This is a genomic window from Amycolatopsis orientalis (genome assembly GCF_000943515.2).
GTDB classification, from domain to species: Bacteria; Actinomycetota; Actinomycetes; order Mycobacteriales; family Pseudonocardiaceae; genus Amycolatopsis; species Amycolatopsis orientalis.
The window spans coordinates 740,479-797,135 of sequence record NZ_CP016174.1 but is presented as its reverse complement, the minus strand read 5'-3'; the positions used below and the strand labels follow the sequence as shown (position 1 = coordinate 797,135).

The following is a 56,657-nucleotide window of genomic DNA, read 5'->3' as shown; positions in this document are numbered from 1 at the left end:
GACCTCGCCCCGCTGCGGCTGGCGCAGGAAGGCGGCTACTTCAAGGCCGAGGGCCTCGAGGTCGAAGCGGTCGACGCGCCCAGCGGCCAGGCGTCGATGACCAAGATGATCGGCGGCGAGGTCGACATCGCCTTCTCCACCTACATGCCGTTCTTCATCGCGAAGAGCAAGGGCGCGGCCGACATCCGGCTCGTCGCGGACGCCGTGTCGGCCAGCCCGAAGAGCAACGCGGTGGTCACCACGCCCAACTCGTCGGTCAAGACGATCAACGACCTCGCGGGCAAGAAGATCGCGATCACCGACAAGAACACCGCCTCTCACCTGCTCACCGTCTCGGTGATGAAGGACCACGGTGTCGACACCAGCAAGGTCCAGTGGGTGCCGATGGCACTGCCGAACATCGCCAACGCGCTCGGTTCGGGTCAGGTCGACGCGGGCTACCTGCCCGAGCCGTTCCTGACCCAGGCCTCCAAGGTCGTCGGCGCGACCCCGGTCGTCGACATCGCGACCGGCGCCACCCAGGACTTCCCCCTGGCGGGCTTCGGCGCTCTCGGCTCCTTCGTGGACAAGAACCCGAAGACGCTGGCCGCGTTCCAGCGTGCGCTGACCAAGGCCGTGCGTGATTCGGCCGACCGTTCCAAGATCGAACCGCTGATCGTCAAGTACGCCAAGGTCGACGCCGAAACCGCGTCGCTGCTCACGCTGCCGACGTTCGGGTCCACCCTGGACGCCCGTCGCCTGCAGCGTGTCCCGGACCTGCTGCTGCAGACCGGGGTGCTGACGGCCAAGCTCGACGCCGCCCCGATGCTCGCCCCTCAAGCTGGATAAAGGTCAAGGTGCCACGATTCCTCCGTGCCCTGGCCGGTCTGGCCGGTTTCTTCCTCATCTGGGAAGTCATCGTCCAGGCCGGCCTGGTCCGTAAAGAGTTCCTCCCCCCGCCGTCCGTCGTGCTGGTGACGATCGTCGAGCAGTTCGGCGAGGTGCAGTTCATCCGGGACCTGATCGCCACGTTCCTCGCGTGGGCGATCGCCCTGGTCATCTCGGTCGCCATCGCCGTACCCGCCGGGCTGCTGCTGGGCAGCATCCCCGGCCTGCGGACGGCGACCGCGGTGATCATCGAGTTCCTGCGGCCGATCCCCGCGGTCGCGCTGATCCCGCTGGTGCTCCTGCTCATCGGCGGTGGCCCCGAGGCGAAGATCACGCTGGCCGTGTACGCGTCGTTGTGGCCCATCATGTTCAACACGATCTACGCGCTCGGCGAGATCGACCCCGTCCTGCTGGAGACGGCGAAGGCCTGTGGCACCGGGAAGTTCCGCACGATGACGTCGGTGGCGCTGCCGCATACCGCGCCGTTCGTGTTCACCGGGGTCCGGCTGTCCGCCAACATCGCGCTGATCGCGGTGGTCAGCACCGAATTCCTGGCCGGCGCCAAACTCGGCATCGGCAACTTCATCATGCAGGCCAGTACCGGTTCGACCAGGTTCGACCTCGTGCTCGCCGGGACCGTGGTGGTCGGCGTGCTCGGCTTCCTCATCAACGGGGGGCTGGAGATGATCGGCAGGCGAGCCTTCCGCTGGAGCACCGTCGACCGGGAGGCGGTCTCGTGACGACCCTCACGCTGTCCAGCCGCGTCGGCAGGCGCGTGGGCCGGGGCCTCGGCCTCCTGGTCCGCAACTGGCTGTTGTTCTTCGCCCTGGTCGGGATCTGGGAGCTGTCGACCCGGCTCGCCGAGAGCCCGTTCTTCCCGCCGCCGAGCGAAATCGTGGCCACCTCGGTGAAGCTGTGGTTCAGCGGCCCGGCGTCGCAGCTGTTCCTGACCGACACCGTGTTCGACAACGTCCTGCCGAGCCTGGGCCGGACGCTCGGCGGCTGGCTGCTCGCGGGCGCCGTCGGCGTCGCGCTGGGTGTCGCGTTAGGACGGTCCAAGACCGGGATGGACTACGTCGGCCCGCTTTTCGCGTTCTTCCGCTCGGTGCCGCCGCCCGCGCTGATCCCGGTGTTCATCGTCCTCTTCGGACTCGGGCCGGGCATGCAGACCGGGTCGATCATCTTCGGCGCGATCTGGCCGGTGCTGCTCAACACCGTGGACGGGGTCCGGTCGGTGGACCAGGTGAAGATCGACACCGCGAAGTCGTTCCGGACGCCGCGGTCGTACTGGGTGCGCTCGATCGTGCTGCCCGCGGCCGGGCCGAAGATCTTCGCGGGCCTCCGGCTGAGCCTGTCCATTTCCCTGCTGCTGATGGTGATCTCGGAGCTGGTCGGCTCCTACAACGGCATCGGCCGGTCCTTGATGGACGCCCAGCAGGCGTTCGACTTCCCGCTCATGTGGTCGTGGCTGGTCCTGCTGGGCCTGCTCGGCTTCGGGTTCAACGCGGCCTTCCTCGCGGTGGAGCAGAGAGTGCTTCGCTGGCAACCCACCCGCAACGGCCGTATCTAGTCTTTCTTTCGAAGGGTCAGCAAGATGTCAACCATGCTCGAGGTCTCCGGGCTGAACCACCGGTACGGCGCGGGAGAAAAGGCGCACGTCGCGGTCAACGACCTGTCGTTCACCGTGGAAGCCGGGCAGCTCGCGAGCATCGTCGGCCCGTCGGGCTGCGGCAAGTCGACGCTCCTGCGCTGCATCGCCGGGCTGATCAAGCCGACGTCCGGCCGCGTCAGCCTGCACGGCGACGACGTCTCCGGCGTGCCGGAGGATCTGGCCGTCGTGTTCCAGGACTACAGCCGCTCGCTGTTCCCGTGGCTCTCCGTGGCGAAGAACGTCGAGTTCCCCTTGCGGTGGCGTAACTTGAGCCGCTCCGAGCGCCGTACGCGGGCGCAGGAGGCACTGGAGTCGGTCGGCCTGGCCGGTGTCGGCTCGAAGTTCCCGTGGCAGCTCTCGGGCGGTATGCAGCAGCGTGTGTCGATCGCGCGGGCCTTGGCCAGCCGGCCGGCTCTGCTGCTGATGGACGAGCCGTTCGCGTCCGTCGACGCGCAGACGCGGTTCGAACTCGAAGACCTGACCCGCCGCGTCCAGCGCGAGAACGGGAGCACGGTTCTCGTGGTCACGCACGACATCGACGAGAGCGTCTACCTGTCGGACCGGGTGCTGGTGCTGTCCAAGTCGCCCGCGACGATCGTCGCGGATCTGCCGGTGGGGCTCCCCGCGGAGCGGAACCAGATCACCACTCGCGAGTCCGCGGAGTTCGTGACGCTGCGCGGTGAGGTGGCGCGGCTGCTGCACGGGGGTGCCCCGGAGGCCGTCACCGCGGCTTCGGACGCGGCCGAGTACGAACTCGCGCAGCAGGACGCCGCCGCCGACTCCGCCACGAAGGCCCCCACCAAGAGCTGAAGGGGACTTTCCCCGCATCAGAAGCGACGAAGGGCGCTTTCCCCGCATCGCATGCGGGGAAAGCGCCCTTCGGCTCCTCAGTAGAGCGTGCGCGGGTTCGCGTCGATGCGGACGTGCACCAGATGCGGGCGGGCGTCCGGCAGCGCGGCCTCCAGCGTCGGCTTGAGGTCCTCCGCCTTCTCGACGACCGACGTGTTCAGGCCAAGGCTCTTGGCCAGTGCGGGGAAATCGATACCGCCGAGGTCGACGCCCGGCACCTTCTCCCCGCCGGCCGCCTCGCCGAGGATGCGCACGGCGGCGTACTGCGCGTTGTCGAAGATCACGAACGTCACCGGCAGGTTGTGCTGCGCCGCCGTCCACAGTGCCTGGACGCAGTACATGCTCGACCCGTCGCCGAGGATCGCGACGACCTTGCGGTCCGGACGGGCCAGCGCGGCGCCGACGGCGGCCGGGAGCCCGTAGCCCAGGGTGCCGCTGGCGACGGTGAGGAAGCCCGAGTCGGTCGACTTGATCGGCAGGTGATCGTGCAGTTCGTTGCGGTGGCTCGGCGTCTCCTCGACGACGATCGCGTTGTCCGGCAGGACTTCCGAGATCACGGCGTAGGCGAAGTCCGGCGTGATCGGCGTGACCGCGGCGGGCTTTTCCAGCCGGGTACGGGATTTCGGCGCTTCCCGCGGCGCGGCCTTGTCGATCAGCGCGCGGATCGCGAGCTTCGGCGTCGCCCGGATCCCGGTGCCCACCTCGGCCCTGGCCAGTACCTGCTCGTCGGCGTTGAGCAGGAACAGCGGCGGCAACGAGGTCTCCGACTCGCCCCGGTACACGTGGTAGATGAACGCCGGGGCGCCGATGACGACCACGAGGTCGTGCTCGATCAGCGCGCTCGCGAGCGCTTTCCGTTCCGGCTGCAGGAAACCGAAGAACTGCGGATGGTTTTCGGGGAAGGAGCAGCGGGCGGCCATCGGCGATGCCCAGACGCCCGCGCCCACCTTCTCGGCCAGTTCGACGACGTCCGGCACGGCACCCTCGTCGTCGACAGCGGCGCCGACCACGATCGCCGGGCGTTCGGCGACGTCCAAGGCGGACACCAGCTCGTCCAAAGCGGACGGATCGGGCGCGAAGCCCCGGATCCGCGGCCGCGAGACGATCGGTTTCGTGGTCTCGACGTCCCAGTCGTCCACCGGCACCGAGACGAACACCGGGCCCATGGGCGCCTGCGTCGCGATGTGATACGCCCGCGCCAGCGCGGCGGGCACGTCCTCGGCCCTGGCCGGTTCGCAGCTCCACTTCACGTACGGCTTGGGGAAGTTCGCCGCCTCGACGGCGCCGAGGAAGGGGTCGTCCGGCAGCAGCGACCTGGTCTGCTGTCCGGCGAGGACGATCAGCGGGGCGTTGTTGCGGTAGGCGGTGAAGACATGCCCCAGCGCGTGGCCGACCCCGCCGGCCGAGTGCAGGTTCACCAGTACCGGACGCCGCGCCGCACGCGCGTAACCGTCGGCCATGGCGACGACGGACGCCTCGTGCAGCGCGAGCACGTAGGTGAAGTCGTCGGGCCATTCCGTGAGGAAGGCGATCTCGGTCGTGCCGGGATTGCCGAAGATCGTGGTCAGGCCCAGTTCGCGCAGCAGTTCCCTGGTCGCGTCACGTACGGTGCGGGTAGCCATGCCCACACGCTAGCCGGTCGGCTCCCGATAGTTGAAGATGCAACCTCGAATCACCGTATGTGGTCTGGACCTGACCGCCCGCGCACGGCTCAGTCCTTGACCAGCGCCGTCCACTCGCGAACGGCGGCGACGTCCACATCGGACTCCCAGCCGGCGGGCCGGACCGCGCTGCCGACGTGGAACGCGCGCACCCCGCCCGCCCGCAGCAGATGCACCTGCTGGGCCCGCAGACCGCCGCCGACGAGCAGCTGGGGCCCGTCCGACCGGCGGGCGAGCCGTTGCAGAACCGAAAGGCCGTGCGCGACCCCGTGCGGATGCCCGGCCGCGAGCACCGTGTCGCAGCCGAGCGCGATCAGCTGGTCGTAGGCGCGCAACGGATCCCGCGCGCGGTCGATGGCGCGGTGGAAGGTCCACGGCAGCCCGTCGAGCTCCTTGGCCAGCGTCTCGCAGGCGTCGACGTCGATCTCGCTTTCCGCGTCCAGGAAACCGAAGACGAACTCGCGTGCGCCCGCGTCGATCAGCCGCGCGGTGTCCGCGCGCAGCCCGTCGAGGTCGGCGGCGGCGAAGGACAGGTTGTCGCGCAGCATGACGCGGACCGGGAGATCGGTGGCCGCGAGCACGTCGCGCAGGGTCCCCACCGACGGCGAGAGCCCGTCGCTGGCCATGTCGCTGACCAGTTCGAGGCGATCGGCCCCGCCCTCCTGCGCGCGCTCCGCGTCCGCCGCGGTCAGCGCGATCACTTCCAGCAGGGCGGGTTTCGCACTCATGGACCTTCCAATTCGCTCAAGCCGAAGGGTTGTCTTCACCCCGGGCATGGCGACCGCGCCGGAACCCGCCTTGGAGGCTGGTCATCCGTTCGCGGACCGCTTCGGGGGAAAGTGAGAGTATCGGCCTCTCCCCTCGCGGCTTTTCCGGCCTGTCGTCCTGCGACCGCGCCTCGGGAACGACGGCGGGCAAGACCGGCCAGGTCTCCTCCGCCCCGTCCTCCTGTTCCAGCTCGGCGGACGTCGGCCAAGCGGGTTCGGGCTCGGGTTCCGGTGCGGGCTCCGGCGCCTTTTCCTTCGCCTCCACCGGCTTCAGCGTCGGTTCGGTCGGCTCGTCCGGATCCACAGTGGGTTCTTCGCCCGCGTCGGCTTCCTCGGGCGCCTTCACCGGCTCGAACGAGGGAACGGACGGCGGGCCGGGCTCGGCGGGCGAGGGCCCTTCGCGGGGGCCACCGTGGTCGAACCACTGCGAAAGCACGCTCTGGTACTTGGGCATCCGCTCGGTCGGCGAGTCCAGATCGAGGTGGTTGCCCGCGTCGTCGTCCGCCGACGGCCATTCGGGCTGTGTCTCGCGTTCGACGACCGGCGCGCGCCGCGGCGGTCCGGGATCCAGCACGGGCGCGAACCGCGACTCCTCCGCGTTCTCCTCGGGTTCGGGCAGTGGGGGGACTTCCAGTGGCGGTTCGGGTTTCGGCTCCGGCGCGGCGGCGACGGGCGGGGGGTCCGGCAGCGGGGCGGGCTGTGGCGCGTCCACGATGAGCGCGGACGGGACGACGACCACCGCGGTGATCCCGCCACCCTCGGCGGAGCGCAGGCGGACGTCGATGCGGTGCCGGACGGCCAGTGTCGCGACCACGAACAGGCCCATCCGCCGGGAGACCTCGACGTCGACGTCCGGCGGATTCGCCAGCCGCGTGTTGGTCCGGTCGATCTCCGCCTGCGGCATCCCGGCGCCGTGGTCGGTGATCTCGATCTGCCATTCGCCGCGTTCGGTCGTATGCCCCTCGACCTGCACCATCGTGCTCTGGTCCGAGTAGCGGGTCGCGTTCTCCAGCAACTCGGAGACCACGTGCACGAGGTCGTTGACGGCCTCGCCGCGCACCGCGATCCGCGGCGCCGCACCGAGTTCGATGCGCTGGTAGTGCTCGACCTCCGACAGCGCGGCACCGATGATCTCGTCGGCGACGACGGCGCCGACGTCCTCACGGACGACGTCGGTTCCGGAGAGCACCAACAGGTTTTCGCTGTTGCGGCGCATCCTGGTCGCGAGGTGGTCGAGCTCGAAGAGCCCGGCGAGCGTGTCGGGATCCTGTTCGTCGGCCTCCATCCGGTCCAGCACGGACAGCTGCCGCTCGACGAGATCCTGGCTCCGCTGCGACAGGTTCACGAACATCGCGTTGATGTTCTCCCGCAACATGGCCTGTTCCCCGGCGAGCCGGACGGCCTCGCCATGCACCGCGTCGAACGCCCGCGCCACCTGGCCGAGTTCCTCGCGGCTGAACACCGGGACAGGCGCGACGGCCAGCCGCCGTCGCAGATTCTCCGGCTGCGGTTCGGGATCGCTGAGCAGACCTTCGACGGCAGCGGGCAGCTGATGTTCGGCGACCTGCAACGCGCTGCGGCGCAGGATCCGCAATGGCCGCAACAGCGAACGCGCGATGATCACCGAGAGCACCCCGGCGATCACCAGCACCGCGAGCACGATGCCGCCGTCCCAGATCGCGGACGTTCTCGCTTGTGCCGCAAGGGTGTCCGTGCGTTCCTGCAACTGGACGAGGAGCGCCTGCTGCACCTGATGGGCCAGATTGACCGTATACGTGGCGGAGGTGTCCCACTGGTTCGGGTCCAGTCCGCCGAGCCCCTGGTCGTTTTCGGCGCGGATGAGCGCCGATTCCACCATGTCGTTGCCGATGTCGACGATCAGGCCGATCACCGTGTCGTCGTACATCCGTTGCTGTTCGGGGGTCGCGAAGGTGCGGTAGTCGTTGCGGGCGGCGGCGAGTTCGGCCTCCGCGCCCAGCAGCGCGCGGGTCCTGTCCCGGTTGAGACCGCCCTGGGCGAGCGCGGCGGCCATGATCGCGCGTTTGACCGACATCTGGTCCTTGATCCGCGCGAGCGCGTTGCCCGCGAGGCGCAGCTTCCCAAGGTCCGGATCGGAAACGTCGGCGGCGGCGGAATCGCTGATGTCGAGCAGACCGGAGATCAGCTCGCTGTAGGAGCGCAGGACCGCGTCGGCGGGAAAAGCGGAGTGTTCCGCGGAAAACCGCAGACCGGTGAGGACGCGCAGCCTGTCGCTGGTGAGCTGCAAGCTGGTCGCGGCCTTGCCGTCGAGCCTGCTCTTGCTCTCGCCGAGGGTGCGCTCGAACAAGCCGATGGCCTCGTCGACCCGCTTGCGCTGCTCGGTCAGTTCGGAGACGTCACCCTTGCGATCGCCCGCGACGAACCGGACGGTGAGGTCGCGTTCGCGCTGCAGCTGGTGCACCGCTTCGGCGACAGTGCTGTCCACCCGGCCGCGGGTGGCGAATTCGGCCAGCTGCTGGGCATCCCGCAGATCCGAGTTGACCCGGAGCCCGACGAGGGCGACCACCGCGAGCGCGGGGATCAGCAGCACCACGAAGAGTTTGGTACGCAGGTGCCAGTTGCGCAGCCGCCAGCGTCCTCCGACGCGCGGATGCCGTTCCGCCGCGTCGCCCCCACGGGGACGCTTGTCGCGACGGGCCACCTGGTTTCCTTTTCCCACCACGGGACCCTTTCCCATGGCTGACATCGGGGACGAGAGCCCGAACCTACTGTAGAGTAACAAGGTTCGAGAACGATCGAAAGCCGCGCCATCCGGCGTCTCCCGCACGCGATCGTATGGGGCACGGACCATACGATCCAGAAGGAGGAGCACATTCTCTCGGTAGGTGAGCGGTGGCGATGATGCGCGTCTTGGCGATTCCGCTGGTAGCGGCCCTGCTGGCGACTGCCGGTTGCGGAGTGTTTTCCGATGGTGACCCGGATTCCGCCGCCCCGCTCGAGCGGACCGAGCTGCGGGTCGGCGTCGGAAGCCCCATCGACACGGCGCCACTGCGGGTCGCCGTCGCGGATGGGCGGTTCACCGCGGCAGGTCTTTCCGTGACCCTCGTCGACGCCCCCGCCGACCAGGCGATCGCCAAGCTTTCGGCGGGCGAGATCGACATCGCGTTCGCCGGCGACGTCACGATCTTCCGCGCCGCCGCGGCCGGGACGGCGCTGCAGTTGCAGGGCGAGGCCTACACCGCCGGGCGCAACACCATGGCGCTCGTCACACTCCCCGGCTCCGACTACACCGAGCCGACGGTCAAGAAGTCGCCGAAGATCGCGGTGAACATGCTCGACGACGTCGGCGTGCTCGCTGCCCGGTCGGTACTCGGGACGGCGGGGGTCGACGTGTCCAGGATCCAGTTCAAGCAGCACGCGTTCGACCGGATGCCACAGGCGTTGCAGGGCGGCGAGGTCGACGCCGCGTGGATGGTCGAGCCGTACATCACGCGGGCCGAGAAGGAACTCGGGGCGAGCATCCTCGCCGACGGCGCCCGCGGCGCGACACTGGACTTCCCGATGTCGTCCTACGTTTCGACCGGCGCCTTCGGCCAGGCCAACGCCCGCACGCTCGCCGTCTTCCGGAAGGTGCTCGGCGAGGCGCAGGTGCGGGCCGCCGACCCGGCCATCGTCCGCGACGCGCTGCCGACGTTCTCCGACATCGACCGGACCACGGCGTCACTGATCTCGCTCGGGACGTACCCGGTGTCGCTCAACGGCATCCGGCTGCAGCGCGTCGCCGACCTGATGCACAACTCCGGCATGCTCGGCGCCCGGCTCGACGTCCAGTCGATGGTGCCGCGCTAGCCGGACCCCGCCACCACCCGCGACGGACAGGCCGCTAGATGTTCTCCCCCGTCGGCCGCAGGCACACGGTGCGCTCGGGCGGCCCGGTGTAGTGCAGAGCGGTGTCTTCCGACGAGCAAACGCTCTCCGACGATCCCCGCATCACGAGCACCCGCGCCTCCGCGGTGATGTCGGTGCAGCGGACCTTCGCGATCCGCGTCTCGTGCACGACGTCGCGCAGGCAGTCCCCGGTCTCGACGTTCAGTGCGAGGCAGAGCGTCTTCTGGGCCTTCCGGGAGGTCGAATCGCCGTACAGCTCGAACTGGACGTAATCCGCGCCGCGGCACTCGGCCGAACCGGTGCGGACCTCGTCGACGCGGAAGGTCGCGCGGCTCGACGTGCAGCTCGCGGTCGTGTAGCTCTGGGAGCCACCCGCCTCGTCGGTCAGGTACAGGCATTTGCCCGCCTCCACCGAGGTGAACCGGCCCGTCTGCGTGATCCCCCAGGCCGCCAGGCTCCCCAGGCCCAGCGCGGCGACGACGCCGACGACGATGGCCACCCTGGCCGCCACGCTCAGCGGCCTCGGCTTCGGGAACGGCGTCGGCGGTCCCGCCTCCGGCATCGAGGGCAGCGTCGACGGCGGTGGCGCGGGTGGGTTGAACGGGTCGTACTCGGGCGTCCCGCCGGTCGGTGTAGTCGTCAAAGTCCCCTCCAGTCACCTGCCGCACATCCTTCCACCAGCGGTGCCGCGACGGGAGCCGGTGTGGCCGGAACGTATAAAGGGGAGGTGACCGATGGCCCGCTGATCGTCCAGTCCGACAAGACCGTGCTCCTCGAGGTCGACAACAGCCAGGCCGACGACGCGCGGATCGCCATCGCGCCGTTCGCCGAACTGGAACGCGCGCCCGAGCACGTCCACACCTACCGGATCACGCCGCTGGCGTTGTGGAACGCCCGTGCGGCCGGCCACGACGCCGAACAGGTCGTCGACGCGCTGACGACGTACTCGCGGTTCCCCGTCCCCCAGCCACTGCTCATCGACATCGTGGACACGATGGGCCGGTTCGGGCGGCTGCAGATCGCCAACCATCCGGCGCACGGCCTGGTGATGTCGACCATCGATCGCGCGGTGCTGGAGGAGATCCTCCGGCACAAGAAGATCAGCCCGATGCTGGGCGCGCGGATCGACGAGGACACCGTCATCGTGCATCCGTCCGAACGCGGACGGCTCAAGCAGGCGCTACTGAAGGTCGGCTGGCCCGCCGAGGACCTCGCCGGGTACGTCGACGGCGAAGCGCACCCGATCGAACTCGCCGAGGTCGACTGGGAGCTGCGCGACTACCAGCGCAAGGCCGCCGAGGCGTTCTGGGCCGGCGGGTCCGGCGTCGTGGTGCTGCCCTGTGGCGCGGGCAAGACGCTGGTCGGCGCGGCGGCGATGGCGCACGCGAAGGCGACGACGCTGATCCTGGTGACGAACACCGTGGCCGGACGGCAGTGGAAGCGGGAACTGATCGCGCGGACCTCGCTGACCGAGGAGGAGATCGGCGAGTACTCCGGCGAGAAGAAGGAGATCCGGCCGGTCACCATCGCGACGTACCAGGTGGTCACGCGCAAGACCAAGGGCGAGTACAAGCACCTGGACCTGTTCGACTCGCGCGACTGGGGCCTGGTGGTCTACGACGAGGTCCACCTGCTGCCCGCGCCGGTCTTCCGGATGACCGCGGATCTGCAGTCGCGGCGGCGGCTGGGCCTGACCGCGACCCTGGTGCGCGAGGACGGGCGCGAGGGCGACGTGTTCTCCCTGATCGGCCCGAAGCGGTATGACGTCCCCTGGCGCGACATCGAGGCGCAGGGCTGGATCGCACCGGCGGAATGCACCGAGGTGCGGGTGACCCTGACCGACGCCGAGAGGCTCGCGTACGCGACGGCCGAGGCCGAGGAGCGGTACAAACTGGCGGCGACGGCGGACACCAAGACCAAGGTGATCAAAACGCTGGTCGACCGGCATCCCGGCGAACCGACCCTGGTCATCGGGGCCTACCTCGACCAGCTGGAGATGATCGGCGACGAACTCGACGCGCCGGTGATCCAGGGCGCGACGCGGAACAAGGAACGCGAGGAACTGTTCGACGCGTTCCGGCGCGGCGAGATCAAGACGCTGGTCGTGTCGAAGGTGGCCAACTTCTCGATCGACCTGCCGGAGGCCTCGGTGGCGATCCAGATCTCCGGGACGTTCGGTTCGCGGCAGGAGGAGGCGCAGCGGCTCGGACGGCTGCTGCGGCCGAAGGGCGACGGACGGCAGGCGCATTTCTACTCGGTGGTCTCGCGGGACACCGTCGACACGGAGTACGCGGCGCACCGGCAGCGCTTCCTGGCCGAACAGGGCTACGCGTACCGGATCGTGGACGCGGACGACCTGCTGCGCCCCCTGTGACACGTCGCCTTTAGCGGGCTGAACGCGATCCGCGCCCGGGCGACCACCGCATCCAGAGGACGAAATGCGGAGGGTGGTCCGGGCGACTCGCGTTTAGCGGGCTAAACGCGAGCCGGAGGGGCGGGGTCCCGCGAACGGGGTATCGAAAACTGTCGGTGCTTCGAACTAGTGTTCGGGTAGAGTTGACCGAACACCAGTTCGAGGGGAAGCCGATGACGATCGCACCGTTCCGCCCAGGCACGCCGCCCGTCCAGACCCTGCCGCCCGGCCGATGGCACGGCCGGATCTGGGTATCGGACCTGCCCTTGACCAGGCCGGAGCGCTACACCGGCTGCGTCGCCGAGTTCGACCGGTCCGGGTTGTGGCCGGTGCTGATCCCGCACGACCAGCGCTTCGCGGCCAACGGCGAGGACTGGATCGACGACCGCGGCAGGCTCGCCCCCGCCGACCACCGGATCTCCTCGGTGGATCCGGCCGAGGTGCTGGCCCGCTGGTGGGACACGTCGTGCTGCGACGGCGCCTGCCTGCGCCCGTTCGGCGCCAAGTTCCCCGGCCTCGCACGCCGCCCCTCGCGCCGCGCGGATCCGCTGGCCGAAGCGGGCAACACCGGGTCGATCCTGGCCGCGCGCGGACCGCACCGGCTCGCGCTGGTGCAGACGGAGCGGCCCGCCGACATCCCGGCGATCCTGGGCTGGACAGGCATGATCAAGGCGACCGACCAGGTCCACGAGCTGTCCGCGGTCCTGCGCAGCTGGGAAGACCGCTTCGGCGCGACACTCACGGTGCTGGGCTTCGACTCGATGGAGCTGTCGGTGGCCGCGCCGCCGCGCACCCAGGGCCGCGCGCTCACGGTCGCCGCCGAGCATCGCTCGTTCTGCCTGCCCGAGTTCGCCGGTCAGCCGGGCAATCTGCGCGAGTTCGCCGCCAGCCTCGTCCAAACCCGCCGGTGGCGGTTCTCGTGGGCCTAGAGCGTGTCTCTCGAACTGAGGTTGGCCGGTTGGATCAGACACGCGCTTCGAGGAACACGGCCTGAGCGAGCGTTTGCGCCGGGCGGAGAGGGGGAATCAGAGCAGCGCGGAAAGGCGGTGATCGACGTCGCCGAGATCAGGATCGGCACTTCGGGCTGGCGCTACCCACCCTGGCGCGGGGACTTCTACCCCCGCGGCCTGGTGCAGCGGCGCGAGCTGGAGTACCTCTCCGGCAAGATGAACTCGGCCGAGATCAACGGCTCGTTCTACTCGCTGCAGCGCCCCGAGCGGTATCGCGCGTGGGCCGAGCAGACCCCGGACGACTTCGTGTTCGCCGTGAAGGGCGGCCGCTTCATCACGCATATGAAGCAACTGCGCGACGTCGAGACGCCGCTGGCGAACTTCTTCGCCTCCGGAGTGCTGGCGCTCGGCCGGAAACTGGGGCCGTTTCTTTGGCAGCTGCCGCCACGGTTGGCGTTCGACGCCGAGCGGGTCGAGGCGTTCTTCAAGCTGTTGCCGCGCACCAGCCAGGCCGCCGCGGAGCTCGCGAAGAAGCACGACGACAAACTCAAGGGCGAAGCGCACACCGATCCTAAGCCGCGCCGGAAGCTCCGGCACGCAGTCGAGGTACGGCATCCGAGTTTCGCCGAGCCCGAAAGCCTGGAGCTGTTCCGCGAGCACGGCATCGCGCTCGTGGTGGCCGACACCGCCGGGAAGTTCCCGTTCATCGACGAGATGACGAGCGACGAATTCGCCTACGTCCGCCTGCACGGCGACGAGGAGCTGTACGTCAGCGGATACAGCGACAAGGCCCTCGAACGGTGGGCCCGCAAGATCGCGGGCTGGGATCGCGACACGTACGTCTACTTCGACAACGACGTCAAGGTCGAAGCCCCGAAGAACGCGATCACCCTCGCGAAACTCCTGGCGTGAACCGCGCACGCTGCACAGTCAGCGCGCAGTGAGCGGTGTCCTGTTAAGTGACGCATGAGGTCACGGGCGTACTCGCGTGCTGCGACTGGGGGTCGGCACGCCGGGCGCCCGTGCCTCACCTCAGTGCCTGACTTCGCCGCCGACGAGGGCGGCGAGCTTCGTCCGGACGTCCTCGGCGTCCGGATGCGAAAGCTCGGTCAACACCCGCACCGACCGCAGCCAGCACTCCCGCGCCGACGAGGGATCACCGAGCCGCAGATGGATCGAACCGAGCTGGGCCAGCACGTCGGCCGCCTCGTACAGCTCGCCGTGGGCGAAGAACATCTCGACGGCTCGCCGCATGCAGGCGACACCCTCGTCGTTGCGGCCGAGCCCGACGAGCGCGATGCCCTTGGTGTGGAAGGCGAACCGGGCCTCGTCGGGCAAGGCGTGCGCCCGCAGGGCGAGGGCCTGATCGGCGAGGTCGAGTGCCTGCCCGTACCGTCCGTCGCCGGCGCAGATGTCGCCGAGCGCCTGCAGCGCGTCGGCCTCCATCCCGGAGCCGACGTTGTGCTCCCGGATGAACCGCAGGGCCTGGGTCCCGTACTCCCACGCGATCCGGGCGCCTTCGGCGTTCCGGCTGGCCAGCGTGAGGTTGTACAGCCCGCGTGCCTCACCCTCGCGATCGCCGACCAGCCGCTGCAGTTCGACCACCTGTTTCAGATAGGCGACGCTGTCCTCGTACTGGCGCGCCACCCCGCAGGCGACGCCGAGCCCGCTCAGCATCGCGGCCTCCCCGGGCCGGTCCCCGGCGTCCCGGGCGGCGCGCAGGGCGACGTCGAACACGGAACGCCAGTCCTCCAGCCGCGCCCGCACGATGAAGAACGACTGGAGCAGCCAGGCGAGCTGCCAGCACTCCTGGTGCCGTTGCTCGCGGTACGCGACGTTCACGGCCGCGATGAGGTTGCCGCACTCCTCGTCGAACCAGTCCAGCGCCTGGTCGTAGTGGCCGAATCTCAGTCCCGCGCCCGCGAACCGTTCGGGCTCGATGAGCCGGTAGTGCCGCTCCGGGCGCAGCAGCCGCGACGCGTTCAGCGCCGAAGCCAGCGAAGCGTGCAGCCATCTGTCCAGGACCTCCGCCCGCACGCCGGGCCCGTCCACCTTCGCGGAGAGTTCCGCCGCGTACGCGCGGATCAGGTCGTGGAACTGGTAGCGGCCGGGGCGGGACCGCGCGATCAGATGCGCCGAGGCCAGCTTCGAAAGATCCGTATGCGCTTCCGCGATGTCGACCCCGGCCACCGCCGCGGCCGCGGGCACGCTGAAGTCGCCGCCGGTCGGCAGGCCGAGCAGGCGCAGCATCCGCGCGGCTCGCTCGTCGAGGGCGCGATACGAGTACGAGAAGACGGCACGGATGTTCGTTTCGTCGCCGTCGGCGAGATCGAACGAACCCAGCCTGTCCTGTTCGGTCTCCAGCAGCCGGACGAACTCCCGCACGCTGAGGTCCGGGAACTGCGCGGCCCGCACCGCGAGGATCCGGATCGCCAGCGGCAGACCGCCGCAGTACCGGACGAACCGCTCGGTGGCCTCGGCATCCTCGGCCACCCGCTCCGGCCCGATCGTCGAGGCGACGAGGGCGATCGCGTCCTCGTCCGGCAGCTCCTCCAGCGCGACGCGGCGCGCGCCGTGGGTCGCCACGAGCGCCTGCAATTGCCAGCGGCTGGTCACCAGCACCAGACAGCCCGGCCCGGGCAGCAACGGCCGGATCTGCTCGGTACTCGCGGCGTTGTCCAGCAGGATCAGCATCCGGCGGCCGGCGCTGTAGGTGCGCCAGGTGGCCGCACGGCCGTCGACGTCCGCCGGGATCCGGTCGGCCGGGACGCCGACGGACGCGAGCATGGTTTCGAGCGCGGTGGCGGGCTCCACCGGATCGCCGGGACCGTATCCGCGCAGGTTGAGGTACACCTGCCCGCCGGGGAACTGCTCGCCGACCTCGTGCGCGAAATGGACGGCGAGCGTCGTCTTGCCGATGCCGCCCATCCCCTCGATCGACGCGATGGGTGTCGATCTCTCGGTGTCCAGCGCCTCCGGCACGAGTTCGTGCAGTGCCTTGAGGTCGCGCTGACGCCCGGAGAAGACCCGGAGATCCGTCGGGAGCTGGCGTGGGATCAGCGGTTCTGCGCCGAGCCGGTACCGCGTCAGCTCGGAGTCCAATGTGGTCTCGGCGGAGTCCTCCCCGGTCAAGATCGCCTGGTGCGCGCGCTGCAGCGACGCGCCGGGGTCCAGGCCGAGCTCTTCGGCCAGCACAGCGCCGATCCGGCGGTAGACGTTCAGCGCCTCGGCCTGTCTGCCTGAGCGGTACAGCGCGATCATCAGCTGTTCGTGCAGGCGCTCCCGCAGCGGGTTCTCGCGGCACAGCCTGGTCAGCTCGGGCACGACGGTGGCGTGGTCGCCGAGGGAGAGGAGCGCGTCCGCCCACTGCTCGCGGACGCGAAGGCGCTCCTCGCCCAGCTGGTCGGCTTCGTCCCGAAGCAGCGCTTCGGAATGGACGTTCTGCAGCGCCGGGCCGCGCCATTCGGACAACGCGGCCGCGAACTTGTCCGCGGCCAGACGCGGGTCGCCGCCCCTGGCGGCCTCCGCCCCCGCCGCGGCCAAGGCGCGGAACCGGGCGAGGTCGAGCAGGTTCTCGTCGAGTTCGAGCAGGTAGCCGCCGCGTTCGGTGCGGATGGTGACCTCGTCGCCGAGCGCGCGGCGGACCCGCAGGATGTAGGTCTGCAGGGCGCCCTTGGACCGCCGCCGGTCGTCCGGCCACAGCCAGCGGCCCAGCTCCTCGACCGGCACCACACTGTTCGCGCGCAGCAAGAGGCCGGCCAGCACGATGAGCGGCCTGCTGCCGCCCAGGGGCACCGGCAACCCGTCCGCCGTGACCTCGGTGGGCCCCAGCACGCGAAAGTCGAGCGCCACGCCGCTCATTCTGGCCGGGATCGGACGAAACGGCACGCGCCGGGTGCGGTGGCATGATCGGCGTCGATGGACGTCTACGCGATCCCCCTGCGCACCCGGTTCCGCGGAATCACGGTCCGTGAAGGACTGCTTATCCACGGTGCGGCCGGCTGGGGCGAGTTCTGCCCGTTCTCCGACTACTCGGACGCCGAAAGCGCGCCGTGGCTGGCGTCCGCGCTGGAGGCGAGCGAATACGGGTGGCCGTCACCGGTGCGGGACAGCGTCGAGGTGAACGCGACCGTCCCGGTGGTGTCGGCCAAGACGGCGTACGACCTCGTGTCCGCCTCGGGCTGCCGTACAGCGAAGGTGAAGGTCGCCGATCCGCGCGTGAGCCTCGCCGAGGACTGCGCCCGGGTGGAGGCGGTGCGAGCCGCGCTGGGCCCGTCGGGCGCGATTCGTGTCGACGCGAACACGGCCTGGGACGTGGACACCGCGGTCAAGGCCATCCGCGAGCTGGACCGCGCGGCGGGCGGCCTGGAATACGTCGAGCAGCCGTGCCCGTCGATCGAGGAACTGGCCGCCGTGCGACGCCGGGTCGGCGTGCGGATCGCCGCCGACGAGTCCATCCGCCGGGCCGAAGATCCGCTCAAGGTGGCCGTGGCCGAGGCGGCCGACGTCGCGGTGCTGAAGGTCGCGCCGCTGGGCGGGGTCCGGCGCGCGCTGGAGGTCGCCGAGGCATGCGGCCTGCCGTGCGTGGTGTCCTCCGCCGTCGAGACGAGCGTCGGCCTCGCTGCCGGACTGGCCCTCGCGGGCGCACTGCCCACTTTGGACTTCGCCTGCGGACTGGGCACGATGTCGTTGCTGACCGGGGATGTCTGCGGCAGCTCACTGTCCCCTGTGGACGGTCGCCTGCCAGTGCCCCTTCAGGCGCCGGAACCGGATCTGTTCGGCGTGCACGCCGCCGCTCCGGAGGTCCGCGCGGCCTGGCTGGACCGCTTCACCCGGGTCCGCGCCCACCTCCAGACGCCATGAAAGGTCCTTTCCTTGCGAAATTTGCAAGGAAAGGACCTTTCATGGCGTTCTCCGCAAGATCAGCCGCAGTGCTCCAGCGGGGATTCGTAGCTGGCGGATCCCGCCGAGCCACCCCACCTGACGCATTTGGCACCGGCGGCCGCGCTCACCGGACCGGCGTAGTACTCGAAGCTGCCGGAGTCGGTCTTCCTGGCCGAACCCTCCACTTCGAGGAAGGCCGAAACCGCGCTGCCGCTGCCGACCGAGGTCGCCTTGATGGTGGTGACACAGTTGTTCTTGGTCGTGCCGTTGTACAGCAGGTACGTGGTCGCGGCACTGCCGAGCGCCTGCGAGTCGATCACCTTGTAGCCGTCGCCGCACACCTCGACGGCGTCATACGGGTTGGGGTTCCCGCTGCCGCTGCAGGTGTTCTTCGAGGTCACGTTGGCGTTGGGGTAACCGAACTTCACGCCGTTGAAGTACGCGGGCTTGATGTTGTCCGGCCACGACGCGTCGTTCGTGCGGACTTCGTAGTGCAGGTGGGGGCTGATGTTGTTGCCGGGCTTGGAGGTGTTGCCGACCTCGCCGATCTTCTGCCCCTGCGCGACCTGCGCGCCGACCGCGACCGAGCGGACCTTCAGATGCGCGTAGTAGGTCGACCATCCCCCACCGTGGTCGATCTTGACCAGGTTGCCGAAGCCGTTCGCCGAACCCTGGTGCGCCGAGGTGACCACCTTGCCCGCGGCCGCGGCGACGACCGCGTCGCCCAGGTCCGCGTCCGCGGAACCACCGCGGTTGAAGTCGATTTCGTAGGCCCGGTGCGCACTGCTGTTGTCGTTGTCGCCGTTCCACACCTGGTTGCAGGGGAACGGAAGCTGGAAGTTGGGACGCGGACCGACGGCGGCTTCGGCCGACGTCGCGGTGATCGCCAGCCCGGCCATGCCCAGCAGCGCGGTGGCGGCCGCGGTGACCACTCGTCTGAATCTCATCGGATGTCCTTTCTCGGCGTTTCGTGAGAAGCGTCCCGAAAGGGCGTACAAGTGAGATACAAACGACCACGAGCCCTCCCGGCCGAGGGGTGCCAGGAGGACTCGTGTCGCCGCCGCACCGGATCCGTCCGCGTCTTCCCCGATCCGGTGCGGGTGTCTCAGCCGACCCGCTCGATGGTGGCCCGGCGGATCAGGAACTTTCCCGGTTCACGGACCTGTTCGAAGGCCGCGTTGTTCAGCAGCGCGCAACTGCCGGAGACACCGGTGACCTCGACGGTCGTGGACTTCGCGTTGTCCAGGTTCGTCACCTTCAGCTTGGTGCCCGCCGGGAACTCACTGCTGGACGCGGCGGGCGCGCCGCCCTCGCCGGACAGCGTCACCGTGGAGCCCTGGCAGACGACCTCGCCGTCCCCGGTATCCACGGCCGTCTCGTCCTCGGCCGCCATGGCGTCGTCCATCCCGGCGGCCTGTTCGGCGGCCTTCTCGGCCTCGTCGGCGGCCTGGTTCTGTTCCTGTTTCCCGCCATCGGCCCGCACGTTCTCGGTACAGCCCGCGGTCTGACGGCGTTGCTGGATGAGGTCGACGACGGCCTGCCGGTTCGCGATCCGCGCGCCGGAGAGCGCGTCCGGGCTCGACTGCTGTCCGGCGATGAAGTCGAGGTTGTTCCGGAGGGCGGTGTCGAGTCCCTGACAGTTTTCCGCGGCCTGCCCGTCCGGGGTGCTCACCGCGAACATCGTCGCGGCGATGGCGGCCACCCCGAGTACGGACGCGAGGCCGACCGTCGCGCGCTTGCGGTGTTTCCCGGCGCTCTTCATCATCCGTGTTCCTCCGGTCTGGTTCCTCCTCACCCACATCTGGAGATACGGTCGGATAACGAAAGTGGTTCAAACCGATTTCAGCCCAGCCACGGCTTGGCGATACGCGCGTACGTGCCGTCGTTCAGCACCAGGTGCAGCCATTGGTCGGCCCACTCCTTGAACACGATGTCGCGCGGCAAGAGGTACGCCTTCTCCGAGAAGGTGAACGGCTCGTCGGGATGCACCGCGCACAGTCGCGGATTCCGCTTTGCCTGCCAACGGGTTTCGGTCGCGTCGGTGATCATCAGGTCGGCGCGGCCCGCCATGATCTCGGCGAAGATCGTGTTGTTGTCCGGATGCCGCACGATGGTCGCCCGCTTGAGGTTGGCGTCGGCGAACTGTTCGTTGGTACCGCCCGGATTCACGATCGCCCGAACGCCCGGCTGATCGATCTGCTCCAGCGTCTGGAACCGTTTTTCGTTCTCGCACAAGGTGATCGGCGTCTTGCCGTCGCGAAGATAGGGATCGGTGTAGAAACCCTTCTTGGCACGGTCCAAGGTCACCGAAACCCCGCCCATCGCGAGATCGCAGTTCCGCCCGACGTCGTCGGCGATCGCCTTCCAGGTGGTCTGAACCAGTCGCAGGCGGACGCCGAGCCGCCGGGCGAGATCGCCCGCGAGGTCGATGTCGATCCCGCTCCACGCACCGGCCGGGTCGCGGTAGGTGAACGGGCGATAGTCGCCCGTGGAGCACATGCGGATCTCGCCGCGGGCCTGCACGACGTCCAGTCTGCTCTGCGCGCCGTACCCCTCGGGCGCGGCACTGGCCGTGCCGATTCCCAGCACGGTCAGCACCGCGACCCCGAACGTGAGCGCCTTCGCCTTGATCGTCATCACCGCATTTTCCACACCCCGGGGCAGGCGCGCACCCATCCCTGAGGGGTCGGATTCCAGGGTCGGCTCGGGGCCGTTCCCCGATGTGCGGAGGGGCGGTCCCGGGCGAATATCGAGTCATGACGAACAGCGTGTACACCCCTCAGACCACCAAGAAGCTCTTCCGCAGCCGGACCGACAAGATGCTCGCGGGCGTCGCCGGCGGCTGGGCCGCCTACCTCGGCGTCGACGCCGCGATCCTGCGCATCGCCCTCGTGGCGAGCGTCTTCTTCACGGCCGGGTTCGCGATCCCGGTCTACGTCGCCGCGTGGGTCCTGACCCCGGAGCAACCGGGCGAGTCCTGAACGGGGACGGACGCCGCGCGCAGGGGACGCGGCGTCCGCACGGATCGCGTTTAGCCCGCTAAACGCGATCCGGGGCCGGGGGGGTGAGGGGTGGGGGTGGCGTGAGGCCCGGACATGGGGATGTCCGGGCCTTTCGCCGTACGCGGGGAGCAAGGGACCTTTGCTATCGCGCCGCGGGTCGCTTGGACCCGGGGCTTGGGAGGGATGAGAAAAGCCCGGACGCGCGAGGCGCGTCCGGGCTTTCCGGTGGTGCTACAGGCTCGAACTCAGAAGTCCATGCCGCCCATGCCACCGGACGGGTCGGCGGGAGCGGCCGAGGCCTTCTCCGGCTTGTCCGCCACAACGGCTTCGGTGGTCAGGAACAGCGCCGCGATGGAAGCGGCGTTCTGCAGCGCGGAGCGGGTGACCTTCGTGGGGTCCGGCACGCCGGCGGCGAGCAGGTCCTCGTAGACACCGGTGGCGGCGTTGAGGCCGTGACCCTGCGGGAGGGACTTGACCTTCTCCGCCACGACGCCGCCTTCGAGGCCGGCGTTGATCGCGATCTGCTTGAGCGGCGCCTCGACGGCGACCTTGACGATGTTGGCACCAGTGGCCTCGTCGCCCTCGAGCTTCAGACCGGCGAAGGCGGCCTCGGCGGCCTGGATGAGAGCGACGCCACCACCGGCGACGATGCCCTCTTCGACGGCGGCCTTGGCGTTGCGCACCGCGTCCTCGATGCGGTGCTTGCGCTCCTTCAGCTCGACCTCGGTGGCGGCACCGGCCTTGATGACGGCCACGCCGCCGGCCAGCTTCGCCAGACGCTCCTGGAGCTTCTCGCGGTCGTAGTCCGAGTCCGAGTTGTCGATCTCGGCGCGGATCTGGTTGACGCGACCCTGGATCTGGTCGGCGTCGCCCGCACCCTCGACGATGGTGGTCTCGTCCTTGGTGATGACGGCCTTGCGCGCCTTGCCCAGCAGGGAAAGGTCCGCGTTCTCCAGCTTGAGGCCGACGTCCTCGGAGATGACCTGGCCACCGGTCAGGATCGCGATGTCCTGCAGGATCGCCTTGCGGCGGTCACCGAAGCCCGGGGCCTTGACGGCGACGGACTTGAAGGTGCCACGCATCTTGTTGACGATCAGGGTGGCCAGCGCCTCGCCCTCGACGTCCTCGGCGATGATCAGCAGCGGCTTGCCGGACTGGATGACCTTCTCCAGCAGCGGCAGCACGTCCTTGACGGTGGAGATCTTGGAACCGAAGAGGAGGACGTACGGGTCCTCGAGCTCGGCTTCCTGACGCTCCGGGTCGGTCACGAAGTAACCGGAGATGTAGCCCTTGTCGAAGCGCATACCCTCGGTGAGCTCGAGCTCGAGCCCGAAGGTGTTGCTCTCCTCGACGGTGACGACGCCTTCCTTGCCGACCTTGTCCAGCGCCTCGGCGATCAGCTCGCCGATGGTGCGGTCAGCGGCCGAGATCGAGGCGGTAGCAGCGATCTGCTCCTTGGTCTCGATCTGGACGGCCATCTTGTGCAGCTGCTCGGTGATGGCCTCGACGGCCGCCTCGATGCCACGCTTCAGGCTGATGGGGTCGGCCCCGGCGGCGACGTTGCGCAGACCCTCGCGGACGAGAGCCTGGGCGAGCACGGTGGCGGTGGTGGTGCCGTCACCCGCGACGTCGTCGGTCTTCTTGGCAACTTCCTTGACGAGCTCGGCCCCGATCTTCTCCCACGGGTCCTCGAGCTCGATCTCCTTGGCGATGGAGACACCGTCGTTGGTGATCGTCGGCGCGCCCCACTTCTTTTCGAGCACGACGTTCCGGCCCCGCGGGCCGAGGGTCACCTTGACGGCTTCGGCGAGGGTGTTCAAGCCGCGCTCTAGACCGCGGCGGGCGTCCTCGTCGAACGCGATCAGTTTGGCCATTTCGGTGTGGTCCTCCGGTATTGGGCGCCGCCGCACGCCTACTCAGCGCGGCGGCAGGACACGTCCTCGGCCAGGCTCGGTGCCCGCGACGGACGACCCACCCCGTGAAGGGTGCGGCCTCACCGTCCCGACCTTCAGGCGAGCGATCGGTGACCGCTCACCTGGCACTCGACGGCGTCGAGTGCCAATGCCGTGTTTAGCACTCTCCGGGGGAGAGTGCAAGAACCGCAGGTCAGCGTGGTGGTGTCAGCTGCTCGGCTTGATGGAGATCGACGTCGGCGGAGGCTTCAGCGACGACTGCGGGGCCTGCGACTGCGAGCCGCCGGGGCCGACCGGGATGTTCGGCGCGGTGGTCTGCGGACCGTTGCCGGAACCCGAGTCACCGAAGACGAAGATCGCGGCGACGATCGCGCCGGCGACCACGAGGACGCCGACGATGATCCAGATCCACTTGGCGCCGCTCTTCTTCTTGGGCTGGAAGCCGCCCTGCTGCTGTGGCGGAGGGCCGTAACCCGGGGGCGGGCCCTGCTGGAAGCCACCCTGCTGCTGGAACCCGCCCTGGTGCTGCGGCGGGCCGTAACCCGGCGGCGGACCCTGCTGGAAGCCACCCTGTTGCTGGTAGCCACCCTGCTGGGGCGGCGGGCCGTAGCCAGGCGGCGGGCCCTGCGGCCCCGGTCCCTGCTGGCCGTAGCCCGGCTGCTGTCCTCCGTACGGGTGCACGGGGCCCCCCTCTCCCTGTGGCGGCGTGTTCTGCCGTGCCTGGTGCGGTACCGCCTGCTGGACGGTCGCGGCCGCCGCCTGCCCGGGCGGACCCGGAGGCTCGTTCGAGCTCGCGAGCGGACCCAGGGCGCGCCTGGCGGCCGCGATCATCTCAACACAGTTCGGGTAGCGATCGGCGGGATTCTTCGCCATTCCCTTCCGGATGACCTCGTCGATCGCGGCGGGCAGGCCGACGATCCGGGAGATGGCCGGGGGCTCGCCGTTCAGATGACCCTTGATGACCGTCTGCACGTCGCCCTTGAAGGGCGGGCTGCCGGTCAGGCAGGCGTAGAGGACACAGGTGAGCGCGTACTGGTCCGTGCGGCCGTCGAGCGGCTCGCCGCGCAGGTGCTCAGGCGCGGCGTAGGTGGGCGAGCCGAGGAAGTCGCCGCCGCGGGTCCGGTGGCCGGTGGCGCCGCGGCGGGTCAGGCCGAAGTCGGCGACGTAGACGTGCTCGCGCGAGGTCTCCTTGCTGGTGACCAGGACGTTCGCCGGTTTGACGTCGAGGTGCACGAGACCCCGGTTGTGCAGGGTGTCGAGCGCGTCGGCGACCTGGTCGAGCATGGTCAGCGAGCGCACGGGCGCGATCGGGCCGCCGGAGATCAGCCCGGCGAGGTCCCCGCCGTCGACCATCCGCATGGCGATGTAGAGCATGCCTTCGAGCTCGCCGAAGTCGTACAAGGGCACGACGTTGGCATGGTCGATCGCGGACGTGTTCCGCGCCTCGTCGACGAAGCGTTCGCGGAACTCGGCGTCGGCCCCGAGGTGATCACCGATGACCTTCAGTGCCACCTTGCGTCCGAGCCGCACGTCCGTGGCCTTGTAGGTCACGCTCATGCCGCCCTTGCCGAGCACCCCGTCGATGCGGTAGTTGCCCAGCCGGCGACCGGTCAGGTCCCCCGACTCATCGCCTGTCACGCAGCGCAGCCTAACGCGCCAGTTCCGGAGGCCGCCGGGGGTTCGCCCGAACCAAGGTCTACTCCGATCAGGAGACCTTGCGCACGTCCGCCGCTTGACTCCGCCCGTCACGCCCGGACTGGACTTCGAATTCCACGCGATCACCCTCGTCGAGCGTCCGGAATCCGTCGGCCTGAATGGCCGAGTAGTGGACGAAGACGTCGGGCCCTTCGGTGGATTCGATGAATCCGTAGCCCTTTTCCGAGTTGAACCACTTGACGGTGCCGACTGCCACGGCGCCCTCCCTCAGCACGGGACCCGCCGGCCTTCTCTGCCCCGGACGGCGGTTTCGAGTGCAGTTCACGCTACCCGAATTACCGGCGTCGGCAATGCTCAATTCGTCCCAAGGTCACCCGCGAGAAAGCCGCCTATTGCGCGCTTGCACGAGGACGCGTCCTGGTCCAGCGAAGTCCAGCGCGAGCCCTTCGCCGGTGCGGACCGACTGCGGGCCGGACTGGTCCACCGCGCGGAGACGGCACTGCACGGTGTCCGGATAGGCCAGCAGGAAGTCCGGCCGAACGGTGACCAGCTCGCCCGCGGTGAGTTCGAAGGCGTCGACCGGCCCCTGCGCGGCCAGCACGAGCGGGCCGCTTCCGCTGTAGTGCTCCAGGAAACCGGCGTCGGCCCCGAAGAGCTTCTGCAGCGGCGCCCAGCCCGGGTCGGCCCGGACGGTCGCCGGCCGGGCGAGGATCGCCTCGCGGCTCACGCACCACCCCGCCCCGCCGGTGAACTCCAGCGGGTAGACGTCGCCGGCGGTCAGCGGCGCGAAGTCGATCCAGCCGCCGCCCTCCGGTGCGTTGAACACCGACGGCACGGACTTGTTCGCCCGGGAACCCCCGCGCGCGGGAACGGTTTCGGTGATCCCGAAACTGCTCGCCAGCATGGTGTCCCCGGCGGCCTGGACGGCCTCGCCGGGGGACAACAGCACGCGCGCGACCCCGAAGTTCGGGGTGTGCCTGGTCTGGACCCGCATGGCTCAGCGCGCGGGGACCTGGGCGATCACCCAGGCGGACAGCGCCGACGGGTTGCGGGTCTGGGTGAGCAACTGGCCCGGCCCGGCGAAGTCGAACACGAGGCCTTCGCCGCTCTTCATCGACTGGATCATTCCGGTGGCGACCTTGCGGATCTGGTACTGCACGGTGTCGGCGAACGCGACGACGTGCCCGGTGTCGATGGTGATCACCTCGCCCTGCTGCAGGGTCACCGTCTCCAGCGCGCCGTAGCAGGCCACGACGAGCGGGCCCTGTCCGGTCGCGTGCGTCAGGAAGCCACCCTCGCCGCCGACGAGGTTCTTGAGCCCGCCCCATTTGGTCTCGGTCTGCACGCCGTGGGACGACGCGAGCCACGAGCCGCGCGTGACGCACCAGCCGGTGCGGCCGTCGAGGTTGATGATCTGCATGTCGCCCGGCAGGTTCGCGGCGACGTCGACCCAGCCGCCGTTCTGCGGGGCGGTGTAGGTGGAGATGAAGAACGACTCGCCGGAGAGGAAGGCGCGGCCGAGGCCCTTCATGATGCCGCCCTGCGCCTGGGACTGGACCTGCACGCCATAACTCGTCGCCATCATCGCGCCGGACTCGACCTGCGCCGGTTCACCCGGTGCGAGCATGAGCCTGGCCACCGCGAACGACGGCTGGTGACGGATCTGAACCTGCATGTCTTTGTCTCCCCGGTGGTCGTTGTGACGCGCAGAGTCTTGCATGCGGCCCCCGGCCGAGGAGGATGGTCGGCGTGATCTCCGTCGACGCCCACCGTGAGACCGTCACCGGCCTGCTCGGAAACGCCCCCGTCCTCCGCCTTCCGCTCGCCTCCGCCGCCGGGCTCGTCCTGGCCGAGGACGTGCTCGCGGGGGTCTCGCTGCCGCCGTTCGACAACTCCGCGATGGACGGTTATGCCGTCCGCGCCGAAGACGTCGTGGAAGCGCCGGTGACGCTGCCGGTCGCCGACGACATCCCCGCGGGCCGCGTCGACATCGGGAAGCTGGAGCCGGGTACGGCGCACCGGATCATGACCGGCGCCCCGCTGCCGCCCGGCGCCGACGCGGTGGTGATGGTGGAGCACACGGACGCCGGTGTGACAGACGTCCGGATTTTCAGGACAGCCGTCCCGGGCGCGCATATCCGCCGTCTCGGCGAGGACGTCGTCGAGGGCACGGTGGCGCTTTCGGCCGGAACCGTGCTGGGACCGGCACAACTGGGGCTCGCCGCGGCCGTCGGGCTCGCCGAGGTCCCGGTGCGGCGGCCGCTGAAGGTGCTCGTCGTCTCGACGGGGACCGAACTCGTCGACGCGCCGAATCCCTTGCGGCACGGGCAGATCTACGAGTCGAACAGCATCATGCTGGCGTCCGCGATCCGTTCGCTCGGCTGCGAGGCCGAAGTCGTGCGCAGTGTCGTCGACGACGTCGACGAGTTCCGCGCCGCGATCGAGCCCCGGCTGGCGGACGTGGATCTGCTGGTGACCTCGGGCGGGGTGAGCGCGGGCGCGTACGAAGTGGTCAAGGACGCGCTGACCGGGCAGGGCGTGGAATTCCGGAAGGTCGCGATGCAGCCGGGCGGGCCGCAGGGCTGCGGGCGGTGGAACGGCGTGCCGGTGGTGACGCTGCCGGGCAATCCGGTGAGCGTGCTCGTCTCCTTCGAGGCGTTCCTGCGGCCGGCGTTGCTCGCGGCGATGGGGCACGCGCGCGTCGACCGGCAGAAGGTGCGGGCCCGGCTGACCGAGTCGATGACGTCCCCCGCCGGACGGCGCCAGTTCCGGCGTGGCTTCTACACGCATTCCGAAGGCGAGGTCACCGGGGTCGTCGGACCGCGCGGCGGGCCGGGATCGCATCTGCTGGCGTCGTTCACGCAGGCGAACTGCCTGATCGTGCTGCCGGAGGACGTCGACTCGGTGGCGAAAGGCGACGAAGTCGACGTCCTCCTGCTCTGACGTCGCCTTTAGCGGGCTAAACGCGCTCCGCCGGGAAGTCGCGGCACCGGCCGATCGGCGTGAACAGCAGGGCGAAGACGGCGACGACCTCGAGCCCGGCCATCAGACCGAGCGTCTGCCGCACGCCGGCGGTCTCGCCGAGGATCCCGCCGAGCAGGCCGCCGAGCGCGATCGCGCCGAAGCTGAGCACGGACATGCTCGCGGTGACCCGGCCGAACATCGACGCCGGGACGTACCGCTGTTTGAAGGTGGCGTTGAGGACGTTCGAGCCGACGACCCCGGCGCTGAGCGCGAACCCCGCGGCGACGAAGAACACGAGCCCCCAGCCACCTTGGGCGAGCGGTCCCAGCAGCATCATCAGTGCCCCGAAGGCCTCGGAGAGCACGAAGGCGCGGGCGGTGCCGATCCGCGCGGCGAGCTTGCCCGACAGCGCGGCTCCGGCCACGCCACCCGCTCCGACGAGCGCGAGCACGAGTCCGACGGTCGCCTCGCCCGCCCCGAGGTCGCGGGCGAGGAAGACGACCTCGATCGACTGGTAGCCCATGAGCGCGACATTCGAGACCGCGCCGAAGATCGCCAAAACCAGCAAGTACCGGTCGTGGACCACGAAAGCGAGGCCCTCGCGCATCTCGTCCCGTAGCCGTGAACGCGTCTTCGCCGGGCGTTCGGGCTCGCGGTGGCGGATGGATCGCAGGCACAGCACGGAGATCCCGAAGCTGACGGCGTCGGCGAGCACCCCGCTGACGGCCCCGAAACCCTGTGCCAGCAGACCGGCCAGCCCGGGTCCACCGATCTGCGCGGCGGATTCACTGCCCTGCAGCTTTTCGTTGGCTTCCTGAAGTTGTTCCTTGTCGACCAGCGAAGGCAGGTACGCGCGGTACGCGACGTTGAAGAACACCTTCGCGACACCGCCCGCCAAGGCGACGACGATCAGCTGGGTCATCGTGAGAAGCCCGCACCACGCGGCGATCGGGACACTCAGGAACACCAGCATGGAGAGGGTGTTGCAGATCAGCATGACCGGGCGTTTCGGCCGTCTGTCGACCCAGGCGCCGGCGGGCAGGCCGATCAGCAGCCACGGCAGCCAGGCGACCGCGGTCAGCAGGCCGACCGCGAAGGTGCTCGCCTGCAAGGTGACCACGGCGACGAGCGGGAGCGCGACGACGGCGATGGAACTGCCGAGGACGCTGGTCGTCTCGCCGGTCCACAGCAGGCGGAAGTCCCGGGAGCGCAGCAAGCCGCCGCGTTCTCGGGTGGTCACGGGCGGGCCGGGACGGCGCGGGTGGAGATGAAGACGGGGCGGCGCTCCTGGTCGTCGTCGGGGATCGCGCGGTCGCTGTAGGACTTGATCAGCGCGTGGACCTTCTGCTCGAGTTCGGCCAGCTCGGCGACCGACATCTTCGCCCAGCTGTCGGTGGCGAAAGCCGCCCGATGCCACTCTTCGGGATAGCCGTCGCGTTCGGCGAACCACTGCCGCGCCATCGAAACCTGGCGTTCGAGCGCGAGGGACTCGGCGGCGGCCGCGACCGGGTCGTCCGGGAAGTCCGACGGAGACCAGGAAACCGCGTACCCGACCTTCCGCCACCAGCGCTCGCGCCGGTCGCGGGCGAGTTCGGGCGCTTCCTCGACCAGCTCGCTGGCCGCCAGCACCTTGAGGTGGTGACTGACGTTCCCGACCGCCTGCCCGGTCCGCTCGGCGAGCACGGAGGCGGTGCACGGGCCCTCGACGCGGAGGACGTCGAGCAGGCGGCGCCGCAGCGGATGGGACATCGCGGCGAGCACCTTCGAATCGTGGACTTCACGGACTTCACGGTCGGCCATAACGCACAACAGTAGTTGCACAAGAACTCTTGCACAAGTCTCCTTGTGCGCTACTCCATCCGGGTCGGTAACCTCGGAGGCATGGGTTTCTTCTCGTGGATCGTGTTCGGCGCCATCGCCGGCTGGCTGGCCAACGTCGTGGTGGGTGGCCCGGACCGCCGGGGCGGTTGCCTGTTCAGCATCCTGGTCGGCGTGCTCGGCGCGGCCCTGGGCGGTTTCATCTACCGGCTCGCGACGGGTAACGAGCGGAGTTTCGAGTTCGACTTCCCCAGTTTCGGCGTCGCCATCCTGGGCTCGATCGTGCTGCTCGCCCTGCTGCGGCTGGTACGGGGCTCCGGACGGCGCGATTCGCGGCCGCCCTCTCAGCGGTGACCGATGGAGTAACCGTTGGTAACGGTTTTCTCGCGACCGGTGATCACCGGCGCCCGGCGAACTAAAGTGGGACTTTCGCTCAGTTCCAGCGCCCGCGTCCGGGTGCATGTGCCGTCGGGGGGCATATGCACCCGGACGCCCGCGCCTCGGCGATGATCGAGACGGCACGGACGGGGTCGACGAGTGGCGGTATCGGCGCCGCCGAAATGTCCCTCTTCCAGGCTCGGAACAACTCGGCGAGTCGCTCGCCTGCGGGGTCCGGACTGGCGGGCATTCGCGGGTCCTCAAGGTCGGCGATCGGCAGCAATTACCTAGAGTTATCGCGTATTTCCACCATCTGTTACCGAGATGTGGCCCCTCCCACCCAGCGCGGGGAAACCCTTCCGGGGGAGGCCACGGACCGGTCCTGGACAGGGCGGTAGCGTGGTGGCTCTTCCAAGACCCCACACCTCCGACACGAACTGCGGTGAACCCGACCAATGAGCGGCAACCGGCCGGAAGCCACTGGAAACCCACTCACGCACGCCGTGAAGCTGGCCCGCGAGACCGTTCCGCCGATGCACCCGGCCGGCAGGCCGTTCGTGTTCGGCGGTCTCGCCGCGACGCTGGTGCTGCGGAAGTTCTCCAAGCGCCTGGGCGTCGTCGGCGCGCTCGCGACGGCCGCCACGGCCGCGTTCTTCCGTGAGCCGAAGCGCGTCCCGCCCGCCCAGCAGGGCCTCGCGGTGGCGTCGGCGGACGGTCTGGTTTCGCTGATCGAAGAGGCCGTGCCGCCGCCCGAGCTGGGGCTGCCCGCCGAACCGCGGATGCGGGTGAGCGTGTTCCTGTCGGTGTTCGACGTGCACGTCCAGCGGATCCCGGCGTCCGGCGTGATCGAGCGGGTCGCCTACCGGCCGGGGAAGTTCCTGTCCGCGGACCTGGACAAGGCGAGCGACGACAACGAGCGCAACTCCGTGCTCATGCGCACCGAAGACGGCCACGAGCTCGTCGTGGTGCAGATCGCGGGGCTGGTGGCCCGGCGCATCCTCTGTGAGATCCGCGAGGGCGACAAGGTCGGCGTCGGTTCGACGTACGGCATCATCCGCTTCGGCTCGCGAGTCGACCTGTACCTGCCGCCGGGCAGCAAGGTCCTCGTCTCGAAGGGCCAGCGCACGATCGGCGGCGAGACCCCGATCGCCGAGCTGCCCACGGCGCCGCACCCGGAAGGCTGATCCATGGTCCGCGTGACCACTCCCGGCGTCCGGCTGCTGCCGAACGCCATCACGGTGCTCGCCCTGTGCGCCGGTCTGTCGTCGGTGCAGTTCGCGCTGATCGACAACTATCCGATGGCGATCGCCTCGGTCGGGATCGCCGCGGTACTCGACAGCCTGGACGGCCGGATCGCGCGGCTGCTGGACGCGACGTCGAAAATGGGGCAGGAGCTCGACTCGCTGTCCGACGGCATCTCGTTCGGTGTCGCGCCCGCGCTGGTGCTGTACGTCTGGCACGCCCAGGGCGAGCGGATCGGCTGGGTCGCGTCGCTGATCTTCGCCGTCTGCATGATCCTGCGGCTGGCGCGGTTCAACACGCTGATCGAGGACACCGAGCAGCCGCCGTACGCGGGCGAGTTCTTCGTCGGCGTGCCCGCGCCCGCCGGTGGTCTGCTGGCGATGCTGCCGCTGATCCTGGAGCTGCAGTTCGGGAAGGGCTGGTGGTCTCACCAGTACATGGTGTGGGTGTGGACGATCGCCGTGGCCGCGCTGCTGATCAGCCGGATCCCGACACTTTCGCTGAAGACGGTGAAGGCGCCGCCGAAGGCCATCGCGCCGCTGCTGGTCGGGGTGGGCCTGCTGGCCGCCGCGATCATCCAGTTCCCGCTGGTGGCGCTGGCGATCGCGCTGATCCTGTACCTGGCGCACATCCCGTACTCGGTGTACCGGTACCGCTGGCTCGCCAAGCATCCGGAAGCGTGGATGGCCCGGCCGAGGGAACGGCGGGCGATCCGGCGGAGCACGAGCCGTCGCCGTCTCGGCCTGCGCCCGCCCCTGCGGCGCGTGGTGGCCGGTGCCGCCCAGCGTGTCCGGCTGCAGCGAGGCGAACAGCACGTCGCGCGCGCCCCGCGCACCCTCAGCACCGACAAGGACCGGGAAAACGGCCGTGGCCCACGGCGCCGCTCTTGGCGGCGGATCGGCCTGCGGAAACGCTGATCGCGCGCCACTCCCAGCCCCCCACCCGTCCCTGGGGGACGGCCCCGCGCCCAGCGTATCGGTGCTCTCCGACCGGAACTGGGAAACCGGGGCTCCGGGGTGAGAGTTGTCCACAATGGGTGAGGCCTGTGGATAGGGTGGCGGGGTGAGCGCACCCCAGATCACGCTGACCGTCCGGCACACCCCGTCCGCCCTGGATTCCCGCCGCGGCGTCGTCCGGCTGCATCCCGAAGTCCTCGACGCGCTCGGCCTGATGGCCTGGGACGCCGTCCGCGTCACCGGCGCGCGGGTCAGCTCGGCGCTGGCCGCCCCGGCGGACGCCGGGGGCCTCCCGGCCGTGATCCTCCTCGACGACGTCACGATGTCGAACCTCGGCGTGACCGAGGGGTCGGAGGTGGTCGTCGCGCCGGCCGAGGTGTCGGCCGCGAAAACGGTCACCGTGGCGGGCTCCCGGATCGCGAGCGTGTCGCTCTCCCCGCACACCCTGCGGCTCGCCCTGATCGGCAAGGTGCTGACCGTCGGCGACGCGGTTTCCCTGCTCCCACAGGATCTCGCCCCCGCGCCGGGCTCCGACGTCTCCGCGGTCCGCGGCCAGCTTTCCCGCGCCATCGGCATGACCTGGACGAACGAGCTGCTCACCGTCACCGCGACCGAGCCGTCGGGCCCGGTCGCCGTCGGACCGTCCACTGTGGTCAGCTGGCGCGACGGCGCCCGCACCGGCGAGGCCGAGCCCGCCGCGGCGCCGGCCCGTGCCGGGACGACGCTGGTGCGCAGCACGCCTGCCACCCCGCACGAGGATTTCATCGACGCCGAGATCGTCGAAGACGAGCAGATCGACGAAGCGGCCGAGGAGTCCGTACCGCCCTTGTCCGATCTCGCCGGATCCGAATCGGCCGCGCGCAAGCTCGCGGAGTGGTTCGACCTGGCTTTCCACCGCCCCGAACTACTGGCCAAACTGGGGACGTCGGCGCATCTCGGGGTTCTGCTGTCCGGCCCGGAAGGCGTCGGCAAGGCGACCCTGGTCCGCGCCGTGGCGCAGGCCGAAAAGGTCCGCGTGGTGTCGCTCGCGGCGCCGAACATCGCCGTCCTCGAACCGAATGTCGCCGCCGCGCGGCTGCGTTCGGCGATCGAGCAGGCCACCCGCGACGAAGAGCCGGCCGTCCTGCTGATCACCGACATCGACGCGCTGCTGCCCGCGTCCCAGCCGCCGCCGCTCGCCACGGTCGTCCTCGACGAACTACGCAAAGCCTTGCGCACCAAGGGTTTCGCCGTCATCGCCAGTACGGGACGGGCCGAATCCACCGATCCGCGGCTGCGCGCCGCCGATCTGCTCGACCGCGAACTCGGCCTCCCGCTGCCGGACGCCAAGACCCGCACGGAACTCCTGCGCGTCCTGCTGCGCGACGCCCCGCTGGAGTCCGGGGTCGACGTCGGCCCGATCGCCGAGCGCACCCCCGGTTTCGTGGCCGCCGACCTCATCGCGCTCCGCCGTGACGCCGCCCTCCGCGCCGCGCTGCGGCAGCGTGACGCGGACGAACCCCGGATCTCCCAGCAGGATCTGCTCGACGCGCTGACCACCGTCCGCCCGATCTCGATGTCCACTTCGGACACTCTCGCCACCGGCGGGCTCACCCTCGACGACGTCGGCAACATGACCGACGTCAAGCAGTCGCTCACCGAGGCGGTGCTGTGGCCGCTGCGCTATCCGGACTCGTTCGCGCGCCTCGGCGTCGACCCGCCGCGCGGCGTGCTCCTGTACGGGCCGCCCGGCGGCGGCAAGACCTTCCTGGTCCGCGCGCTCGCCGGCACCGGCGCGCTGAACGTTTTCGCCGTCAAGGGCGCCGAGCTGATGGACAAATGGGTCGGCGAGTCCGAGCGCGCGGTGCGGGAACTATTCCGCCGCGCCGCCGAGGCCGCGCCGTCGCTGATCTTCCTCGACGAGATCGACGCGCTCGCCCCGCGCCGCGGCCAGTCCTCGGACTCCGGCGTGTCGGACCGCGTCGTCGCCGCCCTGCTGACCGAACTGGACGGTGTCGAGCCGATGCGCGAGGTCGTCGTCCTCGGCGCGACGAACCGGCCGGAACTGGTCGACCCCGCCCTCCTGCGGCCGGGACGGCTGGAGCGCCGCGTCTACGTCCCGCCGCCGGACGCGCACGCGCGTGAGGCGATCCTGGCCGCCAGCGCCAAGAACACGCCGCTGGCGTCCGATGTGGACCTCGCGGCGTATGCGGCCACTTTGGACGGTTACTCGGCGGCGGACTGCGCGGCCCTGATCCGGGAGGCCGCCCTGACCGCGATGCGGGAATCCCTGGAGGCCAAGGAGGTCACCGCGGCGCATCTGGCGAAGGCGGCCGAGGCCGTACGTCCCTCGCTCGACCCGGCCCAGCTCGCGGCCTTGGAGGCCTACGCGCAGGCCCAGGCGTAAGTACGTGAAGGCCCCCTTCACCGCGTCTGGCGCGGTGAAGGGGGCCTTCACGTACTGCTAGGAGCCGGTTTTGTCGTTGACCTTGTAGTCCTTGGTGACGATGACGATCACGCCGGGGGCCGCGTTCTGGATTTCCGCGAACCTCGGCAGGGCTTGGAAACCGAATTCCAGTGCCAGTGCCTTCGCGGCCGCTTCCTCGTCGGTGCCCGGCCGGTAATAGGCCGCCGTCGAGGGCAGCTTGCCCTGGTAGCCGTGGACGTCGGTGACGTTCCAGCCGGAGGCGCGGAAGTCCTTCGCGGCCTGCTCGCCCAGCCCCTGGATCGTGCTGTTGTTGTAGACGCGCACTGTCACCCATTTGTGGGAGGCCTGTTGGTCACCGCCGGGCTGACCCGGCCCTGGCTGGCCAGGCCCCGGCTGACCGGTCTGCCCCGGCTGGCCCGGCGGCGCCGAACTCGCGGGCGGGCTCGACGGCGGTGCCGACGAGGCGGGCGGCGTGGTGGCCGGCGGCGAACCCGGCGCGGGAGACGACGGCGAGACGCCGCCATCCGAGGTCGTCGGCGTGGTCCCCGGCGGGGTGGCGGTGTCCGAATCGCCGCCCCCTGTGGCCAGGGTGATCCCGCCGATCACGGCGGCGATCACGGCGACACCGACCAAGGCCAGTCCGGCGGCCTTCATCGGCCGGGACAGGCCCGAAAACAGACTCATGAGAGATCGATCCCCAGTCGCCGGGCCGCGCGGTTGCGCTGCCGGGCCGCTCGCGTCTTTCGCAGGCGCTTCACCAGCATCGGATCGGCCTGCATGGCTTCGGTCTTCTCGAGCAGCCGGTTCAGCAATTGGTAGTAGCGAGTCGACGACATCGAGAAGCGTTCGCGGATGGCCTGTTCCTTCGCGCCGGCGTACTTCCACCACTGACGTTCGAAGGCGAGCATGTCGACCTCGCGCTCGCTGAGGCCGTTCACGGTCTCCGACGGGGACGGCTGGTCGGGCTCGGCCATCGACTCCGCGGCGTCCATCCGACTCCTCGCAATCAGGTCAGTGCTCGGCGGGCGTGAAACCACAGGCTTGTCATTCCGCGGCGCCATTAGACCACGGATCCGGCGCCCGGCCTCGGTATCGGCGTCGGCGCGTCATGGGTAAGGGTGTACCAGAAGGGTCCGACTAAACTGCGCGGGTGACCGTCCATCCCATCGTGATCGCCGGCGAGCCCGTGCTGCACAACCCGACTCGGGAGATCACCGAGTTCGACGACAAGCTGCGCACCCTCATCGACGACATGTTCGAGACCATGTACGCCGCCGAAGGGGTCGGCCTCGCGGCCAACCAGATCGGCCTCGACCTGCGGGTGTTCGTCTACGACTGCCCCGACGACGAGGGCACGCGCCACAAGGGCGTCGTGGTGAACCCGAAGCTCGAGACGTCGGAGATCCCGGAGACGATGCCGGATCCGGACGACGACTGGGAGGGATGCCTCTCCGCCCCCGGCGAGTCGTACCCCACCGGCCGCGCGTCGTGGGCGAAGGTGACCGGCTTCGACGGCGACGGTAATCCGATCGAGGTGGAGGGCACCGGCTACTTCGCGCGCTGCCTGCAGCACGAGACCGATCACCTGGACGGCTTCATCTACCTCGACCGGCTCGTCGGGCGCCACGCGCGGGCGGCGAAGAAGATGCTGAAGTCGAACAAGTGGGGTGTGCCGGGCAACTCGTGGCTTCCCGAGGCAGGGTCCGAACCGGCCGACGACTGACCGGCGCTTCACCCGGGGCGCTTGGCTTCGCAAGTAGTCGACTACTTGCGCCAGCTGCGACCAGGAACCAGCCGTGCTCCGGCCGCGAACCCGTACGGAACCCGTGCAATGAAGGGGCCTTTCGTCGCAAATTTTGCGACGAAAGGCCCCTTCATTGCGTCTTTCGCCCTGCGCCCTGGGTTCCGAGGGAGCGGGGTGTGCTGCGGTCTTGAGTGGCCTGGCCAAGGTCGCGACGGGTGTGGGCTGAAGGGCCCAGTGCGGGACCTCGCAAGTAGTCGACTAACTGCGAAGTCATGCCTGGTCGTGAGTGGTAAGTGTCGTTAGAACGACACTTACCACTCACGACCCCCGCACCTCTCAGCGCTGTTCTTGGCGGTCCGGATGTGGCATCCCCGGCGCCTGTGGAGTTCGAGTGTGGAGGATTTGGGACGTTGAACGTCCCAAATCCTCCACACTCGGGGGGCGTCAGCAGCCCAGGAAGTGGCAGCGCACCACCCGCGGCTGTTCGATCACCTTCCCGGCCTGCACCGACCACGCGAGCCGGAGGTACTGGGCATGCGTCCAGGCCAGCGGCGTCGCGGAAGCCGTCGGGGTACCGGCGGGGAAGCCCGTCTGCCCCGAAGGCGCGTTCTCGTCCCACACCTGTTCCGGCATGGTGTCCCCCGAACTGCTGACACGACCAAGGTCGCGTAGGCGCTTCGCGGCCATCCAACGATCACCCGCCGCGAGGTCGTATTCGCCACGTTCACCCGCGAGCAGTGGCCACAGTCGCCCGAAAGTGGTTCGGCTTTCGGCCGGGAACGTGTAGTCCCACGGCGAACCGTCGGCCTTCTCGCCGTAGCCGTCCTTCGTGTAGCGGTGCCAGAACTGACCCGTCGGAGTGGTGTACGCGATGTCGGCGTCGGTGACCTTGATGCTGTTCCGGATCACCGGGTCGTCGGCCCGGTGGATGCCCAGCCTCACCAGTTCGAGGAAACCGGCGTCGGTGACGGCACGCTGGTCCATGGTCACACTGGAATTGCCCAGGTTGTACTTCGTGCCGCTGTCCGCGTTGCCGTCCTTGGTCAGCCGGACGAAGTACGGATCCTTCGACAGCGGACCGTTCGTGGTCACCGTCCACCGGGCGAGTTTCGCCTTGAACGCGTCGGCGGTGTCGAGGTAGCGCTTCGCGTCGGCGGCGGCGCCGTTGGCCTTGGCGAGGTCTGCCGCGCAGACCAGTCCGGCGATCACCGCGGCGATCGTCGAGGGCGAGTAACCGTCCTGCTCTTCCCAGCGTTCCTGCTGGCTGTACGGCGACGCGTGCCCGTTGTCCGCCTTGTAGGACAACAGGAATTCCGCAGCCTTGCGCACACCTCGCCACGTCTTCGCGTCGGTGCGGCCGAGTTGCTGGGCGAGCACGATCGGCAGCGCGGTCTCGTCGAGCTGGATGGACGTCCAGTACGGCGTGCCGTCGACGTGGCTGTTCTGCGGCAGATGGCCGTCCGGCAGCTGCTGCGTGCCGAACAGGTAGTCGACCGACCGGTTCGCGGCGTCCCGGTCGCCGGCGGCGAGCAGGCCGGTCGCGATCTGGTAGAGGTCGCGCGGCCAGACCAGGTGATACGTGCCCGACGGCGACCACTCCGGGTCATTGTTGCCGAACCGCCACGGCATGCTCGGCGACGCGATGAACGCTCCCTGGTGGAGCTTGTCCTCGCTCGCCGCGAGCATGAGCACGGACGCCTTGTAGAGGTCGCGTTCCTGCTTCGTCTTCAGCGACGACGGCACGTCCTTCACCCGGCGGAGGTACTGCTTCCAACCGGCGTCGTACGCGCGGGCGGCATCGGCGAATCCGCGCCGCTGTGAGGCTTTCGCAGTGCCGAGAGCGTCTTCGCCCTTCGCGCCCATGCCCAGCGAAAGGGTGAAATGCCGCGAACGGACACCGTCGGCGGACGTCTGCCCGGTGAGCAGCACATTGCCCTTGGCCGCACTGGCGTAATCCTTGAGCGTGAAGGACTTCGTCAGCTGGGTGATGCCGTCGGAGGAACCCGCGTAGCCCACGGAAGCGCGCGAGAACGCCGGTTCCGCGGTCAGCGCGGCCGCCGTCTTCGCGTCGGACGCGACCGCGTTCACCCCCTCGACGCGCGCGGAGTCGTCGGATCCCTCGTTGGTGAGATCGGGGTCCGCGACCGCGTACACCTGGTACGGACGGCCGGTCAGCGAGACGAAGTCGACGTCGATCAGCACGCTCGCACGCGCCGGGTCGGTGACGTAGGTCTTGCGGAGCTTCCAGCGGCGCTGGTCGTCGGTGATGGTCTGTTCATACGTCAGGCCGTCGGCGCCGGTACGCCGCACCTGCTGCGCCTTGGCCGACGAATCGACGGCGGCGAAGCTCTTCCCGTCGGTGACGACGAGGTCGAGCGCGCGGACGCTCGGCGTGGACAGGTCCGGGTAGTAGACCTCGGAGAGCCGCCCGCCTTGGAGGGTGAACCAGACGTTGCTGGCCCGGTCGCGGGCGGTGCCGAAGCCGGTCTTGTTCGCCGGGAGCCAGCTCGGATGGGCGCCGGGCGCGCCGGGCGCCTCACCGCCCTGTGCCGCCGCCGCCGCCGGGACCAGCCCGGCGATCAGCACGCCTGCCAGTGCCGGGAGCACGATCTTTCGCATATCAACCCCAGGTTCTGTAACGGTGCAGAGCCTCCGCATTCTGTCGTGAACGCCGTGCGGACACATGCTCCAAACCGGTGAACCGGCAACACTGTCGATATATCGACTCCGGAAATACGTTGCCCGGCGCAGGCCTGTGTCGAACGACCGGGGGATGCCGAACCTGACGGCGTTCATCCCCGCCGCCCGCGGCTTCCGTTCCGGGTTCCTGATCAACATCGGCAATCCGAAGGCGGGCGTGTTCGCCATCTCGTTCCTCCCGCAGTTCGTCCCCGCCGACGCCGGACCATGGCCGCTGCCGCTGTGCGTCGCGGTGTGGATCGCCGTCGACATCGTCTGGTTCTCGACCCTCGCCCTGCTGGTCACCCGGCTGGGCGAGTGGCTGCGCGGCGATCGCGTCAAGCGATGGCTGGAGCGCACCTCCGGCGGTGTTCTGGTCGGCTTCTCCAGTGACCGTCGCCCTGGAGGGTTGATTGTCCGAGGCCCGGCGTGGCATGGTCGGGGCACAACCAAACAACCGCGGGAGCTCGCGCCATGGCGGGCTGAGAGGGCGGCTGGAGTCTTTTTTCTGGAAGACCCGGCGCCGCCGACCGCATGAACCTGACCGGGTAATGCCGGCGTAGGGAGTGAACGTCGTTGACGACGCTTGAGAATGCCCGGAACATCACGCCGACCGTGACCACCGGGCCGATCACCGGTTCCCGCAAGGTCTACCACCAGACGGAATCCGGTCTCCGGGTCCCCGCCAGGCGGATCGACCTTTCGAACGGCGAGCATTTCGATGTTTACGACACCTCCGGTCCGTACACCGACACGGAAGCGGAGATCGACGTCCACAGTGGACTGCACCGGCTGCGGGCTGGCTGGTCCGACGGACGCGAGCACAACACCCAGCTCGGCTGGGCGAAACAGGGCGTCATCACCCGCGAGATGGAGTACATCGCGGCCCGCGAGCGCTGCTCGCCGGAATTCGTGCGGGACGAGGTCGCCCGCGGCCGCGCGGTGATCCCGGCCAACCGCAGGCACCCGGAGAGCGAGCCGATGATCATCGGCAAGAACTTCCTGGTGAAGATCAACGCCAACATGGGGAACTCGGCCGTCTGGTCCTCTGTGGAGGAAGAGGTCGACAAGATGGTGTGGGCCACCCGCTGGGGCGCCGACACGATCATGGACCTCTCCACCGGCAAGCGGATCCACGAGACCCGCGAGTGGATCATCCGCAACTCGCCGGTCCCGGTCGGCACCGTGCCGATCTACCAGGCGCTGGAAAAGGTCGATGGCGAACCGGAAAAGCTGTCGTGGGAGGTCTACCGCGACACCATCATCGAGCAGTGCGAGCAGGGTGTCGACTACGTCACCGTGCACGCGGGTGTCCTGCTGCGCTACATCCCGCTGACCGCGCGCCGGGTCACCGGCATCGTCTCGCGCGGCGGCTCGATCATGGCGGCGTGGTGTCTCGCGCACCACAAGGAATCCTTCCTGTACACCAATTTCGCCGAACTGTGCGAGATCCTGCGCGAATACGACGTCACCTTCTCCCTCGGTGACGGCCTGCGCCCCGGCTCGATCGCCGACGCGAACGACCGCGCGCAGTTCGCCGAACTGGAGACGCTGGGCGAGCTCACGCACATCGCCCGCGAGCACGACGTCCAGGTGATGATCGAGGGCCCCGGCCACGTGCCGATGCACAAGATCAAGGAGAACGTCGAACTCGAGGAGAAGCTGACCGGCGAGGCGCCGTTCTACACCCTCGGCCCGCTCACCACCGACATCGCGCCGGGGTACGACCACATCACCTCGGCCATCGGCGCGGCGCAGATCGGCTGGTACGGCACGGCGATGCTCTGCTATGTCACGCCGAAGGAACACCTCGGCCTGCCGAACCGTGACGACGTCAAGACCGGCGTCATCACCTACAAGATCGCCGCGCACGCCGCCGACCTGGCCAAGGGGCACCAGTACGCCCAGGAGTGGGACGACGAACTTTCCAAGGCCCGTTTCGAATTCCGCTGGAACGACCAGTTCAACCTGTCGCTGGACCCGGACACCGCGCGCTCGTTCCACGACGAGACCCTGCCCGCGGAACCGGCGAAGACGGCGCACTTCTGCTCGATGTGCGGGCCGAAGTTCTGCTCGATGCGCATCACCCAGGACGTCCGCAAGTACGCCGAGGAACACGGACTGTCCACTGTGGAGGCGATCGAAGCCGGTATGTCGGAGAAGTCGGCCGAGTTCGCCGAGCAGGGCAACAAGGTCTACCTGCCGGTGGTCAATCAGTGACGTCCACTCCCCGGACCGCCCTCACCATCGCCGGATCGGATTCCGGTGGTGGTGCGGGCATCCAGGCCGATCTGCGCACGTTCTTCGCCAACGGTGTGCACGGACTGGTCGCGCTCACCGCGGTCACCGTGCAGAACTCGCTGGGCGTACAGGGCTTCAGCGAGGTCCCGGTCGACGTCGTCACCGGCCAGATCAAGGCCGTCGCCACGGACATGGGCGTCGACGCGGCGAAGACCGGGATGCTCGCGACAGCCGAGATCATCAACGCCGTCGCGAAGACGCTCGACGAAGTCCACATCGGACGGAACACCGCGACGCCGTTCGTCGTCGACCCGGTCGCCGCGTCGATGACCGGTCACGCGCTGCTGCGCGAGGAGGCGCTGGAGGCGATCCGCACCGAGCTTTTCCCGCGTGCCACGCTGATCACGCCGAACCTCGACGAGGTACGGCTGCTGACCGGGGTGCGCGTGACCGGGCCGTCGACCCAGCGGGAGGCGGCGGAAGCGTTGCTGGAGTTCGGTTCCGAGTGGGTGCTGGTCAAGGGCGGGCATCTCGACGAGGCTCAGGACTGCGTGGACCTCCTGTCCGACGGCGAATCCTGGGTCGAGCTGAGCGGGCCGCGGTTCGATACCCGCAACACGCACGGCGGCGGGGACACGATGGCCTCGGCGATCACGGCTTCGCTGGCGAAGAGGGCCGATGTGCCGGCCGCCGTCGCCGAGGGGAAGCGGTTCATCGAGCGGTGCGTGGCGGAGTCGTACCCGCTGGGCGCCGGGGTGGGCCCGGTCTCGCCCTTCTGGCGGCTCGCCGACGCCTGACGCGCGCTAGGAAAGGACCTTTCCTCGCAAATTTTGCAAGGAAAGGTCCTTTCATGGCATTGGTTACCGCGCGCTGAGGCGAGGAGCGTCCACCGCCCAGTACCAGTTGTTCCCAGCTGCATAGAGACGCCAGGTCAGCTTCACCGAACGGGCCCCCGCGGGCACCTTGACCGAAGCCGACGTCGGCACCGAAAGCACGTCGCCGCCCTTGTTCGCCGTACCGGATTCCGGCCCGTAGGCCAGCACACTCTGTTCGGGACCACCGTCGAACGACGCCGTCAGCGCGCCCCGCTGCGTCCCGTCCTGCCGGTAGTGCGAGACGAACGAGACGTCCACAGTAGACTTTCCGCCGACCTCCAAAGCCGGTGAGACCAGGGAAGAGTCGAAGGTGCCGCGCGAAGCAGGCGACCCCTTGTCGTCCCACTCGTCCGCATCCGCGACCGCGAACACGCCACGCGCCCGCGCGTTCGCCTCGCGCTGCTGGCCTGGTGCGGTACGGGTCCAGAAGTCGTCGGTGGTGAACGACCAGCCCTGCCACTCCGTCACCCCGGCGGGCATCCCGGAAGCGTTGCGCACGCTCCAGCCGCCCGGCGCGTCATGCGTCCAGCCGAGGACATCGGCCGGGACACCGGTCTCGTCCTGCCGGGGCTTCAAGACCGCCGCGTCGAAGACGTCCGAGGGCGCGGCGCCGAGCGCGTAGCCGTCGTAGACCGCCGGAGCCGCCACGCCGAGGTGCCGCAGCACCGTCGGCGCGATGTCGACGATCTTCGGCGCCACGGCGGGGGTTCCGGCCGGGACCGTGCCGCCGGCGGCGATCACGAACGTCATCCGTTCCTCGGGGCTGTCACCGCCATGGCCGCCCGACGCCGTGTGGCCGTGATCGGTGGAGATCATGATCAGCCAGTCCTCGTTCGCGCGGTCCGCGCGAGCGTCGACGGCGGCGAGTAGCCTGCCGATCAGGGCGTCGTCGGTGCGGAGAGTCGCTTCGTACTGCGAGGAATCCGCGCCGTGCTCGTGGCCGGCGATGTCCGTCTGTCCGAAGTAGACGAACGAGGCGTCGGCCTTGTCCTGCCGGAGGTGCTTCTCCGCGTCGACGGCGACCTGCTCATCGGTCTTCTCGTAGCCGGCGCTTTCGCCGTTCTGGACGAATTTGCGATCCTGGCCTGTCCGCAGGATCTTGTCGCCGATCGGCGTCCAGTCGACGGCGGCGTAGGTGTCGAGCGCCGGGTTCGCGGTTTCGGCGCGCGCCAGCCAGCTCGGATGCGAGGCGAGGTCGTTGCCGGTGAAGGAGTTGTCCTTCACCTTGTGCTTGTCCGGCCAGACGCCGGTGAGGATCGTGGACCAGCCTGGACCGCTGACCGTCGGCGCCATGCCGCTGCCGTACAAGGAGCTGCGCGAGGCATAGCCGCGTTTCGCCAGCGCGTGGACGTTCGGGGTGTCGGCGGCCATCAGTTTGTCGAACCGGGCGCCGTCCAGGCCGATGACCAGCACTTTCGGCGTCTTGGTCACCGCGGTGGCGACGCCGGTGGTCAGCCCGGCGACGGCCACCAGGGCCGACAGGAGGGAAAGCGTTCTGCGCACGAAGCCTCCAGATAACTTGTTCGAACCAATTGCTCGTCAAGTTAGTGCCCCGACCTGACTTCCCGATGAAGTCCATGTGCCGTCGCGGCGGACTTCAGCCGACACCACTGCAGGACTGTGGCACCGTGGTGGACTGCGGCCGAACCCCTGTTGAACCAAAACGACCAGTCGGGAAAATGACCCCATGACCGAAAACCCGAGTCCGTCGAGCCCACCGTCGGCGCTGACCATCGCAGGCTCCGACTCCGGTGGCGCCGCCGGTCTGCAGGCCGACCTGCGCACCTTCCTCACCTGCGGTGTGCACGGCCTGGTCGCGGTCACCGCGGTGACCGTCCAGAACACCCTGGGCGTCCACGACCGCACGGACATCCCGCCGCATATCGTCGCCGGGCAGATCGAGGCCGTCGCGGCCGACATGGGCGTCAACGCGGCCAAGACCGGGATGCTCGCCTCGGCCGAGATCATCCACGCCGTCGCCGCCGCGTGCGACAAGGCCGAGATCGGCCGCGACCGGAAGGTGCCGTTCGTGGTCGACCCGGTCGCGGCGTCGATGCACGGCCATCCGCTGTTCGACGACGCCGGTCTGGTGGCGCTGCGGGACGAACTCCTGCCGCGCGCGACCGTCCTCACCCCGAACCTCGACGAGGTCCGCCTGCTGACCGGGATGACCGTGACCACCCGCGAGCAGATGCACCAGGCGGCCGTCGTCCTGCACCGGCTCGGCCCGCAGTACGTGCTCGTGAAGAGCGGCCACCTGGTCGCCGACCCGGAATGCGTCGACGTCCTCTTCGACGGCTCCACGTTCGTCGAACTGCCCGGCGAGCGGTTCGCCACCCAGCACACGCACGGCGCCGGGGACACCATGGCCTCGGCGCTGACCGCCGGTCTCGCGAAGGGGATGTCCGTCGTGGAGGCAGCCCGCTACGGCAAGTGGTTCGTCTCACACGCGGTCGAAAACGCCTACCCCATGGGCGCGAAGGTCGGTCCGGTTTCGGCGTTCTGGCGGCTTGCGCCGGAGCACTGAGCGCACGGCCGGTTACGATCTGCGCCGTGACGGGACGTGAAACGGTGGCCAAGGTCGTCGAAGACCGCCGCTTCCAGAACTTCATCATCGCGGTGATCGTCTTCAACGCCGTCACCCTCGGCCTGGAGACCTCGCCCAGGATGGTGGCCGAGCACGGGCGGCTCCTGCATACGGTCGACTACGTCGCGCTCGGGATCTTCGTCCTCGAACTGAGCGCGAAGTTCTACGCCTACCGCGGGAAGTTCTTCCGCGACCCGTGGAACGTCTTCGACCTGCTCGTCGTCGGCATCGCGGTGGTCCCCACGACCGGCCCGTTCGCGGTGCTGCGGGCGTTGCGGGTCCTGCGGGTGCTGCGGCTGATCTCGGTCGTGCCGTCGATGCGGAAGGTCGTCACCGGCCTGCTCGCGTCGATCCCCGGCATGGCTTCGATCGCCGCGCTGCTCGCACTGATCATCTTCGTCGCGGGCGTGATGGCGACGAAGCTGTTCGGCGCGATCTCGCCGGAGAACTTCGGCGACCTCGGCACGTCGCTGTTCACGCTGTTCCAGGTGATGACCGGCGAGGCTTGGCCGGACATCGCCAAGGAGATCATGAAGGAAGCACCCATGGCCTGGGTGTTCTTCGTGGTCTACATCCTCGTGTCCAGCTTCGCGGTGCTGAACCTCTTCATCGCCGTCGTGGTCAGCGGGATGGAAGACGAGCTTCGCCAGGACATCCGTGAGGAGGAGGCGAAGCAGGCCGAGACCCAGGCTCTGGCGAACAAGGAGATCCTCGACGAGCTTCGGGCTCTTCGCTCCGAAGTCGCCGAGCTACGCCAGAACGCCTAGCGGTCTTCGTCCGCGATGAGCGCTTCAAGTGCCGGAAGAGCCGCCGCCAGCGCCGCCTGATGTTCCGGGGTCAGCCGCTCCAGGCGTTTGCCCAGTTCGTTCACGCGCGTCGAACGGACGCCGGAAACCAGCCTCTCGCCCTCTTCGGTGGCTTCCGCGAGCCAGGCCCGCCTGTCGATCGGGTCCGACTCACGGCTGACGTAGCCCGCTTCGACCAGCGAAGCGACGATCCTCGACATGGTGGCCGCGGCGACGCCTTCCTTCGCCGCGAGATCCCCCAGGCGGAGCTGGCCGTAGTTCACCAGCGTGGCGAGCGCCGAGATCGCGCCGTGGCCGGGTCCGGGCACGCCCGCCTGGCGCAGTGACCGGGACAACCGGCCCACCGCCAGGAACAACCTGCCCGAAACGTCCTGGACCGCTGACGTGGTCACCACTGGCTCCTCTGGGTACACGGCGGCGAGTGCGCCTCCGGAAAGTGCCGTCAACCATACGGGCTTCCCGCGCCTGCTCGCCGTCAAGGCCGTGAACCGTACAAAAGGGTTATCGAGGTGGGCTCGAGGCGTGCGCCCAGAACCGCCGCGGGATCCGGCCCGCACCGGCGGCCAGCCGCCCGGCGGTGACGGCGGCGCGCATCGCCGAAGCCATCCGTTCCGGATCCGCGGCCCTGGTCACGGCGGTGGAGAGCAGGACGGCGTCGCAGCCGAGTTCCATCGCCAGTGTCGCGTCGGACGCCGTGCCGATCCCGGCGTCGAGGATCACCGGCACTCCCGCGCGCGACACGATCAACTCGATGTTGTGCGGGTTCCGGATGCCGAGGCCGGTGCCGATCGGGGCGCCGAGCGGCATCACGGCCGCGCAGCCCGCCTCCTCCAGCCGCAGCGCCAGCACCGGGTCGTCGTTGGTGTAGGCGAGCACGGTGAAGCCGTCGGCCACGAGCCGCTCGGCCGCTTCGAGGGTCTCGAACGGGTCCGGCAGCAGCGTGCGATCGTCGGCGTGGACCTCCAGCTTGATGAGGTCGGTGTCGAGCGCCTCGCGCGCCAGCTGGGCGGTGAGGACGGCTTCGGCGGCCGTCCGGCAGCCGGCGGTGTTGGGCAGCAGCCGGATGCCGAGCCGCCGGAGCAGTTCGAGCACACCGGAGCCGCCTTCGGCGTCGGCCTTGCGCATCGCCACGGTGGTCAGTTCCGTACCGGACGCCACCAGCGCGCGTTCCACCACGGCGAGGTTCGCCGCGCCGCCCGTGCCGATGATCAGCCGCGACGAGAGTTTGTGCTCGCCGATGACGAGGTGGTCTCCGTCCATGTCAGCCTCCTTGCACAGCGGTGAGGATGTCGACGCTGGCGCCCTTGCGCACCACCGCTTCCGGCCATTCGCCGCGCCGGACGACCACGCCGTCCACGGCGACGGCGACCCCCTGGGTCGCGGTCCCCAGCGCCTCGAGCACACCCTCGACGGTGGTCCCGTCGGGGAACTCGCGCCATTGGCCGTTGACCTGGATCTCCATCACACCCGCTCCTCGCTTCGCCGCGACGGCGTGGCCGCCGCGACCTCGTCCGGCAACGGCCGTCCGTCCAGCCAGGCGACCGCGGCGTCCGCGGTGACCGGGGCCATCAGGAGGCCGTTGCGATGGTGCCCCGTCGCGGCGAAGACGCCTTCGCCCAGCTCACCGATGAAAGGCATCGTGTCGACACTCGCCGCGCGGAGCCCGGCGGCGGTCTCGACGAGTTCGTACTCGGCGATGCCCGGGAAGACGCGCTCCGCGCCTTCGAGCAGCTCACGGACTCCGCGGGCGGTGACGGTCTCGTCGAAACCGGCCTCGTACTGGGTCGCGCCGAGCACGAGGCCACCGTCGTCCCGCGGGACGAGATAGATCGGGCGGCCCTCGACCATCGCGCGGACGGTCCTGGCCGGGGGCGGCAGGCAGCCCCGGCGCGGTCGCAGGCGGAGGATCTCGCCCTTCAGCGGGCGGACGGCGTCGGCCAGCGCGGGATGGAGGCGGCCGGTCCAGGCGCCGGCGGCTAGGACGACGTCGCCTTCGAGGGTTTCGAGATCCGTGACCGTGTCTCGGCGGAACTCGACACCGTGCCTGCCGCAGGCGTGTTTGAGCGCGTGCAGCAGCTTTCGGTTGTCCACGGCCAGATCGCCGGGCACCAGCAGTCCACTTCGGACGGACGCGGCGAGTCCCGGCTCGGCCCGGCGGGCTTCGCGACCGGTCAGCTGCTCGACCTCGCGGCCGAGTTCGGTGAGGTACGCGGCGAGCATTTCGAGATTGCCCGCGTCGGCGCTGTCCAGCGCGACGACCAGCGTGCCGTGCGGCGAAAGACCCGGATCGATGCCCTCTCCGGCCAGGTCACGGGCGAAATCCGGCCACCGCCGCAGCGACGCCTCGCCGAGGGTGAGGACGTCCTCTTCGCCGGGCCAAGCCTCGGTGACGGGGGCCAGCATGCCGCCCGCGAGCCACGACGCGCCGCGCCCCGGATCGGGGTCGTGCACGGTGACGCGGTGACCGCGCGCGGCGGCGCGCCAAGCGACCGACAGGCCGATGACCCCGCCGCCGACAACCGAAAGTTCTGCCATGTGAATCACGCTCCCTGCGCCGGCATGACCCGGATCAGGTTCCACGGTCGGAGCGGTTTCGGCTCCCTCTCAGCCCGTCCTCGGGCTCCCGTGCGGACCACCCCACCGTAGCGCGCGGGTACCGTCGCCGCCATGCCCACCCTGTCGCAGATCCGCGCCCGTCTCGCGGATGCCCGCCTGTATCTCTGCACCGACGCCCGGTCCGGCCGGGGCGATCTGGCCGAATTCGCCGACGCGGCGCTGGCCGGTGGCGTCGACATCATCCAGCTGAGGGACAAGACCGGTGGCGTCCCGATCGAGGCGAAACAGGAGATCGCGGCGCTGGAGGTGCTCGCGGAAGCGTGCGAGAAGCACGGCAAGCTGCTCGCGGTGAACGACCGCGCGGACGTCGCGCTCGCCGTCGGCGCGCACGTGCTGCACCTCGGCCAGGACGACATCCCGGTGTCGCTGGCGCGCCGTGTGCTCGGCGACGAGGTCGTGATCGGCCGGTCCACCCATTCGGCCGACCAGGCCAAGGCCGCGGCCGAGGAGCCCGGCGTGGACTACTTCTGCACCGGCCCGTGCTGGCCGACGCCGACGAAGCCGGGCCGGGCCGCTCCCGGGCTGGAACTGGTGCGCGAGACGGCGGGCTTCGGGACGTCACGGCCGTGGTTCGCGATCGGCGGGATCGACGCCGAACGCCTGCCCGAGGTGCTGGACGCGGGGGCTTCGCGCATCGTCGTCGTCCGGGCGATCACCGAGGCCGAAGACCCCGAAGCGGCCGCTCGCATCCTGCGCTCCGCCCTCCCCTGACCCCCGCGCGTCGCGTTTAGCGGGCTAAACGCGACGCGGGCGGCGCGGGCCTAGCGCGTTTAGCGGGCTAAACGCGACGCGTCAGGGGGCCGGGACGCGCGAGGCGGGGGCCGAAGGCGGCGCGGCGGACGTCGGCGGCGCCTGAGTGGTCGACGGCGTCGTCGGGGGCGGCGTCGACGGAGTGGTCGACGGCGGCGTCGAGGGCGTCGCCGGGGTGCTCGGCGTGGTCGTCGGAGGCGTCTCGGGCTGGTTGTCCCGGGTCTCCGAAGGCGACGTCGACGGCGGAGCGTCGTGCTTCTCCCGCGGCTGTTCCTGGGCCTGGCCGCCGCCGATGATCTTCCCTATGGTCGTCCCGGTGCCGCCGCCGAAGCTCTTCCCCGTCGCGCCCTCGAAACCGGTGATCGCGACGAGCGCCACGGCGAAGGCCGCGACGCTGACCCCGGCGATCACCGCCCAGCGCGGCTTGAACTTCCGCCCGGACGGCTCTTCCTCGCCCTCGGACGGCGTCAGCCGGACGGTCTCCTGTTCTCCGGGGTCGAGCGCCCGGCGCCGTCCCGGCACGGTCAGCACCATCCGCGCCTTCAGCGCGGCGTCGCGCGTCCGCTGCAGTGAACGCAGGTACAACTCGCCGCCGAGCGTCGTGATGACACTCGCCAGCCCCGCGCCCGCCACCGTTCCCGCGACGCCGAGTGTGGAGCCCAGCAGGGCGGCGGTGATCGCGGCCATCGCGGCCGCCAGCACCTGGACGATCCGCCCCTGCTTTTCGGTCTTTTCGGTGTCTTTCTCGGAAGTCTCCTTGGTCATGATCCCGTTCTGCAGCTAGTCGATCCTCACCAGGTCCTAACGAATAAGGCGCATGGGATGCTCCCTTCGTTGTCCGCACGTGAGGAGCGCCACGCCGTCTGTCCAAAAAGGACTATCTACAGTTCACAATTCCTTGACATAATCAGGCAATGGAACTGGTCTCAATCGAGGAAATCCGCGACGCGGCGAGCCGGATCAAGGGCGTCGCGGTGCGCACACCGTTGCTGGCGCAGCCGTGGGCGCCGTTGTGGCTCAAACCGGAAAGCCTGCAGGAGATCGGCGCTTTCAAGGTTCGCGGCGCGTACAATGCCATCGCCGCGCTGAACGAAGATCAGCGCGCACGCGGCGTCGTCGCCTTCTCCAGTGGCAACCACGCGCAAGCGGTCGCCTACTCGGCGAAGCGGTTCGGGATCCACGCGGTGATCCTCATTCCGAACGTCGCGCCCCGCGCCAAGATCGAAGCCACCAAGGCGCTCGGCGCCGAAGTCATCGAGGTCCCGATCGACGCGCAGGAGTACTCCGCGCTCGCCGTCGCCGAAGAACGGGGACTCACCATGATCCCGCCGTTCGACCACCGCGACGTCATCGCCGGGCAGGGCACCGTCGGCCTGGAGATCGCCGAGGACCTGCCGGACGCCGACGTCGTACTCGTCCCGCTCAGCGGCGGCGGGCTGGCCTCGGGCGTCGGCACGGCGATCAAGGCGCTGCTGCCCGGAGCGAAGGTCATCGGCGTCGAGCCGGAACTCGCCGCCGACACCGCCGAGGGCCTGCGGGCGGGCAGGCGGATCGAATGGCCGATGGACCTGCGGGCGAGGACCATCGCCGACGGCCTGCGCGCCCAGCCGTCGGATCTGACCTTCGCCCACCTCCAGGCGGTGCTCGACGACGTCATCACCGTTTCGGAGGAGGAGATCCGGCAGACCGTCCGGACGCTGGCGCACCGCGCCCGCCTGGTCGCCGAGCCGAGCGGCGCCACCGCGACCGCCGCTTACCTCTTCCACCGCGACGCGCTGCCGGAGGGCAAGACCGTTTCGGTCGTCTCGGGCGGCAACCTGGACCCGGCGACGCTGGCCGAGATCCTCTCGTGAGTGGTAATGACGGTTCTAACCGTCATTACCACTCACGAGCCCACGGTTAAGGTGCGTGGCCGGCGGGGCGGACGTGCGTCGGCGGCGAGTCGACACCGCAGTGAAGGCACTCGCCGGGATGCGGGGACTCGTCGTCGGCCGCTTCCTCCGAAGGCGCCCCGAGGACGCCGTTGTGGATGCCGAGCGCGATCAGCCCGCCCCCGATCGCCAGCGCCGCGCACACCAGCAACGCCGTCCGCCAGCCCGCGGTCAACGCCACCGGATCGGTGTAGGCGGCGCCGGACAGCCCGGCGACGGCGGGGAGCACGGCGATCGCGAGCAGTCCGCCGGACCGCGCGATGGCGTTGTTGACCCCCGAGGCCACGCCCGCGTACCGGTCCGGCGCGGCGGCCAGCACCGTCGCGGTCACCGGCGCGACGACCGTCGCCAGCCCCGCGCCGAACACGACGACGGCGGGCAGGACCGAGCCCAGATACGTCGACCCCGGTCCGACACGCATCAGCAGGAGCATGCCGACACCGACCAGGATCGGGCCGATCACCAGTTGCGCACGCGGCCCGATCCGCTGCGCCAGCGCGCCCGACCGGCCGGAGAACAGCAGCATGATGACGGTGATCGGCAGGCCGGCGAGCCCGGCCGCGGTCGGTGAATAGCCCAGTGACACCTGCAGCTGCATGACCATCAACATCATCACGCCGCCGAGGGCCGCGTAGACGACGAAGGTCAGGGCGTTGGCGAGGCTGAACGTCCGGTCGCGGAACAGCTTCGGCGGGACCAGCGGGTCGGCCGACCGGTGCTGGATCACCAGGAACGCCGTCAGCCCCGCGACGCCGAGCACGATGGCGACCAGGACGACGACGTCGCCGAGGCCGCGTCCGGGTGCTTCGACCAGCGCGCCGGTCAGCCCGGCCAGTCCGATCGCGCCGACGGCGGCCGCGGTGAAGTCCGGATGCCCGGTCGCCTCCTCGTCGCGGGACTCGGGGACGTAGCGCCGGGCGAGCAGGACGCAGACGGCGGCCAGCGGCAGGTTGATCAGGAACGCCAGCCGCCACGACCAGACCTGCACGAGCACGCCGCCCAGCAGCGGGCCGACGGCCGCCGCGATCCCGCCGAGCCCGGACCACGCGCCGATGGCACGAGCACGGTCGTCGTGGGCGAAGGAGGCTTGGAGGATCGCGAGTGAGCCGGGCGTGAGCAAAGCTCCCCCGATCCCCTGGAGGATCCGCGTCGCGACGAGCGTCTCGGTCGTCGTCGCGGCGGCGCACAGTCCGGACGCGATCCCGAACCAGACGACGCCGACGATGAACATCCGGCGGCGCCCGTAGCGGTCGCCGAGCGAACCGGCGACGAGGATCAGCGCGGCGAGCGCGAGCAGATAACCGTCGAGGATCCACTGAAGACCCGCGACCGACGCCTTGAGTTCTTCGCCGATCCGCGGCAACGCGACGTTGATGATCGTCCCGTCGAGCATCGCCATACCCGAGCCCACGATGGTCGTGGCGAGTACGCCGCGCGCCACCGGCGTCCCCCACCGAATCCCCGCAGCCGTGTCAGTCATAGGACGACTGAATCACGCCCCCCACCCACAAGCCACCAGAACCCCAATTTACCTGACCCGTCAGAGAATTCACGTCTAACCAGATACCCACGACGTGACCGAGGCCGGTGACCGGCGGACCGACTCCCCGGAGGCGCGCCAGCGCCGGCGGGGAGTCCGCACAGGCGCGCCCTCTTTCGGCCGAAGGCCACGGAAACATTTTGTAGGGCGCCCTACAAGATCACCGCGAGTTCACTTCGGTCCAGCGCCCTGCGAAATGTTTCCGTCAGCGCGCCTCAGGGAAGCAGCGTAGTGACGAACTTGTAACGATCACCGCGGTAGATCGCCCGCGCGAACTCGACCGGTTTTCCGTCGGTGGCGAAGGAATGCCTCGAAAGGAGCAACATCGGCATGCCGACGTCGGCGCCGAGCATCTCCGCCTCGTGCGGTCCGGCAAGCGCTGTCTCGATCGTTTCCTCGGCCCTTTCCAGCTCCACGCCGTAGTGCTCCCTCAGCACGGCGTACAGCGAGCCACCTGCGGAAACGTGTTTGCGCAAACCGCGGAAACGGCCGAGCGGGAGATGTGTGGTCTCCAGTGCCATCGGCTGCGAATCCGCCAGCCGGAGACGGCGAAGGCGAAGGATCTTCGCGCCGACGCGGATTCCGAGCAGTTTCGCCAGATCGGCTTCGACCGGCAGTTCGTCGATCTCCAGCAGCTTCGACGACGGCTTGAGGCCCTGCTTTTGCATGTCCTCGGTGTAGGACGACAACTGCAGGCGCTGTGCGAGTTTCGGCTCGGCCGCGAAGGTGCCCTTGCCCTGTACGCGGTGGAGCCTGCCCTCGGCGGTCAGGTCGGCGAGTGCCTGCCGGACCGTGGTGCGGGAAACGGTGAACTCCCCCGCCAGTGCCCGTTCCGTCGGAATCGGCGAGCCCGGCGGCAACGCGTCGAGCAGATCGAGCAGGTGCTGTTTCAGCGCCCAGTACTTGGGTTCGCGCTGCCCGCGCATCCCTGCCGTAGTGCCCGCCTCACCCGCGGTGGTTGTCTCCAGCATGACCGACTCCCTAAGCCTTCCCACTCAAACGCGCACCTGCCCCGCTGAGAAACGTACCCTTCACCACAAACGTCCATTCGGGCTAGCATTGGTCTAGACCTACTCGGGGGACGAAACACGTCCCGGTCGAAGGGAACGAGATGACCGAACAGCGCCCCGGCGAGCACATGGCCGCGGAGATCTCCCAGCAACCCGCCATTCTGGCAGGAATCGTGGAGCGACAGGCCGAAATCGCCGAGGTGGCCGAAGCCATCTCCAAGCGCCCGCCCAGGTTCGCACTGCTCGCCGCGCGCGGCTCCAGTGACCACGCCGCCCTGTATGCGAAGTACCTGATCGAAGTACTCCTCGGTCTCCCCTGCGGTCTCGTCTCGCCCTCGACCGCGACTTTGTACGGCGCCCGTCCCGATCTGCGGGACGTTCTCTTCATCACAGTAAGCCAAAGCGGGGGATCCCCGGATCTCATCGAGGTCACCGAAACCGCGCGTCGCCAGGGAGCGCTCACCGTCTCGGTCACCAACACCCCGGAATCCCCCCTCCGCGCCGCCGCCGAACTCGGTGTCGACATCGGCGCGGGACTGGAAAAAGCGGTGGCCGCCACGAAGACGTACTCGGCCACCTTGCTTTCGCTTTACCTTCTGATCGACGCGGTCCGCGGCGGCAAGGGCGAGGACGCGGAGAAACTGGGCGAGCTCGCACAGCAGACCCTCGACGGCTCCGAAGAAGGCGTGCGGCGCGCGGTGGACCGCTACCGCTTCGTCGACCGGGTGCTCACCACCGGCCGCGGCTACTCCTACGCCACGGCGCTGGAAGGTTCCTTGAAGCTGGCGGAAACCAGCTACCTCGCGGCACGCGCGTACAGCGGCGCGGATCTGTTGCACGGCCCCGTCGCCGCGGTCGACGGCGAGACCGCGGTGCTCGCGGTGACGAGCCAGGGACACGGTGTGGGCGCGATGCAGGAGGTCCTCGAAGCCGTCGGCAAACGCGGCGCGGACGTGCTCGCGGTCGGGTCGGCTTCGGCCGACGTCCCCGCGGCGCTGCGGATCGGTGTCGCCCCTTCGGCCGAAGAGGTCGCCCCGATCCTGGAGATCCTGCCCATCCAGCGGATCGCGCTCGGTCTTTCGCTGGCCCGCGGCGGTGACCCCGACAGCCCCCGCGGGCTGCTGAAGGTGACCAAGACCCGGTGACGCATGCCATCGGAGTGGACGCCGGAGGCACGTCGACGCGAGCGATCGCCGTCGACGCCTCCGGCGCCGTCCTCGGTACCGGAGGGGCGGGCGGGGCGAATCCCAACTCCCATCCGCCGCGGGAGGCCGCGGCCCGGATCGCGCAGGCGATCACCGGCGCGCTCGGCGGACTGGACCCGGCCGCGACGGCGGCGTGTGTCGTCGGCATGGCCGGGGTCAGCAAGCTGAGCGATCCGTCGGTCGCGGAGATCTTCGCGGCCACTTGGCGGGAACTGGGGATCAGTCCAGTGCGGACGGTCCCCGACTCCGAGGTCGCCTACGCGTCGGCCACGTCCGCGCCGGACGGCTCGGTGCTCGTGGCGGGCACCGGATCGATCGCCGGGCGGATCCGCGGCAGGCGGATGGTCACCACCGTCGGCGGCTACGGCTGGTTGCTCGGTGACGAAGGTTCGGCGTTCTGGCTCGGCCGTGAAGCCGTTCGCTCCACATTGGATGCTCTGGGCCGGAGCGAGCGGCTCGGCCCGCTCGCGACCGCCGTTCTGACCGAGGCGCTCGGACCGTCCGCAGTGGACGCCGGGGATCCCGGAGCCAGGACGGCGGCGTGGCGCGCGCTCATCACGAGCGTCAACTCCGAGGCGCCCATCCGGCTCGCCAGGTTCGCCCCGTTCGTCAGCGAGGCCGACCGCGCGGGCGACGCGGCGGCGAGCCGGATCACCACCGAGGCGGCCCGGCTTCTGGTGACCAACGTCATGGCGGCGCGTGAACCCGGCGAGAACACGCCGGTCGTCCTCGTGGGGAGTGTGCTGTCCGCGGCGGGACCGGTGGGGGCGAAGGTCCGCGCCGGACTGACCGGGATCGAGGTGCTGACCAGCACCGACGGCGTACTGGGCGCCGCCTGGCTCGCCGCCGTCGACGCGTTCGGGGAAGGGGCCGCGCGGCCGGTCCGCCCGTGAAAAACACCAAAAGCGAGGCCTAAAAGACCAAAACATCGACTCCGGGCCCGTACTCCGGGTACCGTAGGACCCGGCCCCCGGACCCTCCCCCCTCGCCGGGGGCCGCCTTATGTCCTGGGCAGGCCGTCCGCCCCGGATCCGGAGGGGTTCTTGCCCGCCGCGTCCGCGTCGCCGCCGCTTTCCACGGCCTCGTCTTCCACGACCCGCAGACCGGGATGTTCCGGCGGCAGCGTGCGGTACAGCACCCAGCCGCTCACCGCGACCGTCACCGCGACCAACGGCCAGGACAGCACCGTCCGCGCGATGCCGAGCGCGACCACCTGCCCGCTCCACCACAACGAGCCGTACACGGTCACTCGCAGCGCGTACTGCAGGAAGACCCACACCCAGCTCGCCCGCGAATACGCGCGCAGCAGCGCGGGATCACGGCGCCAGCGGGTCTTCTGCCCGAGGACGAGCCCGACCACGACACCGAGCAGCGGCCACCGGATCACGATGCTGGCCGCCCACAGCAGCGCGCTGGCCACATTGGACAGCAGCTGGATGAGGAAGAAATCTTCGGCGCGGCCGGTGTGCAGGGCGATCAGCGCGGCGGCGATCACCGCGGCGAGACTCACCACCACCGCGCGCGCCTTGTCACCGCGCGCGACCCGGTAGGCACCGAGCAGGACGGCGACGCCGATGGCCGCCCCGGCGCCCCAGGCGATCGACTGGGCGGCGATCAGCCAGCCGACGACGAAGGCCGCCGGCGGGATGCTCGCGTCGAGGGCGCCACGCCGCCCGCCGAGGATCTGGGCCAGCGACTCGCGCGGGGGTCGTGAGGTCACCCTTACAGCCTGCCGGATCGCGGAGGCCGAACACCCAGGTGGGGAGATGTTCGCCACATCACCTGTCCGTTTTACGCCTGCTTGAGGTGAATCTCGGCAGCCCAGGAGTGTACATCCCAGTAATGGAGATGCATGGACGTCCGACAAAATAAGAGACTGTGTCAACGGGCTGAACCATGGGTTTCGGTCAGGTGGGATTGCAGGGGCGCTCTCAGCTGTTAGTTGTGGTGTACAAGTACCAACCGGGGGCACACGGACGGAAGGGGACCTAACGTGTACGGATTCGACAGCTACGTGGCGATCGGTGACAGCTTCACCGAGGGACTCAACGATGACCTGCCCGACGGCACCTTCCGGGGCTGGGCGGACAGGCTCGCGGAGATCCTGGCCGAAGGCAGGCCCGACTTCCAGTACGCGAACCTCGCCCTCCGCGGGAAGATGCTCGACGAGATCCTCGAAGAACAGCTCCCGATCGCCCTCGAGGTGAAACCCGACCTGGTCACCCTGTGCGCGGGCGGCAACGACATCATCGTGCCCGGCGCGGACGTGGACGCCGTCGCCGCGCGGCTGGAGGAGGGGGTCGCCAAGCTGCGCGAGGCCGGGATCCCGGTGCTCATGTTCAACGGGCCGGACACCAAGTACCTGTCCGTGATGCACGTCCTGCGCGGCAAGGTCGGCATCTACAACGCGCATCTGTGGGCGATCGCC

The 56,657-nt window shown here is 69.5% G+C and carries 53 protein-coding genes and 1 riboswitch (2 of these 54 only partly in view); of the genes, 26 read left to right on the top strand and 27 right to left on the bottom strand.

Going from position 1 to position 56,657, the window contains the following annotated elements; all coding sequences use genetic code 11:
• The 4 genes in view from SD37_RS03860 to SD37_RS03845 are tightly spaced (at most 24 nt apart) and all read left to right on the top strand, a layout consistent with a single transcriptional unit that may run on beyond the window.
• Window positions 1-828: the 3' portion of an ABC transporter substrate-binding protein gene (locus tag SD37_RS03860; protein WP_236725266.1), read on the top strand. The gene continues 177 nt to the left of window position 1, outside the view; the window shows 828 of its 1,005 coding nt (coding positions 178-1,005); its start codon lies off the left edge, out of view; it ends in the stop codon at window positions 826-828.
• Between the two features lie 8 nt (window positions 829-836).
• Window positions 837-1,607, top strand: coding sequence for an ABC transporter permease (locus tag SD37_RS03855; protein WP_037318058.1), 771 nt, complete (start codon window positions 837-839; stop codon window positions 1,605-1,607).
• Entirely contained in the window at window positions 1,604-2,437 is an 834-nt protein-coding gene (locus tag SD37_RS03850; protein ID WP_044853860.1) for an ABC transporter permease, read from the top strand. Before SD37_RS03855 ends, SD37_RS03850 begins: the two co-directional genes overlap by 4 nt.
• A 24-nt stretch (window positions 2,438-2,461) precedes the next feature.
• Window positions 2,462-3,328: an ABC transporter ATP-binding protein gene (locus tag SD37_RS03845; RefSeq protein ID WP_044853859.1), complete on the top strand. Its 867-nt coding sequence runs from the start codon at window positions 2,462-2,464 to the stop codon at window positions 3,326-3,328.
• A 77-nt stretch (window positions 3,329-3,405) separates the two neighbouring features.
• On the opposite strand, the gene mdlC is transcribed toward SD37_RS03845, so the two are convergent.
• The 3 genes from mdlC to SD37_RS03830 all read right to left on the bottom strand — a co-directional run bounded on the left by mdlC (window position 3,406) and on the right by SD37_RS03830 (window position 8,475).
• Entirely contained in the window at window positions 3,406-4,989 is a 1,584-nt protein-coding gene (mdlC, locus tag SD37_RS03840; RefSeq protein ID WP_044853858.1) for a benzoylformate decarboxylase, read from the bottom strand.
• Between the two features lie 89 nt (window positions 4,990-5,078).
• Window positions 5,079-5,756, bottom strand: a complete 678-nt coding sequence (locus SD37_RS03835) for a copper homeostasis protein CutC (RefSeq protein WP_044853857.1) — start codon at window positions 5,754-5,756, stop codon at window positions 5,079-5,081.
• A 16-nt stretch (window positions 5,757-5,772) separates the two neighbouring features.
• Window positions 5,773-8,475: a sensor histidine kinase gene (locus SD37_RS03830; protein WP_174567820.1), complete on the bottom strand. Its 2,703-nt coding sequence runs from the start codon at window positions 8,473-8,475 to the stop codon at window positions 5,773-5,775.
• A 200-nt stretch (window positions 8,476-8,675) separates the two neighbouring features.
• Between SD37_RS03830 and SD37_RS03825 the strand changes: the two genes are divergently transcribed.
• Window positions 8,676-9,623: an ABC transporter substrate-binding protein gene (locus SD37_RS03825; protein WP_044854065.1), complete on the top strand. Its 948-nt coding sequence runs from the start codon at window positions 8,676-8,678 to the stop codon at window positions 9,621-9,623.
• Window positions 9,624-9,657: 34 nt separating this feature from the next.
• On the opposite strand, the gene SD37_RS03820 is transcribed toward SD37_RS03825, so the two are convergent.
• Entirely contained in the window at window positions 9,658-10,305 is a 648-nt protein-coding gene (locus SD37_RS03820) for an LppU/SCO3897 family protein (RefSeq protein WP_052675062.1), read from the bottom strand.
• A gap of 84 nt (window positions 10,306-10,389) precedes the next feature.
• Between SD37_RS03820 and SD37_RS03815 the strand changes: the two genes are divergently transcribed.
• The 3 genes from SD37_RS03815 (at window position 10,390) to SD37_RS03805 (ending at window position 13,937) form a co-directional block, all read left to right on the top strand.
• On the top strand, window positions 10,390-12,036 hold the full coding sequence (locus SD37_RS03815) for a DNA repair helicase XPB (protein WP_044853854.1): 1,647 nt from the start codon (window positions 10,390-10,392) through the stop codon (window positions 12,034-12,036).
• A 212-nt stretch (window positions 12,037-12,248) separates the two neighbouring features.
• The gene (locus SD37_RS03810) at window positions 12,249-13,004 is read left to right on the top strand and encodes a DUF4253 domain-containing protein (protein WP_044854064.1); all 756 of its coding nucleotides are present in this window, start codon (window positions 12,249-12,251) and stop codon (window positions 13,002-13,004) included.
• A gap of 117 nt (window positions 13,005-13,121) precedes the next feature.
• A complete protein-coding gene (locus SD37_RS03805) occupies window positions 13,122-13,937 on the top strand; it encodes a DUF72 domain-containing protein (protein WP_145926522.1) in 816 nt (271 codons plus the stop codon).
• 120 nt (window positions 13,938-14,057) lie between these two features.
• Here SD37_RS03805 and SD37_RS03800 read toward each other — a convergent pair whose 3' ends face one another.
• Window positions 14,058-16,877, bottom strand: coding sequence for an AfsR/SARP family transcriptional regulator (locus tag SD37_RS03800; RefSeq protein ID WP_472239609.1), 2,820 nt, complete (start codon window positions 16,875-16,877; stop codon window positions 14,058-14,060).
• A gap of 66 nt (window positions 16,878-16,943) precedes the next feature.
• On the opposite strand from SD37_RS03800, the gene SD37_RS03795 reads away from it, so the two are divergent.
• The gene (locus SD37_RS03795; protein ID WP_044853852.1) at window positions 16,944-17,888 is read left to right on the top strand and encodes an o-succinylbenzoate synthase; all 945 of its coding nucleotides are present in this window, start codon (window positions 16,944-16,946) and stop codon (window positions 17,886-17,888) included.
• Window positions 17,889-17,947: 59 nt separating this feature from the next.
• Here SD37_RS03795 and SD37_RS03790 read toward each other — a convergent pair whose 3' ends face one another.
• From SD37_RS03790 to SD37_RS03780, 3 genes are all read right to left on the bottom strand, one after another.
• Entirely contained in the window at window positions 17,948-18,856 is a 909-nt protein-coding gene (locus SD37_RS03790) for a M23 family metallopeptidase (protein ID WP_044853851.1), read from the bottom strand.
• 158 nt (window positions 18,857-19,014) lie between these two features.
• Window positions 19,015-19,674, bottom strand: a complete 660-nt coding sequence (locus SD37_RS03785; RefSeq protein ID WP_044853850.1) for an RlpA-like double-psi beta-barrel domain-containing protein — start codon at window positions 19,672-19,674, stop codon at window positions 19,015-19,017.
• Between the two features lie 77 nt (window positions 19,675-19,751).
• Window positions 19,752-20,546 (bottom strand): transporter substrate-binding domain-containing protein, encoded by a 795-nt coding sequence (locus SD37_RS03780; protein ID WP_044853849.1) that lies wholly within the window; start codon window positions 20,544-20,546, stop codon window positions 19,752-19,754.
• Between the two features lie 119 nt (window positions 20,547-20,665).
• Here SD37_RS03780 and SD37_RS03775 point away from each other — a divergent pair, with 119 nt between their 5' ends.
• Complete coding sequence (locus tag SD37_RS03775) at window positions 20,666-20,890, top strand: PspC domain-containing protein (RefSeq protein WP_044853848.1); 225 nt, start codon at window positions 20,666-20,668, stop codon at window positions 20,888-20,890.
• Window positions 20,891-21,156: 266 nt separating this feature from the next.
• Here the strand turns inward: SD37_RS03775 and groL are convergent, their stop codons facing one another.
• From groL to SD37_RS03750, 5 genes are all read right to left on the bottom strand, one after another.
• Window positions 21,157-22,785, bottom strand: coding sequence for a chaperonin GroEL (groL, locus tag SD37_RS03770; protein WP_034308290.1), 1,629 nt, complete (start codon window positions 22,783-22,785; stop codon window positions 21,157-21,159).
• A 246-nt stretch (window positions 22,786-23,031) separates the two neighbouring features.
• Window positions 23,032-24,462 (bottom strand): serine/threonine-protein kinase, encoded by a 1,431-nt coding sequence (locus SD37_RS03765; RefSeq protein WP_044853847.1) that lies wholly within the window; start codon window positions 24,460-24,462, stop codon window positions 23,032-23,034.
• A gap of 67 nt (window positions 24,463-24,529) precedes the next feature.
• A complete protein-coding gene (locus tag SD37_RS03760; RefSeq protein ID WP_005164266.1) occupies window positions 24,530-24,736 on the bottom strand; it encodes a cold-shock protein in 207 nt (68 codons plus the stop codon).
• A gap of 114 nt (window positions 24,737-24,850) precedes the next feature.
• Complete coding sequence (locus SD37_RS03755) at window positions 24,851-25,474, bottom strand: AIM24 family protein (protein WP_044853846.1); 624 nt, start codon at window positions 25,472-25,474, stop codon at window positions 24,851-24,853.
• Between the two features lie 3 nt (window positions 25,475-25,477).
• A complete protein-coding gene (locus SD37_RS03750; RefSeq protein ID WP_044853845.1) occupies window positions 25,478-26,155 on the bottom strand; it encodes a TIGR00266 family protein in 678 nt (225 codons plus the stop codon).
• Between the two features lie 74 nt (window positions 26,156-26,229).
• On the opposite strand from SD37_RS03750, the gene moeA reads away from it, so the two are divergent.
• Window positions 26,230-27,423, top strand: coding sequence for a molybdopterin molybdotransferase MoeA (gene moeA / locus SD37_RS03745; RefSeq protein ID WP_145926521.1), 1,194 nt, complete (start codon window positions 26,230-26,232; stop codon window positions 27,421-27,423).
• 16 nt (window positions 27,424-27,439) lie between these two features.
• On the opposite strand, the gene SD37_RS03740 is transcribed toward moeA, so the two are convergent.
• Both SD37_RS03740 and SD37_RS03735 read right to left on the bottom strand, forming a co-directional pair.
• Window positions 27,440-28,684, bottom strand: a complete 1,245-nt coding sequence (locus tag SD37_RS03740; protein WP_044853843.1) for an MFS transporter — start codon at window positions 28,682-28,684, stop codon at window positions 27,440-27,442.
• On the bottom strand, window positions 28,681-29,244 hold the full coding sequence (locus tag SD37_RS03735) for an ArsR/SmtB family transcription factor (RefSeq protein ID WP_044853842.1): 564 nt from the start codon (window positions 29,242-29,244) through the stop codon (window positions 28,681-28,683). The genes SD37_RS03740 and SD37_RS03735 overlap by 4 nt, the downstream gene beginning before the upstream one ends.
• A gap of 81 nt (window positions 29,245-29,325) precedes the next feature.
• Between SD37_RS03735 and SD37_RS03730 the strand changes: the two genes are divergently transcribed.
• The 4 genes from SD37_RS03730 to SD37_RS03715 all read left to right on the top strand — a co-directional run bounded on the left by SD37_RS03730 (window position 29,326) and on the right by SD37_RS03715 (window position 34,224).
• Window positions 29,326-29,616, top strand: coding sequence for a GlsB/YeaQ/YmgE family stress response membrane protein (locus tag SD37_RS03730; RefSeq protein ID WP_044854062.1), 291 nt, complete (start codon window positions 29,326-29,328; stop codon window positions 29,614-29,616).
• Between the two features lie 479 nt (window positions 29,617-30,095).
• On the top strand, window positions 30,096-30,824 hold the full coding sequence (locus SD37_RS03725; RefSeq protein WP_044853841.1) for a phosphatidylserine decarboxylase: 729 nt from the start codon (window positions 30,096-30,098) through the stop codon (window positions 30,822-30,824).
• Window positions 30,825-30,827: 3 nt separating this feature from the next.
• Window positions 30,828-31,799, top strand: coding sequence for a CDP-diacylglycerol--serine O-phosphatidyltransferase (pssA, locus tag SD37_RS03720; RefSeq protein ID WP_044853840.1), 972 nt, complete (start codon window positions 30,828-30,830; stop codon window positions 31,797-31,799).
• A 145-nt stretch (window positions 31,800-31,944) separates the two neighbouring features.
• Entirely contained in the window at window positions 31,945-34,224 is a 2,280-nt protein-coding gene (locus SD37_RS03715) for an AAA family ATPase (RefSeq protein ID WP_044853839.1), read from the top strand.
• Window positions 34,225-34,281: 57 nt separating this feature from the next.
• Here SD37_RS03715 and SD37_RS03710 read toward each other — a convergent pair whose 3' ends face one another.
• Window positions 34,282-34,929: a LytR C-terminal domain-containing protein gene (locus tag SD37_RS03710; RefSeq protein WP_145926519.1), complete on the bottom strand. Its 648-nt coding sequence runs from the start codon at window positions 34,927-34,929 to the stop codon at window positions 34,282-34,284.
• Window positions 34,926-35,237 carry a DUF3263 domain-containing protein gene (locus SD37_RS03705; RefSeq protein ID WP_044853838.1) on the bottom strand — a complete coding sequence of 104 codons (312 nt, stop codon included), beginning with the start codon at window positions 35,235-35,237 and terminating at the stop codon, window positions 34,926-34,928. Before SD37_RS03705 ends, SD37_RS03710 begins: the two co-directional genes overlap by 4 nt.
• Window positions 35,238-35,395: 158 nt before the next feature.
• On the opposite strand from SD37_RS03705, the gene SD37_RS03700 reads away from it, so the two are divergent.
• Window positions 35,396-35,968 carry a peptide deformylase gene (locus SD37_RS03700; protein WP_037318105.1) on the top strand — a complete coding sequence of 191 codons (573 nt, stop codon included), beginning with the start codon at window positions 35,396-35,398 and terminating at the stop codon, window positions 35,966-35,968.
• A gap of 465 nt (window positions 35,969-36,433) precedes the next feature.
• Here SD37_RS03700 and SD37_RS03695 read toward each other — a convergent pair whose 3' ends face one another.
• Entirely contained in the window at window positions 36,434-38,608 is a 2,175-nt protein-coding gene (locus SD37_RS03695; RefSeq protein WP_044853837.1) for a glycoside hydrolase family 15 protein, read from the bottom strand.
• A 154-nt stretch (window positions 38,609-38,762) separates the two neighbouring features.
• On the opposite strand from SD37_RS03695, the gene SD37_RS44380 reads away from it, so the two are divergent.
• From SD37_RS44380 to thiD (SD37_RS03685), 3 genes are read left to right on the top strand one after another with little or no spacing between them, the layout of a single operon-like run.
• Entirely contained in the window at window positions 38,763-39,206 is a 444-nt protein-coding gene (locus tag SD37_RS44380) for a LysE family translocator (protein WP_052675061.1), read from the top strand.
• A gap of 38 nt (window positions 39,207-39,244) precedes the next feature.
• Complete coding sequence (thiC, locus tag SD37_RS03690; protein WP_044853836.1) at window positions 39,245-40,888, top strand: phosphomethylpyrimidine synthase ThiC; 1,644 nt, start codon at window positions 39,245-39,247, stop codon at window positions 40,886-40,888.
• A complete protein-coding gene (thiD, locus tag SD37_RS03685; RefSeq protein WP_044853835.1) occupies window positions 40,885-41,706 on the top strand; it encodes a bifunctional hydroxymethylpyrimidine kinase/phosphomethylpyrimidine kinase in 822 nt (273 codons plus the stop codon). Before thiC ends, thiD (SD37_RS03685) begins: the two co-directional genes overlap by 4 nt.
• 63 nt (window positions 41,707-41,769) lie before the next feature.
• Here the strand turns inward: thiD (SD37_RS03685) and SD37_RS03680 are convergent, their stop codons facing one another.
• Complete coding sequence (locus tag SD37_RS03680; protein WP_044853834.1) at window positions 41,770-43,287, bottom strand: alkaline phosphatase family protein; 1,518 nt, start codon at window positions 43,285-43,287, stop codon at window positions 41,770-41,772.
• Window positions 43,288-43,471: 184 nt separating this feature from the next.
• Between SD37_RS03680 and thiD (SD37_RS03675) the strand changes: the two genes are divergently transcribed.
• Together thiD (SD37_RS03675) and SD37_RS03670 are read left to right on the top strand one after the other, a co-directional pair.
• On the top strand, window positions 43,472-44,311 hold the full coding sequence (gene thiD, locus SD37_RS03675) for a bifunctional hydroxymethylpyrimidine kinase/phosphomethylpyrimidine kinase (RefSeq protein WP_044853833.1): 840 nt from the start codon (window positions 43,472-43,474) through the stop codon (window positions 44,309-44,311).
• Between the two features lie 26 nt (window positions 44,312-44,337).
• Entirely contained in the window at window positions 44,338-45,138 is an 801-nt protein-coding gene (locus SD37_RS03670) for an ion transporter (RefSeq protein WP_044853832.1), read from the top strand.
• On the opposite strand, the gene SD37_RS03665 is transcribed toward SD37_RS03670, so the two are convergent.
• The 4 genes from SD37_RS03665 to thiO all read right to left on the bottom strand — a co-directional run bounded on the left by SD37_RS03665 (window position 45,135) and on the right by thiO (window position 47,712).
• Window positions 45,135-45,569 carry a MarR family winged helix-turn-helix transcriptional regulator gene (locus SD37_RS03665; RefSeq protein ID WP_037318110.1) on the bottom strand — a complete coding sequence of 145 codons (435 nt, stop codon included), beginning with the start codon at window positions 45,567-45,569 and terminating at the stop codon, window positions 45,135-45,137. The genes SD37_RS03670 and SD37_RS03665 overlap by 4 nt on opposite strands.
• A gap of 109 nt (window positions 45,570-45,678) precedes the next feature.
• Window positions 45,679-46,437 (bottom strand): thiazole synthase, encoded by a 759-nt coding sequence (gene thiG / locus SD37_RS03660; RefSeq protein ID WP_037318111.1) that lies wholly within the window; start codon window positions 46,435-46,437, stop codon window positions 45,679-45,681.
• Window position 46,438: 1 nt separating this feature from the next.
• A complete protein-coding gene (thiS, locus tag SD37_RS03655) occupies window positions 46,439-46,639 on the bottom strand; it encodes a sulfur carrier protein ThiS (RefSeq protein WP_007033436.1) in 201 nt (66 codons plus the stop codon).
• The gene (thiO, locus tag SD37_RS03650) at window positions 46,639-47,712 is read right to left on the bottom strand and encodes a glycine oxidase ThiO (RefSeq protein WP_044853831.1); all 1,074 of its coding nucleotides are present in this window, start codon (window positions 47,710-47,712) and stop codon (window positions 46,639-46,641) included. The genes thiS and thiO overlap by 1 nt, the downstream gene beginning before the upstream one ends.
• Window positions 47,707-47,814: riboswitch (TPP riboswitch) on the bottom strand. Its footprint overlaps the gene before it by 6 nt.
• Window positions 47,815-47,844: 30 nt before the next feature.
• Between thiO and thiE the strand changes: the two genes are divergently transcribed.
• Complete coding sequence (thiE, locus tag SD37_RS03645) at window positions 47,845-48,504, top strand: thiamine phosphate synthase (protein ID WP_044853830.1); 660 nt, start codon at window positions 47,845-47,847, stop codon at window positions 48,502-48,504.
• A gap of 81 nt (window positions 48,505-48,585) precedes the next feature.
• Here thiE and SD37_RS03640 read toward each other — a convergent pair whose 3' ends face one another.
• A complete protein-coding gene (locus tag SD37_RS03640; RefSeq protein ID WP_044853829.1) occupies window positions 48,586-49,308 on the bottom strand; it encodes a hypothetical protein in 723 nt (240 codons plus the stop codon).
• A gap of 149 nt (window positions 49,309-49,457) precedes the next feature.
• On the opposite strand from SD37_RS03640, the gene SD37_RS03635 reads away from it, so the two are divergent.
• Window positions 49,458-50,396, top strand: coding sequence for a threonine ammonia-lyase (locus tag SD37_RS03635; RefSeq protein ID WP_044853828.1), 939 nt, complete (start codon window positions 49,458-49,460; stop codon window positions 50,394-50,396).
• 46 nt (window positions 50,397-50,442) lie between these two features.
• Here the strand turns inward: SD37_RS03635 and SD37_RS03630 are convergent, their stop codons facing one another.
• Window positions 50,443-51,954, bottom strand: a complete 1,512-nt coding sequence (locus SD37_RS03630) for an MFS transporter (RefSeq protein ID WP_044853827.1) — start codon at window positions 51,952-51,954, stop codon at window positions 50,443-50,445.
• Between the two features lie 275 nt (window positions 51,955-52,229).
• On the bottom strand, window positions 52,230-52,985 hold the full coding sequence (locus SD37_RS03625) for a GntR family transcriptional regulator (RefSeq protein WP_044853826.1): 756 nt from the start codon (window positions 52,983-52,985) through the stop codon (window positions 52,230-52,232).
• A 140-nt stretch (window positions 52,986-53,125) separates the two neighbouring features.
• On the opposite strand from SD37_RS03625, the gene SD37_RS03620 reads away from it, so the two are divergent.
• Entirely contained in the window at window positions 53,126-54,169 is a 1,044-nt protein-coding gene (locus tag SD37_RS03620; RefSeq protein ID WP_044853825.1) for an SIS domain-containing protein, read from the top strand.
• A complete protein-coding gene (locus tag SD37_RS03615; RefSeq protein ID WP_044853824.1) occupies window positions 54,166-55,122 on the top strand; it encodes an N-acetylglucosamine kinase in 957 nt (318 codons plus the stop codon). Before SD37_RS03620 ends, SD37_RS03615 begins: the two co-directional genes overlap by 4 nt.
• A 107-nt stretch (window positions 55,123-55,229) precedes the next feature.
• On the opposite strand, the gene SD37_RS03610 is transcribed toward SD37_RS03615, so the two are convergent.
• Entirely contained in the window at window positions 55,230-55,949 is a 720-nt protein-coding gene (locus SD37_RS03610; RefSeq protein ID WP_083254868.1) for a DUF3159 domain-containing protein, read from the bottom strand.
• A gap of 273 nt (window positions 55,950-56,222) precedes the next feature.
• Between SD37_RS03610 and SD37_RS03605 the strand changes: the two genes are divergently transcribed.
• Window positions 56,223-56,657 carry the 5' portion of an SGNH/GDSL hydrolase family protein gene (locus SD37_RS03605; protein ID WP_044853823.1) on the top strand. 414 nt of this gene lie beyond the right edge of the window, so the window shows 435 of its 849 coding nt (coding positions 1-435); it begins with the start codon at window positions 56,223-56,225; the stop codon falls past the right edge of the window.

Bases quoted from the DNA above. Each gene is read 5' to 3' on its own strand.
- SD37_RS03775 (WP_044853848.1), top strand. From the start codon at position 20,666: ATGACGAACAGCGTGTACACCCCTCAGACCACCAAGAAGCTCTTCCGC.
- SD37_RS03835 (WP_044853857.1), bottom strand. From the start codon at position 5,756: ATGAGTGCGAAACCCGCCCTGCTGGAAGTGATCGCGCTGACCGCGGCG.
- thiD (WP_044853833.1), top strand. From the start codon at position 43,472: ATGACCGAAAACCCGAGTCCGTCGAGCCCACCGTCGGCGCTGACCATC.
- SD37_RS03780 (WP_044853849.1), bottom strand. From the start codon at position 20,546: ATGACGATCAAGGCGAAGGCGCTCACGTTCGGGGTCGCGGTGCTGACC.
- thiG (WP_037318111.1), bottom strand. From the start codon at position 46,437: ATGGACGGAGACCACCTCGTCATCGGCGAGCACAAACTCTCGTCGCGG.
- mdlC (WP_044853858.1), bottom strand. From the start codon at position 4,989: ATGGCTACCCGCACCGTACGTGACGCGACCAGGGAACTGCTGCGCGAA.
- thiO (WP_044853831.1), bottom strand. From the start codon at position 47,712: ATGGCAGAACTTTCGGTTGTCGGCGGCGGGGTCATCGGCCTGTCGGTC.
- SD37_RS03795 (WP_044853852.1), top strand. From the start codon at position 16,944: ATGGACGTCTACGCGATCCCCCTGCGCACCCGGTTCCGCGGAATCACG.
- SD37_RS03625 (WP_044853826.1), bottom strand. From the start codon at position 52,985: ATGCTGGAGACAACCACCGCGGGTGAGGCGGGCACTACGGCAGGGATG.
- groL (WP_034308290.1), bottom strand. From the start codon at position 22,785: ATGGCCAAACTGATCGCGTTCGACGAGGACGCCCGCCGCGGTCTAGAG.
- thiS (WP_007033436.1), bottom strand. From the start codon at position 46,639: ATGGAGATCCAGGTCAACGGCCAATGGCGCGAGTTCCCCGACGGGACC.
- SD37_RS03755 (WP_044853846.1), bottom strand. From the start codon at position 25,474: ATGCGGGTCCAGACCAGGCACACCCCGAACTTCGGGGTCGCGCGCGTG.
- thiE (WP_044853830.1), top strand. From the start codon at position 47,845: ATGCCCACCCTGTCGCAGATCCGCGCCCGTCTCGCGGATGCCCGCCTG.
- SD37_RS03785 (WP_044853850.1), bottom strand. From the start codon at position 19,674: ATGATGAAGAGCGCCGGGAAACACCGCAAGCGCGCGACGGTCGGCCTC.
- SD37_RS03845 (WP_044853859.1), top strand. From the start codon at position 2,462: ATGTCAACCATGCTCGAGGTCTCCGGGCTGAACCACCGGTACGGCGCG.
- SD37_RS03750 (WP_044853845.1), bottom strand. From the start codon at position 26,155: ATGCAGGTTCAGATCCGTCACCAGCCGTCGTTCGCGGTGGCCAGGCTC.
- SD37_RS03620 (WP_044853825.1), top strand. From the start codon at position 53,126: ATGACCGAACAGCGCCCCGGCGAGCACATGGCCGCGGAGATCTCCCAG.
- SD37_RS03735 (WP_044853842.1), bottom strand. From the start codon at position 29,244: ATGGCCGACCGTGAAGTCCGTGAAGTCCACGATTCGAAGGTGCTCGCC.
- SD37_RS03705 (WP_044853838.1), bottom strand. From the start codon at position 35,237: ATGGACGCCGCGGAGTCGATGGCCGAGCCCGACCAGCCGTCCCCGTCG.
- SD37_RS03635 (WP_044853828.1), top strand. From the start codon at position 49,458: ATGGAACTGGTCTCAATCGAGGAAATCCGCGACGCGGCGAGCCGGATC.
- SD37_RS44380 (WP_052675061.1), top strand. From the start codon at position 38,763: ATGCCGAACCTGACGGCGTTCATCCCCGCCGCCCGCGGCTTCCGTTCC.
- pssA (WP_044853840.1), top strand. From the start codon at position 30,828: ATGGTCCGCGTGACCACTCCCGGCGTCCGGCTGCTGCCGAACGCCATC.
- SD37_RS03790 (WP_044853851.1), bottom strand. From the start codon at position 18,856: ATGAGATTCAGACGAGTGGTCACCGCGGCCGCCACCGCGCTGCTGGGC.
- SD37_RS03695 (WP_044853837.1), bottom strand. From the start codon at position 38,608: ATGCGAAAGATCGTGCTCCCGGCACTGGCAGGCGTGCTGATCGCCGGG.
- SD37_RS03725 (WP_044853841.1), top strand. From the start codon at position 30,096: ATGAGCGGCAACCGGCCGGAAGCCACTGGAAACCCACTCACGCACGCC.
- SD37_RS03640 (WP_044853829.1), bottom strand. From the start codon at position 49,308: ATGACCAAGGAGACTTCCGAGAAAGACACCGAAAAGACCGAAAAGCAG.
- SD37_RS03710 (WP_145926519.1), bottom strand. From the start codon at position 34,929: ATGAGTCTGTTTTCGGGCCTGTCCCGGCCGATGAAGGCCGCCGGACTG.
- SD37_RS03730 (WP_044854062.1), top strand. From the start codon at position 29,326: ATGGGTTTCTTCTCGTGGATCGTGTTCGGCGCCATCGCCGGCTGGCTG.
- SD37_RS03825 (WP_044854065.1), top strand. From the start codon at position 8,676: ATGCGCGTCTTGGCGATTCCGCTGGTAGCGGCCCTGCTGGCGACTGCC.
- SD37_RS03630 (WP_044853827.1), bottom strand. From the start codon at position 51,954: ATGACTGACACGGCTGCGGGGATTCGGTGGGGGACGCCGGTGGCGCGC.
- SD37_RS03810 (WP_044854064.1), top strand. From the start codon at position 12,249: ATGACGATCGCACCGTTCCGCCCAGGCACGCCGCCCGTCCAGACCCTG.